Raw genomic sequence first — 57,671 nt, forward strand, 5'->3', positions numbered from 1 at the left:
GGTAGTCTGAATGATACGCAAATTGCAGCGCTGAATCAACCTGTGGATCTAGATGCAGAGCGCTACACGGGTAGCGCCAATTCTCCGGGTTCCGACGAAGGAAAGGGCAAGCAAAATTTTGCGAACTATCTCTTTGTCAGCCTCTTAATTCTTATCTTTTGGATGACGATTCTTACCACAGGGAATATGATCTCATCTGAAGTTACTTCGGAGAAAAGTTCGCGTATTATGGAGATTTTAATCACAAGCGTGTCTCCTCTAACCCAGATGTTTGGGAAGATTATTGGAATGTTTCTCATAGGTCTTCTGCAAATTTCTATATTTATAGCTGTAGGTATTCTAAATGCACTATTACCCTATAACCGAACGGCACTCGCCGACTACGATATCAACCTCAGTCAGTTGGATCTCAGTGTCTTATTCTATGGATTGTTGTTCTATGTAATGGGATATTTATTATATGCTACCTTGTATGCGGCTGTAGGTTCGATGGTCAGTAGAACCGAGGATCTGGGTCAGGCCGTGATGCCGCTTACGATGATCAATATGGCCTCCTTCTATATTGGTTCATTCAGTGCCTCTAACCCTAACACGATGTTAGTCAAAATAGCATCCTATGTGCCATTTACTTCACCGGTATCGATGCTGCTTCGGATAGGGCTTGGTGAAGTAAGTGCATTAGAAATTGCTATGTCTCTGCTCATCTTAGCTGTATCGATTTTCTTCTTCGGCTGGCTCTCTGCCAAGATCTATCGTACTGGTGTTCTTTTGTATGGCAAGCGCCCAAGCTGGAAGGAAATTCGTAAGGCGATGCAGGCTTATAAGATCTAGATAGGTATAGCATACTTCAAACTCCATAAGTTATAAAAACTCACAGATGAAATAGCGTTGTGGCCCTGTTGCTAGAACGCTATTTGTGTTCTCTTATTAGGAATATACTGTATAATACTATAAGTATCTCCAAATTAATTTGTCGTATCGTATCGAGAAAACAAACCCAGTACTTACTAGATATAAAAATAGAGAAATGTATTATACACACATGAGAGAAGGACTTTCTATTGAATAAGGATTCTTTGCTTAAAGGAACGATTATTTTAACAGTTGCAGCTTTTGTTGCTCGATTCTTGGGATTTATTCAGAGGATTCCTTTACAGCGGTTATTAGGTGATCATGGTATGGGGACGTATGCCACAACGTTCAATATCTACTTTATTCTACTTACTATTGCTACGGCTGGACTACCTAGTGCAGTAGGTAAAATTATTGCTGAGAAATATGAAATGAATAAAGAAGAAGAAGCAGATCAAATATTTAAGGCGGCTTTAGTATTTTCGATTATTTCAGGATTTGTTATGTCTATTGTTTTATTTATTGTAGCCCCAGTACAAGCTAGGTTAAGCCATGATATGAACAGCCTAAATCCAATTCGAGTGATAGCTCCAGCTCTTGCATTATTTCCTATAATCGCCGTTTTTCGTGGATACTTTCAAGGAAGACGCAGAATGCTACCGAATGGACTATCTCAAGTAGTAGAACAAATCCTAAGGGTCTCGGCTGCTATCGGCTTGGCCTACTTATTTAGTGCGATCGGATGGAACACATATGTGGTTGCCGGGGCTTCCTTTGGAGGAGTTGTGGGGGCTATCGGTGCACTTTTTATCGTATTAATATATTACTTTAAAGAAAAAAAAGTAATGGGTTTACCCCTCCTTACGGAAGCTAATAAACCTCAACTTAAGTATTCACAGATATATAAAGACTTATTTAAATTATCCATACCCATTGTTATTTTTGCTATTACGGTTCCAGCCATTAATTATATCGATACTACACTAATTAAACCACTGCTCATTGAACATGTAGGTAGTTTTGTAGCACAAAATTATGTAGGGTTAGTTGGGGGAAGGGCTCAAGCCCTCGCTGGCTTGCCAATTATATTTTCTATTGCCATAGGGCAGTCTATAGTTCCCATAATATCAGGGGCCTACGCAACTAATAATATAACTGAAGTTAGGCACCAATCGAATAGAGCACTTCAACTCGCACTTTTGACTGCTATCCCTGTTATTTTACTTATCTGTGTCGGAGTGAACTCTATGAATACGTTAGCTTTCGGAGACACTAAAGGAAGTAGTATCATCGTGTTTGCGACAATGACTACAATTTTTCAGATTATTATGCAAATTACTGGATCCATATTAATTGGATTGCACTACTCGAAAACGTTAGTTGCGTTTGTTGTTATGGGGCTTGGAGTTAAACTCATCATTAGTTTTAGTATGGCTCCTTTTCTGGGGATTTACGGTTTCTTAATGGGTACAGTATTGTGTTTATTACGATATGCATCTTGAATATCTTAACTTTGAACAAACTTATAAGGGATGTCAGAGTGTTTCGTGTAAAGCAGTGGGGGGCACTTTTGTGTACGTTAGTTACTGTTGGAGCTCTGGGAATATTAGAAAATATAGTACTGGGACATTTACTAGGCGGACTTAATGAGTATGTAAAAAGTATAATACAATTCCTGGGGTTATCGATACTCATCTTAATCGTATACCCGGTTCTATTGCAATTAACAAATGTAATAACGCAAAAGGATATTTTAAGTTATCCAGTCAAACTTCAAAAATTACTTGGATTAATAAGAAATCCACTTAAAGCTAGGAATTGATTTTTTAAAAATATTTAGAGTAAGTATTTATTTAAAACTCCTCGGAGTATGCGTCATATACCAAGCCTTCACACTAGTTCTCTTGATAAATAGAGAATAAGAACCATTATCCGTGTAGTGAACGGAAGTGGTTCTTTGCTGTGTGTGATATGGCCTACAACATGAAACTCTTATAGATGCCTTTAACGGTGATAAAGGTATCTATAAACGCATTTGAAACATTTAAAAGTATGTGATAAAATGAACTTAACAAAATAGTTAATAGGTTACTATAAGTAACTTTTTATACCTTTATATACAAATTTTAAATTTTAAATTAAATTATAACGATATTATAAAAAACTCACAGATAAGATGATAAATAAAAAGACCCACTCCATGAAGAGGTGAGTCCAATTGATGAATCGATTAGTTCCAGTTCCCAGCTTCTACGATTTTCTTCTTACCTTTGAAGGCATTGATAATCAATAAGATGTTGAGGGCTAGCATAACTAAAATAGCGTAAGGAATGGAATTGTAGCTACCTGTAAGTTGAGCAACATAACCGTATACAGGAAGAGCAATAATGCCTGCTACAGCAAGTCCGATAATAGCAGATGAATAGATTTGGCTGTATTCCTTGTTACCGAACAATGCAGTTGTCAACAAGGGACCAAGTGTACCGATGGAAGCAGATACGACACCATAGACGCCAAGAGCTAATCTGAACATAGTAGGATTTGTAGGTACAGTAATGAGAATTAAGAATGGGATGAACCCTAGAATCATAGCAAAGATAGCTGTGTTTCTGGCACCGATTTTATCAGACAGAATACCGAACGAGAGTGCTCCAACAAGGATACCAATGGAATAGAAGCCCATCGCTCCGCCTGCGAAAGAAATATCATAACCAATGCTTATTGCAAAAGGTGCTACATATTGACCAAATGCTGCAATGGATGTGATTAGGAAGAAGAAGATAAACAACGAATAAAATGCGCTTGATTTTCTTGCGATTGCTGCGGTTACACCTTTAGGAGCTTCCACTTTGTGTGTTGCTTGATCTTCAGCTTTTACCTCATCATTACCAAGCGGTTGAAGACCTACAGACATAGGAGACCAACGAATGAGTAAAAGGATGGTAGGAATTACAATAACTAGAACGAGGATGGCAAGGAAGAAGTACGTATATCTCCAACCGTTGCTAGCAATCAGGTTACCTGCCATAGGTTGAAGAATGGCGCCGAAGATACCTACGGAAGCGACCATAATACCCATTGCAAGTCCATTGTGCTTTTTGAACCAGTTGTTGATAAGTACCGGAGCTGCCATTTGACATACAAAGATCGCACCGATAGACATAGGGATACACAAGATATACCAACCCCATACGGAGTTCATTAAGCCGAACAATCCAAAAGATCCTGCTTGAAGGATTATACCGATGATTAAAACAACTTTAATGTTATATTTCGCCATGATCTTGCCGGCAATTGGAAGAAATATCATAGTTACAATGGAGGAAATACTGAAATATAGAGATAGACTTCCTACGCCGATGCCTAAATCTTTAGTAACCGGAGCGAGGAAAAGTCCGCCAATACCGTTAATACCGCCTTTAGCTAATCCTGCCATAAGGGCTACGCCTAATAGCAACCACCAGGCAAAGTGAATTTTCTTTTTATTCTGACTCATGATGTCTCTCCTTAAGACTATAATCAACTTATAGTCGAGCTGTTTTTTTGCATTACAATAGGAATGCCCTTATGTTGTAAGGAGCATCCCAAATTACAGTTACTACTTTCTAGAATTAACGTAATTTAGTTGAGCCACCATCAACCATAATGGTTTGGCCCGTGATATAATCGGAATCTGTACTTGCAAGGAACACAGCAACACGTCCGATATCCTCTTCCAGTTCGCCGAGTCTTCTGAGCGGAATCTTGGAGAGCATGGAATTATAATAATCGGGGTTCTCTTCTGCCCACTGAATCATACCTGGAGAGTTAGCAATAGGAGCTATAAGATTCACGTTGATACCGAATGGTCCAAATTCATTAGCAGCAACACGAGTGGCTGCGCGAATGGCTTCTTTGGCAACGGCATAGGATACTTGGTTCACATCCCCATGAAGTCCTGCACTAGAGGCAAAATTAATAATTTTACCTTTAGACTCTTTTAAATAAGGTAAAGCTGCTTGCATGAGATAAAATGTGGGATAAAATCCCGTGTTGAAGGACAAATCGAATTCTTTTTGCGTGGTTTCCTCAATAGATGACATTTTGGAAGCGTGTGCATTATTTACCAGAACGTCAATTCTCCCATACTTGTCTGCTACTTGATTCACAAGTGCAGCGAGTTTATCATGCTCTGTTAGATTGGCTTGAATGAAGATGGATTCGGGTGCGAACTCTTGCAATTGCTTAAGCGTTTGAAGTCCTAGTTGTTCATTGATATCAATAATGACGACTGTAGCGCCTTCTTTGACGAATGCCATAGCCATACCTTTGCCAATTCCACCAGCTCCGCCTGTAATCATTGCAATATTCCCATCGAGTCTCTTCATGTTGTCTTCTCCCTTTCTTAATATTTTCTATAAATGATACTTCGCTTATAAGGCTAATATCATGAAGTAACCTAGGTTACTTTTAATAAACAGGTTACTTTATATAACCATTCTAAACCTTTCAATAATATGTGTCAATTTGAAGACAACTACTATTTAAATGAGATATACTAGATACATCTGAGAGGCATAGCGTGATGATATGAGATGCAGAGACATAGTTACTATGGCTCGAATTGGTGACCTATTAGTGAATAAGCACCAAATAAGGGGTGTATGGAATGATTCAATATAACGAGAACACATTCAAACAAGGGGAGAAAGGGTATCTGATTTTAGGGAAGAAATGGACGGGATTAATTATTTTTGCTTTAATTGATGGACCCAGACGATTCAACGAAGTTCATACCCTTATCCCTGTTCTAAGTAAGCGAGTGTTGAATGAACGGATGAAAGAGCTTGAAGCTACAGGTATTGTGATTCGAAATGTGATTACTGAGCGCCCAACTCGGATAGAATATTCTCTAACGACTATGGGGAGAGAGCTCACAGTGGCTCTCAAGCCCGTTGAGCAATGGTCGCAGAAATGGTTGTGAGACATGCAGCGAACCTGAGATTCAGGCGCTGCATTTTGTTTGGATAATGTTATTTATCATCAGGAGGAACACCCGTTGAACAAACCCAATGAATCGCTACAAAAAAAATTAAAACCCAGGCACATAAGCTTCATGGCGATGGGAGGAGTCATCGGAACAGGCATATTTAAGGGCAGTGCAGAGACGATTAATCTTGCGGGGCCGGGAGTCATTTTAACATATATTTTTGCAGGACTTCTTCTATTAGTGGTCATGGGGGCCATCGCAGAGATGGCTACTGTATATACCAACATGAACATGAAAGACTTTGTGCGTAAAGCATTCGGAGAGCATGTCTCGTTCATTATGGGCTGGATGTATTGTTTCATGTGGTTAGCTGTATGTGTGATTGAGATTATTGCCGCAGGTAGCTTTCTTCAGTACTGGTTCCCCGGTGTACCATTATGGGTGCTTAGTCTTGCAAGTGCAGGTCTCATTATTATGATGAATATGATGAGTGTAGGTAGCTTTGGGGAAGTGGAATTTTGGTTAGCTGGTATAAAAATCACCATGATTCTTGTCTTTATTCTTTTGGGAGCGGGGCTATTGTTTGGTGTGATTGCCAGTGATAATCCGCCCTACTTTCATAACTACACCTCACATGGAGGCTTCTTTCCCCATGGTTGGACGGCGATTTTTTCCGCACTGCTTGTTGTTACATTCTCATATGGAGGCTCCGAGCTTATTGGACTAACCTTAACAGAGACGGAGAATGCGGACAAGATTTTGCCAAAGGTAGTGCAAAGCTTTATTTTACGTATTATTCTGTTCTTCACTCTTCCTATACTTATTATCTGCGGCTTGATTCCTTGGGACCAGTTAAATGGAAGTAACAGTCCATTTGTCCAAGTGTTGTCTCAGACCGGTCTACAGGGAGCGGCGCATATCATGAATTTTATTCTTGTAACGGCCGTACTATCTGCGGCTAATTCTGGAATTTATGGAGCCACACGTATGCTTCATACGATGGCGGTTGCTGGAGAAGCGCCTAAATCTTGGGCTAAAGTATCTCGTAAAGGCACGCCGACAACCACACTGAAAATAAGTGCAGTTATATTGCTTGCAGGAGCGATGTTGGGTATTTTTGCACAAGATCAATTGTTCCGCGTTCTTATGGCTGTTCCAGGATTTGCTGTATTGTTAGTATGGATGTGCATTTGCTTGGCCCAATTGAAACTACGCCGTACCTACCCAGTAAAGCCGAGCTTCAAATTATGGGGTTATCCCTATATCACGAGGTTCACTGTACTGTGTCTGTCCGTCATTGCAATCATGTTCATGTTTGATGAACAAAATAGAATTAGTATATCGGTATGCATTAGTTTTCTGTTGATTTTAATCGTATGGTCATGGATAAGATTTCGTTCAGTTCGGCCAGTGAATAGAGAATAGATATACCCAAGCAGGGTCGCATATAAGCGGCCTTTTTTTTGTATGAACATAAGAGTGCATATGGAGAAATTATGATATTAATCACCAATTAAATTTCTACTGCATAAGCCCTATGTATAGTACAATAGGCCGTTATTTATTTCCAAATTGTTACACTTAATCTGAGTTAATTGAGGTATAATTTGGTGAATAACTAAGACTAAAGGCGGCGGGAATTTGCAGCATACGGTATTGCTTGTAGAGGACGATATATCCATTAGTGAGATGGTTCAAGAGTATCTAGTAAGAGAAGGGTACAAGGTCATTCCAGCTTATGATGGGGAAGCGGCGGCATCCCTATTTCAATCTCAGGCTTTTGACTTGGTGCTGCTAGATCTGATGCTACCTAAAATAAATGGTATGGATGTACTCCAGATCATGCGTGGCAAGAGTCTGGTTCCGGTATTGATTATGTCTGCCAAAGATAGTGATGTGGATAAAGCGCTAGGTCTCGGGTTTGGAGCGGATGATTACATTACGAAACCCTTTTCTATGATTGAATTAGCCGCTAGAGTGAAGGCCGCTATACGGAGAGCGAACTACGTTCTTGCCAATGCCACGGACCCTGTGAAGCCAGACAGCTTATGTTTGACAATAGGGGATTTGCGATTAGATGTAGACAATTTCTCGGTTCAGAAACGGGGTATAGACATCCGGTTAACTGCCAAAGAATTTCAGATTCTGAAGCTTTTTGTCAGCCATCCTGGACGAGTATTCACGAAAGCCCAAGTCTACGGCTTCATTTGGAATGATGAGTATTATGGGGATGAGAATGTAATTAATGTACATATGCGTAGATTGCGCGAGAAAATTGAGGATGATCCTTCCCATCCTAAATACATCGTAACTTTATGGGGGATCGGTTATAAGCTGGGGGACTGCTCATGATCGTCCTTCTCCTAGGGATTGTAGTTATCGGACTAGGGGTGTTATTCCTAGTGCAGCATTTGCGATATAAGCACCGGTCTAAGCAGCTCTTAGCCATTCATGAGAAAGTAAATGCTATTCGAGAGGCAGGAACGATGGAAAAGGTCCTGTTGTTCACAGCAGATGCAGAACTTCGGCTCATTCTCGTTGATTTGAATCGTCTAATTGAAGATTCGCATAAGACTCACGCCAAGCAAATGAATCTGGAGTCCTCCATGCGGCGGATGTTATCCAATATTTCACACGATTTAAAGACGCCACTGACGGTCATCCTCGGTTCTTTGGAGACGATGATTAACGATCCAAGGCTAATGGAGGAAGAGAGAGAATTATTGCTACGGCGTGTCTACGGTAAATCTAACGAGGTACTAGAACTTATTCTGAAATTTTTTGATCTTGCACGTCTTGAATCGGGTGACACGGATCTTCCAATGTCGCCTGTAGATCTAGGGGAAGTATGCCGGATGCGGGTACTGGCTTATTATGATGTATTGACTGCGCAAGGATTCAAAGTCCAACTGGATATCCCTGAAGAACCGATGATGGTTCTCTCCAATGTAGAAGCCTTAGATCGAATTCTGAATAATCTAATCTCCAATGCGATTCGGTATGGAATTGATGGAGGGGTCATGGGGCTGCATCTTAGCACTGTAGATGACTTCTTCCATCTAGCAATATGGGATAAAGGAAAAGGGATTGCCGAGGTTCACCAAAATAAGGTATTCGAACGAATGTACACGTTAGAGGACTCAAGGAACCGCTTTTATCAAGGGAGTGGGCTGGGGCTGACGATTACGAAGCGCTTAACGGAGCAGCTGAACGGACGGATTACCCTATCTAGTGCACCGGGAATCAAGACCGTATTCACTTTAATATTTCCTAAGCTTCGTAGCTAGCCCCAGCTTAAAAGATTATATATAGACCGGAATGAACTTAAGTTTTTCGTAAGATTTGATTAATAAATATGATAAGACTGTTCCTTATGATTAAGGTAGATCAACACAAAGGAGACAGGTATCTATGGGAACCATCGTAAGAACAAGAAATTTAGTGAAGAATTTTAAAGGGGTAGAGGTAGTACAGAACGTCAATATGAATATCCAGCAAGGTGAAATTTATGGATTCCTTGGACCCAATGGAGCAGGGAAGACAACGGTGATGAAGATGCTCACGAATTTGGTGCGGCCGACATCGGGTGAGATTGAGATCTTTGGTCAGCCACTTCAAGGGGAGTCATTCGAGGTGCTTCGGCGTATGGGAAGTATTATTGAATATCCTGTATTTTATGAAAAGTTAACGGCTGTTGAGAATTTGGATCTGCACTGTGAGTACATGGGCTACTACAACAAGCAAGCGATTCGAGATTCGCTCGATATGGTCAATCTGACGAATGTACATAGTAAGTCTGTCAAAGACTACTCACTTGGTATGAAGCAGCGATTAGGTATTGCAAGGGCGATACTCACCAAACCCGAATTTCTCATTCTGGATGAGCCAATCAATGGACTAGATCCGTTAGGGATTAAGGAAATGCGGGATATATTCAAAATACTAAGTAAGGAACATGGCATCACGATTCTCATTTCAAGCCACATCTTAGCTGAGATTGAGCAGATTGCGGATACCATTGGTGTGATCCGAGGTGGGAGGTTACTTGAAGAAATATCGATGGATGTGATTCGCAAACAAAGCACCAGTTACATGGAGCTTACGATATCAGACTCGAGGCAAGCCGCTCGTGTGCTGGAGCATTCCCTCCGCATAAGCAATTATAAAGTGATGGATGAGAAGCACATTCGAATTTATGAAATCGTAGATGCCAAGGATTTAACTAAGCGCCTCGTACAAGAAGATGTGAGTATTGAGGGTCTGAGCCACTATCAGAACTCGCTAGAGGATCACTTCCTTCAATTGATTCAAGGAGGTGAAAGCCATGTTTAAATTAATTCAATTGGAAGTTCGCAAACATAAACTCTTTAGTTATTTAAAATCAATTATAATCGCTAATCTTATTATTATCGCAACCTTAGCCCTCATGTATGTGACAAGTGAGACTGTGGATGACCTGATGTTCACTTCTTTGGATGAAGCCTTTAAGATCATCCATATCCTGGTCAAAGCCGTGTTCATGATCTTTACAGCCATGATTATTGTTAGGGTGCTCATTGAGGAGTTTAAGATGAAGACCATTCAGGTCATGTTCATGTATCCCTTAAGCCGAAGACAGATTATATTGGCTAAAGTTATGGTTATTTTCTCCTTTGCCTTGATTACGATTTCCGTATCTGAAGTGGTTTTAGAGGGTTTACTGCTAGGAGTGAACTCCATCTTTCCTATCCTGACAGGTGAAGTGACGGCTCCTTTTATATGGAGAGAGCTTATGAATATTGTGATGTCTTCACTTGCCGCAGCTGGAATTAGTCTGATTCCTATATACTTCGGGATGAGAAAATATTCCGTATCCTTAACATTTATATCTGGCATTATTTTATCAAGCTTATTTAACTCCAACTCCAATGGATATACACTCAGCTCTAATCTATGGATATCTATCATATTTGTCCTCATCGGTCTTGGGGTAAGTTGGATTACTATTATGAAAGTACAACACAAAGATATCGTCTAGAAAGGAAAGACATCCTATGTTTACGACGCGAAGTACCTATACCGGAATGATCCTACTGTGTATGGTACACCTCTTACTGAATTATATGTTGCTCCATCCCTTGGGATTAAGTGGGGAGGCGATGCAGAGTCACCCTTACATGTTCGGTATTGTAAGTCTGATTAGCGGAATTCTAGCACTGGGGGTGTCTCTCCTCTATATTCGTAAAGTAGACCGTAAGCCTTGGGTTTCCCTAGGACTTCGTTTTAACCGCAGAGATATTATGTATTCCATTGCAGCCATCGGTATGACGCTTGTTCTCTATTATGTGTATCTTAAGAGTCTGGATGAAGCGGGCTTAATCAAAATTCAGTTCAATGCTAAATTTCTGCACAATCCACAGTGGCTACTGATGTTACTTGTGACGGGGATCGCTTGGTTCGTGACCGCCTTTTCAGAAGAATTGCTAATTCGGGGATATGTGGTAGCGAAGCTTAGAGATGTAGGGTTGGTCAAAATTTTCGCAGTGATCGGCATCATATCGGTAGCGCTTAGAGTCTTTGAGGGGTTGGATGTAACTTATATCTTTATGATTCTCGTTAGCAGTTTCACCTTTTTGTATGTATATCTTAAAAGTGGTTCCTTATTGCCTGTCGCTGCGGCTCATTTTATCTACAACTTTACAGGGATACAGCTCTTAGGCCAAGGAGACCTTACGCTTCTGATCATAGAGGGGCAACCTAGCCAATTATACACCCTGGGCACCTTCCTATTGTATAATTTGATTTTGCTAGTCTTAGCCAAAATGATCTATGGCGATGCTCCAATTGCGCAGCGATTGCTTCACTTGTATCCTAAGACAGCGTCACCCCAGCGTAGTTAGTTGAGAACTATATTCATAATAAGGCTGTCGCTCCTCGGAGCGCAGTCTTTTTGTAATGGCTTATCAAGCAAACTCCCTGATTCAATCGAGATCACGTGGGAAACGTGGTTTCCTTTCTCTAGCCGTTTGTCCTATCTCTTAGGGTGCTTAGGTTACTGCTTATGCAAGGCCGAAGGCAAGCGCATACCATAGCATGAAATGCATAGGGACTTAGGATGAGCAGATGTGAGAGACCATTAGAATTCTGAAATATATTTTGAAGAATTCAAATTGAGGATAGGAGCGAATACGATGACAACTGGACGCAAAGCAAGTATTTTTTTATCCAGTAAGTGGGTGAAGACTCAAGTACTTTTGCAGGACCCGAAAGGAAAACGCTATGTACCCGATACACGACGATTCGGCAGTGCAAGTCTCAAGAGTATGTTAGAAAGGTATCACATGGTCTATATCAAGCCAGAGCGGGGAACCCACGGAATTGGGGTAATTCGGGCGGAACAGGTACGTGAAGGGAAGCAACGTTATAAATATCAGTACAATAAAATCACGCGAACTTATGAGACGTTTGATGCTTTTGTCACGGGATTACGCGGAGCCATTGGTGGGAAGAGTTATTTAATACAGAAAGGAATTCACCTACTTAAATATCAAGGCCGTAGGTTTGATATTCGCATCATGGTTCAGAAGAGTTCTACAGGGAAGTGGGAGACTACAGGAATTATCGGAAGAGCTGCGGCACCCGGGAAAATAGTAACCAATTACCATAGTGGGGGACGTCCGATGTCGATTGATTTGCTCTTAGCCGCCCATGTTCATGGGGAGAAAAAGAAGGCACTCATACAAGAATTATATCGATTTGGAGTCACCATAGCGAAGGTGTATCAGAAGAAGTATCCGAACTTCAGACAGATTGGTGTAGATGTAGGGTTAGATGCTTCATTAACTCCTTGGATTATTGAGGTGAATACCTCGCCCGATCCGTATATTTTCAATCAGTTAAAAGATAAATCTATGTACCGCAAAGTCATGAGCTTCCGGCGGGCGCAAAGAAAGGTAACTTAAATGCTTTTACAATTAGGGCTGCTTTATAGCAGTCTTTTTTACATTATTACGAGCATGTGCCTACAAACGAGGCTCTTAGCTATACATGCTAAGTTTTACATACGAAGGAAATAAGTTATAAGGTAACAAATGTATTAAAAAATTGAAACCTAGATCCGTGATTTTTCGTCTATGATGTGAAATAACGACAATATTCTCTCTCCATGGATGTCCATGAGTTGGGAGACTAGGAGGACAACTGAAGTGGGAACATCCGCATTGCCAGAACGTTCACAAGTTCGTCAGCAAAAGAAGAAGACACGTAAAAAGAAAAGCTTTTTAAAGACTTGCTTCCGCTTATTCCTTGCGGTTTCCACGCTCTTAATCGCAGCCGCGAGCTGGCTTTATTTCGCACCTTCGGCCCAAAATTTTCGATTCCTTATTGCAGACACACTTATTACTACACAACATAGAAGCTGGGCGCAATATATTATTGGCGAAGCGGAGCTTAAAAAGCGAGTGCAGGATTACAGCGCTAAGTTCGAACACTATGGAGATGAGAAAGACACACACTCCATTAATACAGCTACAGAAGATAAAAGCCAGCCCTTGGTACAGGTAGAAGAGGTTACGGGCAGTGGGTATTCCGGCTTCGTGATGACTGTGAGTGATCCAACCAAAGTTCGGTTAGGGATTCCAAGTAAAGTAGGCTCTGGGGAGACCGTAAGTAGTATGGTCAAGCGAACTGGTGCGATTGCGGGAGTCAACGGAGGAGGTTTTGCCGATCCGAACTGGAAAGGGAATGGGTTCAAGCCGATTGGTGTCGTCATTTGTAATGGTAAGCTGTACTACAATGGGCTTGATGGCAAAAAATCCACTCAAATTGTAGGGATTGATGAAGAGGGGAAAATGATTGCAGGGAATTATTCTTTAAAAGAATTAAGCAACATGAAAGTACGTGAAGCCGTGACATTCCAGCCTAGATTAATTGTGAACGGCAGAGGGTTAATTAAAAATGCTGGGGATGGATGGGGTATAGCACCACGCACGGCGATGGGACAGAGGGCCGATGGTGCCATTATTTTTGTAGTGATAGATGGTCGCCAACCGGGCTACAGTATTGGAGCTAATCTATATGATGTACAACAAATTTTACTGAAACGTGGCGCTGTCATTGCAGCTAACCTCGACGGGGGCTCATCCACAGTGTTGGTAAAAGACAATGAGATTGTGAACAAGCCATCGTCTCAGTATGGAGAGAGATATTTACCTACTGCGTTTTTGGTCTTTGAACACCCGGATGATGCGATAACGCCTAATATCTGGAAAGGCCTAAGTCCCGATGATATCGACGCAAGTAAAAGGCGTACACGTTAATAAAAGTGAACAGAACGAAACAGAGGGTTACCTTCACCGTTGTCATTTTGCCAAGCTATTTTTTTGCCTATGGATGCTAAATGTATTTTTATCTTCTGCATAAATGAAGAGATTACTTAATGAAGATGCCTCCAAAAGGAATTACTTCACGCAGAACACGCTTCACTAAGCCGTCATCTTTAAGATCTTGTTCTAATTTGTGACTTTGCCGCCCCGCTTGAAGTAACACACTTCCGTGGCCCGTCATTTGCCATTGATAGCTCATATGCTGACTTGCTAAATGATTGCCATAGACAGCGAGTTGTAGTGTGGCATTCTCGGGGTAGGCGATGACACTCCCTGCATCTACGTATAGAGGTTCATCGGGACTTAGACGGATCTCGCAGACCTGGCCTTCCGTGAGAATTCCAATTTGGCCTTTTCCCGAGAACTTTACCTTTATAGCATCCCTTGTAATGAACATGTTCTTCAGCTTCAGAATACGGGTCTGCATCCGAATGCCTTCGGTATAGAAGAATAAGTGGCGAAAATCATAGAGCAAATCACTATCATCACTTAGCATAATCGATCTCATGCTATACCCTACGGGGAGCGCAGTTACAACTTCGCAGGGACCACGAAGATCTGCTTGAATGAGTTTTTTCTTCCGATACATTCCTTTAATATTCATGAACCGGTCACTCCGGTTCGACGAGGCGCCCCGGTAAGCTATAATTTGCTGAGGATGAAGCATGTGAATCTGCTCTTCTTCGGCTAGCACAAACCGGAGGGCTTGTCCGCTTGTGTGTCCACCTTCGGTTTCTTTTATCATCTGCATGTTCAGTACATGCTCCTTCCCCGGCCTTTATTTTCTCCGCAGCACTAAGCGCAATACTCTAAGCAGAACGAAATAGCCTACTAATAAAATAATTCCTGTAACAATAAGCGAACGTATCCGCTTCGAGCTAGTCTGTCTGCTCTGCTCTGCATCCATAAGCGTCTGAACCGTCTCGGTTAATTTTTGATTCTGAGCGATCAGTTGCTCATTTTGGACCTTGTAGGCATCGAGTGTACTTGTAGCTTCATCCAGCTTGTCCATTGTATGTTGATAATCTTTCTTAAGAGCATTTACTTCATTAGGAAGTTCAGTAATGTCTTTGACACCCTTAAATAAATCGTCAAAATACCCTGCTTCGGCCCGGGGACCGGGAAAGAGAACCAGCGCCGTAATACTTAGTATAATCAGTCCTATCCACGTCCGTGCCCCTATGTTCCTCATGGTATGTTCCCTCCCCGGTATCCAATTCTTCCCTTGTATACGATATATTCTGACAAAGGTTCCGCACGCCCAAATGGGCTTATATCTTTCTTTACCCGTTTCTAATTGAGTCTAGCCATGTGCATACGGGTTCAGCTAATATTGTTAGTCTAAATAAAAGTTATGTAAAGCGTTGTCGATATTTTCTAGGCGATATTCCCTCATATTTTACGAAAGATGCGGTGAAATAAGCCGGATGGTTGAAACCTACCTCTTCCGAAATTCGTGTAATGGGCAGATTCGTCTGCAGTAGCATGCGTTTGGAATTCTCAATTCGGAATCGTAGGCGATAGACCGCTGGCGAACATCCGAATACTTTTTGCATACAACGTGCGATATAGACGGGATGAAAATTGAGCACTTCTCCAAGCTGCTGGGAGCTGATCTCTTCTTTGTAATGCTGCCGCAAAAAAGCTGCAGCTCGCTCAGCGCAGACCGTATGGGGACTTGGAGGCTGAGTCTGAATAGCATCGGTAAGTTCCTGTAGTAACTGCTGGAATAGAACTTGCTGATGCATACGTACTCGATCTAACGGAACATTGTGGCTAAGCTGCGTAAGTTCTTGTATGGTCTGATACACCTTCTCTGGGTGAAGTAAGGAGATAAATTGCGGTATTTTCAGCTCGAAGGGCGTGATTTCGTTATAAGGCAGAAAGGAAGGTTTGTCAGGCGAGGTAGGTAAGGGAGCTCGTGCTGATTCTTCCGTATAATGCCAGTCTCCATTGGTCATGAAATGTAGCCAGTAGTACTTGGTATGATGAAGCCCCCCTTGGGTGGGATAATGATAGGCATCGGGTCTGAGAATAAAACTCTGGCCGGCCTGGATTTCATAACTTCTATCCTCTTCCGTAATATAGATACAACCTTCAATCACCACTAACAGATCGAACACACCAAAGTTACGACGTGCAGGGTGCTTCGCACCAGGAGGGACATCCTGTATACCACTTAGAATAAAGAAGGGCAGAGGAGGAATAGAGAAATGGATTGTGGTCAGAGAGATCAACTCCAGTCATTTCATGATGTGAATAATATAGATGTATGGTACAACCTGAGGTTGGAATAGTTAAAGTATTGGTTCGAATTATGATATTTCCCCGCTAGTATACCATCTATAATTTGATTCATACACAATGTGAACGTATAGAAAGGATTAGACAGATGATATGACAAAAGATAAATTCTCACTTTGGGTGCTGGCTTGGCCCATCTTCATTGAACTTTTTCTCCAGTTCTTGCTGGGTGCCGTAGATACATTAATGGTGAGTACCATTTCAGATGATGCGGTCGCAGTCGTTGGATTCTCGAACCAACTCTTTAATGCCATGACCACGTTATTTGCAACAGTGGCCGGGGGAGCAGGTATCGTTATTGCGCAAAAAATAGGCTCTCGTCAACAAGAAGAGGCAAGAACGGTAGCAGTCATATCCTTGAAAGCTACTATGATTATTGGGGCTTGCCTCAGTGTGCTGTTCATTGCAATTCCTACACCGATTGCCCGATTACTTCAAATGCCTGAACAGTTAATTCCGCTGGCTACAGTCTATATATCTACCGTAGGGGGAGGGATGATTCTAACCGCCGTGATGTCTACGCTGAGCACCATGATTCGAAATACAGGGAATACAAAAGGTCCCATGTACATAGCGGTAGGAATGAATGTCATTCATATTCTCATGAATTATGGCTTCATATTTGGTGCAGTGGGTTTCCCAAAGTGGGGACTTGCCGGCGTCGCGGCATCAACGGTAATTAGCCGATTGCTAGCTTCACTTGTTTTATTGTTTATTTTTGTAGGCGCCTTCGAGCGAAAAATCGTCGTACAGGATATTTTCCTTAGAGATCGTAAGCTATTTAAGGAAGTGATGCAGATTGGATGGCCCCTGGGAGTAAATATGGCTTGCTGGGTATTTTCTCAACTCGCTATTTTTGCTTTTCTTGCTATGCTGGGCACCAAAGAGTTGGCGGCAAGAACGTATATGAATACTTTAGAATCTTTCTGCTTCCTCTTAGGTTACTCTATTGCGCTAGGAGCTCAGATCCAGATTGCTCATCTTTTTGGGGCAGGACGAACGCGTGATGCTTATAAGGCAGCGTATAAAGCTCTCAAAGTGGGCTTGCCTCTAGTGATTCTCAATGCCACCTTGTTATTAATTTTTGGTAAGTATGTATTAAGTCTGTTTACACAGGATTCAGAAATTCTTGCGATTGGTTCTTCTCTGCTCTGGATGAATCTACTGTTGCAGCCTGGCAAAATGCTGAATATGACGTTAGGAGATGCCCTGAATGCTGTAGGAGATACCCGCTTCACGATGACAATATCGCTTGTCTCCATGTGGCTTGTTGCTACTGGATGTTCTTATTGGCTTGGGGTGTCTGTCGGGTGGGGCGTTATAGCCATCTATGGATGTATGATTGCGGATGAATACTTAAGAGGGGCTTTGTCCTTTGTGCGCTGGAGAGCGCAGAAACATCTTCGTAGTCGAGATTCCCAATTAAAGCGTGAGCAAAGTCCAATACTAACCGTAAACAACGCATCGGTATCTTAACCGGTGCGTTGTTTTAAGAAGTAGTGCTTTTAATTACAAAGCAGCCTTATATTTCTCTAAATATTGCCTATGATCAATCACTTCAATAACATTAGACCAAAGAAGAATGTTGCTAACGAATCTATCAATATCAATTCCAGGCATTTGATAGGAATCATCTGTATTTGTAGTTCCGATGGCTTCTTGTAAAAAAGTAACGGAATAGCCTCGATCATATGCCGAAATTGCTGTAAACATACAACAAAATTCAGTCTCAAAACCTATCAGAAATAGATGGTCGATGTCTAACCGTTGTAAGTGAATGGACAGATCCGTATTAAAGAATGCGCTTGGGGTTTGTTTCTCGATAACAAGATCCGCGCAGTTCTTAATCGCTTCATGCAACTCAGAACCTTCTGAATCGTTATGCAGCAGACTACCTTCTGAATTATCTATATGCTTCAAGCAAATGATAGGAAGCTGACTAGCTTTGAAATCTTGAATGATTTGTTTCATGACAGAAAGTTCTAGGTTGAAATCCCGCGTATCAACGATACCCTTCTGAACATCAATAACTAAGAGAGCCTTCATAAGTATCCACACCGTCCTTCTAACTTAGATGGTTGCATTATTCGCTTTTCATGTCCTTAACTCCTTTATATTCCTCAAAGTAATTAGCAATAGATTTAATCTCATATAAAAAAGCAATCGACTCTAGTCGATTGCTTTTTTGCATATCTTTCAATTCAGAATATGAAAAGGCAGGGTAAAAGCTATAATAATTTCTTGATTTAAACCGCGTTGTACACGAAGAGCTCCGCCCATAATTTGAATTAACTTGTGACTGATTGCCCAGTTAAGAGATACGTCCTCTTTCGTTTCGAGCACTTCCGAAGTAGGCAAGCTATTGGATCGCAGGCGTAGATTCAGCTGATCTGCCGTCAATCTTAGGCCCGTACAAGTCACGGAGAATTCAACCATGAATTTGGAATACTCTGAATGAGGCAGAGGAGCTGAAGATAAGACCACTGCGCCTTCTTTTGATAATTTCAGTACATCCGTAGTCAAGTTAACTAAGGTCTGTCTTAGCTTAAGTGCATCCCCGAGTAGAACAGAAGGAATGTTCGGATTGCTTACATGTACTAAGGCCGTTCTTTTATCCGTAGCCATGGGTTCTAATTGAGTAATTACGCTGCTGAGAGTGCTGTTGAAATCAAACGGTTCTTGTTCCGCAGTAATTCCACTCGCATTCAACTTACCATAATCCTGAATATCCTCTAACAGAGTAAGCAATGAATGATTACTCTCATCCAGAATACGAATATACTCTTGCTGCTCTGGAGTCAATCTTGAATCCATCATAAGCTGCGTCATTCCGACAACTCCATTCATGGGGTTGCGAATTTCCTGAACGATCATTTCAATCAGATTTCCTTTAAGTATGGAAGAGTTCTCTACTTCTGCCTTGGCATCTAGAAGAATCTGAGTCTGAACATCGAGTTCATTCACCCGGTGTTCAAGCTCAATCACATAGGCCAGAAATAAGGCCATGGAGTTCAGTGTATTCACATCGGAATCAGCATAGGGATAATCTACTTGATCCATGGCGCAAATCGTTCCGTAGGAGCTTCCATCTTTCAAGAGTATAGGAAGTCCAATGAAAGAACGTCCACCTAATGCTTCCGTCACTTTAAGATGACTAGTTAGTGGACTTACAGACGTATCAGGAATATAGAGCGGAGCACGTTCTTCTCCAAGCACGAGACTGCAGTAACTTGCCTCAAACGGCATACAGTCTCCTTCTTGGACGAGTTGCTCTTTTCGATTAAATGCTTTGATAATCGTATTCGTCATTCCATCATTTGAAGCGATAAATATAGTATTCGTATTGAGCATACCGCTGGTGAAATTGATAATATGTTCAGCAGCCGTATTTAGATCATGAAAAAATCCAGATTCAGTATTTCGGATGTATTCCATCACTCACCTAGTTTCTACTGTTAATAGTGGAACCACACGGTTGTATTTAAAGAGAGAGGAATTCATTAAGTTGTCTCTATCTAGTTAGGTAGGGGCAAGGCCTGTACCAGAACTTGAACAAACTTCTCTAAGTATTCACGGTCAGTGTCATCAAATCGTCCATGAAGCGGGCTATCAATATCCAGCACACCTAAGAGATGACCATCTTTAAACATTGGGATTACGATTTCGCTATTCGTTGCCGCATCACAAGCAATATGCCCAGGGAACGCATGCACATCCTCGACAACCATGGTCTTTCTTTCTTGAGCCGCAGCTCCGCATACGCCTTTGTTCAATGGAATGCGAATACAAGCAGGTAGGCCTTGAAAAGGACCTAGAACTAGTTCTTGACCATCATACAAATAGAAACCAGCCCAATTAATCTCTTGTAAAAAGGATCCTAATAGCGCAGCAGCATTAGCTAGATTAGCAATTGCATTGGATTCGCCTTCAATTAGGCTATGAAGTTGACTAATTACTGTATCATATTGTTCAGGCCGAGAGCCTGTATAAGTTTGTTGATGAAACAAGGGAAAGCCTCCGTTTCCGGCTAGAAATAAGATGCACATCTCATTATACCAGTAATCTATTCTTTGTGCTAAATAGGTCAATGAATAGTTATAGCTTAAGGTTGAGCCTTAGAAATTAATCATGATGACCCTCTATCTTAAGTCAGATCTTGTTTCCATGAAGGTCGGAAAGGGTACATTACAATCAGAATCTAGTTCATTACCGGAAGGAGAACATACTATGCGTGCTGATATTCAGAATCTATTTATCCGAATTCATATGCTTCACAATGCTAGTGAGGACGATATTAACATGGGAGATATGCTCATATTGCTAGAAAATCATGGCTATAAGGTGGCTGAGCGGGAGATTAAGCAGGAATTAGAACGTTTGACAGAGGATAATTTCTTAACCCGCCATGAAGAGCAATATTCTATTACAGGCACAGGCATTGAAGAACTTAAAGATATTAAAGTAGTATTAAAAGAATTGTGTGGTGAGGTACTTCCTTCCACTACACATGAGAAGAAAACTTCAGCTAGTTAATTCATGTGCTGTTAAATACGAAAAGTCATCCTTATTTATACATTGGGGGAAGGAAAAATATTCGCTCCCGGTGAATAAATATATGAGGATGGCTTATTTGTATTTAATCATGAAAAAAATCTGAAAGTATTATCATTTAACAATAAATTCAGCAGAGCATAGGAGGTGTTGCAATGGATTCGATGAACTCTATTCGCTCGGAGATTGAAGATCATCTTGCGAGTAATGGGTATACGCTCACTACATTTGGACACCTATCCGGTATGAACCGGGGGACCCTAAGCGCTATACTGCATGCCTCTCCTCCTAAGCCTATAGCCATCCGGCAACTTGATGTAATTACAGAGGCGCTGGGGTATCCAGAAGGTTGGTTCTACCATTTATATTTAAGTGAATGTTTTGCCAACGAGAAGGTGAGTAGACGCCGATTAGAGTCATACCTAATTCGTTCGGCGGAACTAAATAAGCTGGATTGCATCAAAGCAGCCATCTCTCGTCTAGTAGACAATCCTAAACATATTCATATTATATTTGATATAGGTGAGAAGCTGTATGCGCTGGGACATATTACAGAATCAGCCTTATTTCATGAAGCGGCTGCTGAATTAGAGAAATATAATCACTCTGAGCGGTTAGCAATAAGTCAATATCGCCTGTTCATGGCCCACCAAGGACCCCACGTTGAGGAGAACTGGAAAGCAGTCATTCGTTTTGAATCCTTTCGTTTACGTCTGCCAGAGAATTATCAACTTGACGCATTGCTAAGGTTAGCAATCGTCTGCTTTGCGTTATCTAAATGGAAAGAAGTCGAGAAATACGCAGATGAATTGAGAATGCTGGCTCAAGCCATTTATCGTGAACAATTGAAGAGATTAAAGCAAAACAGACCGTTTGAAATATTACATACCGAGCGTCATTTTGTCGTGTATTATGGACAAGGTTATCTTCTAAAAGCGGGGGCGTTAGGCAAGCAGGGGTATTATGAAGATGGAAAAAAATTCGTGCTAGGGTATGCAGACCTTGGATGGTTTCATGAGCTTGACGAAGTTGGAACATCAGAGGTGAAGAAGTTCTCTTTGTGGGCCAAAGCCAATCTCTACACATTTGATATGATGATGGGCAAGTATGACATTCTTATGGATTATACGGACTTTTTAGACGAACATCCACAAGAACTGTTACCCGCTCTCGTTACAATTGTAGAGTGTGCCAATAAATATGATTTCCAAATCGACTGGGTCTTGGAGAAATATGCGGAGCAGATTACACGGTTCGATACGTCCGGAAACATAATCAATTATGGACTGTTTTATTCATACTGTTATCAGATTGCAATTTACCATTTAAATCAACTTGAGTATATAAAAGGGATAAGTTTTACTTTACAAGCACTTAATCTAGCGATTACTATTAGAAGCGACAAGGATTTCATTCAATGTGTAACCTTGTTCGAAGCTTATAGACCTCATTCGACTGAGGTATTAAGAAATGAATATCACTCCCTGATGAATCAGATGCGCAAAAGTGAAGAGAATTTGTGCTACCTTTAATTATAGTAGCAGTATTAATTGGTGGTATGCTGTTCTATCTTCGTAGGCACTCAACTGAGTGCCTTTTAATAAATTCAAAACATACATAATGTGGGTTATAAGGGAATGGCATAAAGTATTGCTAATTTTTTTGTTTTCCTAAATAGTGATTTTTTGACATCATGTATTATGATAGGATCGAATGATAGGAGTGAGGTGGTTGGCTATGGCATTGAATCCAATACAAACACATAGGAAATTAAAAAAAGGAACGAGCAAAGTCAACGAGGATTTGCTTTCTACTATAGAAAATCTACGGCTTGAGTTAATTTTAGCAGCTGCGGATTGGAATTTCACAAGTGATTATGTGCTTGAATTAAGCCAGCGACTTGATCGATATATCATATTAGCACAGCATCAGATGATTGGTGGTTTCCAAGCGCTAGATTCATAATCATAAGGATCATAATCGAGGATAGCCCTCCATTCGCATGTGTGTGAATGGGGGGCTTTTTGTTAATGAACATAACCACACGTATGTATGAGATAGTTATGAGGAGTAGTCAGATGAGGAATCCGAAGTCTCCTCAGAGTTGGAGGAATTAAGCGGAGTTACAGGAGAAGAGACATGCTCTTCCAGCGTTTGAGTCACAAAAGCCTGAACTTCATGACTATATCGTACCGGATCAACACTATAAGCATTTCCATGGATGGCGCCATTCACTAACAAGAGCTTCTTTAGTCCATGAGCTTTGACCTTGTACATATCTTGACTCATTCGCGTTGGAACATACTTGTCTTCCGTACCATGGATGAACATGACAGGCATAGAGGTGTTTTGTACTGATTTGATCGGACTGACTTGATGCAGCCTAAATCCTGCTTTGCGTTCAAGCTGATTATTAATTAAAGGTAAAAAAGGAAAGGTCGGAACTTTGTTCAATACACTTAGCTGATATCGAATCAGCTGTGTAAGGTCTGAGTAAGGACAATCTGCGATTACAAAATGAACACGTGGATCGGCAATGGTGAGATATTCAAGTACCGTACCGCCCCCCAGAGACTGTCCATGCAACCCAATCACTACATCCGTACCCGCGTGTGATATAATCCAGTTTACCCATGATTCAATGTCGTATTTCTCATGAAAACCATAGGTGGTATAGCTTCCTTGACTCCGGCCATGACGACGCTGGTCCACGAGCAAAACGTTAAATCCTATGTCTTCGAATAACCCACCGAACTGAGCCGATACTTCTAAGGAAGCGGTATACCCATGAACAATGATGACCCATTTATTAGAGTTCGGATGAGACGAGATAGCATAGCCGTGTAGTGTTAACCCGTCTCTAGTTGTAACGGATACATCGCTTTTGTCCAAGATATCGAACCGTTCTTTGCTGTATACGCCTGCATCTTCCATGAACTTGAATAGCGAGTCACTGGTTTGGAGTTTCATCTGAGTAATTTGCCGGAAACCGAACCTTGTCATAGCAATAAGTACCAAAAGAATGAGTAGAATAATCGTAACGACGATGGTATATACCATGTTGAATGCATCCTCCAATAGCAACAAAAAGGAAATGTATTACAGCTTTGTCCTGTATGGTTAATAGTATCACCTATTTATGTGCAAGAAAATCGCTTCGCAAGCTAATTTTTGATGTGTTCTTATCCATGAGGCTTAGTTAACATGGATATAAGCTAAATGGAGAGTGAAATAGTTATGTTCAGGTGCCAAGGAGAAATACCTGATTTAGAGAGCGCTAGGCTCATATTACGTAAAATGGGACAAGAGGATGCCCACACGCTTTTTGCTTATTGGAGCGATCCTGAGGTCATCCGATACATGAACATACCGCAGTTCACTTCTATTCGAGAGACATGGGATATGCTGGATTTACTGAACGGATTAGCGGAGACGGAAGATACAATGCGATGGGGAATTGAATTAAAACAAACGAAGACGATTATAGGAACATGTGGATTTAACACTTGGCAATTATTAGGAGCTTACCGAGGCGAGATTGGATATGATCTAGGTCGACCTTATTGGCGCCAAGGATATATGCACGAGGCGCTGTCGTTAATTTTGAATTATGGATTCGATGTCATGAGTTTGAACCGGATTGAAGCCTTGGTGATTCCGGGGAATACATCTTCGTTAAGGTCACTTCGACGACTAGGTTTTCGTGAGGAAGGACTGCTGCGAGAATATCAGCAAAATGAACTGAGTGACGGTTTTATTGATTTAATTATGTTGTCTTTATTGAAGAAGAATTATGTGTAAGGACAATGAGAAGGAAAAAAGGGAATTCATTACAATACAGCAATAAGGGGGGCCTTAGGTAAGCGGTTTTTATGCTACATTAGAGAAATGAAGAATAAAGTTCACGTGTTATGTGATAGACTTTCCAAGCTGTGTTCCCCTATAATTAAAGTTTGTTATGCAGAGTGAAAGGAAGGTCTAGCATTGGAATCAACATTGAAACGCAATTTTATTTTGACAGGCTTGTTATTGTCTACATTTTTGGCAGCAATCGAAGGTACCGTCATTGGACCTGCAGGACCTAGAATCGTCGGAGATTTAGGGGGCGTAGAGTTACTAAGTTGGGTCTTTACGGCTTATTTATTGACTATGGCAGTTACCACACCCATCTTTGGAAAGATCAGTGATTTGTATGGACGAAAATTAGTATTTGTCATCGGTTCCGTCCTTTTTCTAGCAGGATCATTATTATGCGGCTTTGCTTTCAGTATGGAGCAGTTGATTGTATATCGGGCTATTCAGGGAATCGGTGCCGGAGCGCTAATCCCGGTTACATTCACGATTATTGGTGATATTTATGCCATTGAGGAACGAGGTAAAATTCAAGGGTATATCAGTTCTGTATGGGGTATTTCTTCATTAGTAGGTCCATTGCTGGGCGGTTATGTCGTAGATGCATTTAACTGGCGCTGGGTGTTTGGATTTAATATTCCATTTGGAATCATATCACTCATTTTCATTATTAAATATCTGCATGAACATATTGAGAAAAGAAAGGTCAAAATAGACTACGCGGGAGCAGTGACCTTTACAGTGGGTGTAACAGCGCTGCTGTTTGGTCTAGCGGCAGGAGGCCAGCAATTGGCTTGGACTTCACCGGTACTTTTGCTTATTTTTGCTCTGGCAATCCTTGCCTTAGTGCTATTCTTCCTTGTGGAAAAGAAAGCAGAAGAACCGCTCGTCCCTCTACACATGTTCAAATACAGAGACATTGCTTTTTCTAATATCGCGAGCCTTCTGGCCAGCGCTTTGCTCATTGGACTGACTTCTTATTTTCCTCTATGGGTTCAAGGCGTATTAGGTGAAAGTGCTACAAAATCGGGTCTGTTACTTGCTCCGATGTCATTTTCATGGCTGATTGGTTCCGTAGTTGGAGGCAAATGGATTGTTACTTATGGTTCAAGATTCACGTCATTAGTAGGAATGTTTTTCATTGCTGTAGGCGCGATCGGTATGGCCTTTATAACGGATACGACTTCAAGTGGACTACTTATGTTCTGGAATGCGTTATATGGACTCGGTTTCGGTTTTGCGTTTACCGTATTCACGGTTATTGCTCAATCTTCTGTAGGTTTCAGCTTACGTGGTGCGTCTACTGCACTAAATTCGTTCGTCAAAGCATTAGGCCAGACCATTGGAGTTGCGGTGTTCGGCGTGCTCATTAATCAGCAGGTGGCCTCTCAAGCGGAAGAGAGCCGTAATCAAGGGATGTCTATTTCTCAAGATGATATCAACAAATTGTTGTCCCCAGAAAAGCTTGTTGAGCTGCCACGTGATTTATGGAATACGCTGCGACATTTTCTTGAAGGAGGATTACATTTATTATTTGTAATTATGGCTGTCCTCGCAGTACTTGGTGTTATTAGTGTAATTGGACTACGAAATAATACGCCAAGTGTAGAGGCTTCGGATACAGCAGTAGAAGATTCGCTTAGTTAAAGGTATAAAATTAGGGTTAGCTCCACACCTTATCTGTTAAGGGGAGGTGGATAAGAATGAGTGACTCGCTTCAGATAGACCAAGGTACATTGGTGAACGCTTGGCAACAACAATTGCCAGAATACTTAAATGCAGGTGACAGTGCGCGGGTGTTAGCAGACCAAGGTGATCCTCAGGGTCTACGCATTCATATTAATGCGGCAGGACATCAATTTTATTCGTTTGATTTTGCATGTTCTTATTTAGACTCACGTGAGGTGAGGGTTAGCCTGGTTGATGTCGAACGTGGCGGAGATCATATTGATGAGAGTGGAGAGATCGTTCAAGAGATGGCTCGAGATTATTCCCGTCATCTCCATGAATGCGCACAAGCCCTTCACCGAATTACGGATACTTAGATAATCCAAAAAAGCTGGTTCCTAAAAAAGGAATCAGCTTTTTTTATGTTTAATGATTCAAGTATACTTGAATCAAAAGTAATAAATTGCAATGATAAAGTTCTGCCAGAAAGGAATTGAAATTTATGAACTCTATTGATACGAAGGGGTTTCTGCCATTACTCGATGTGCACATTTATGAAGCGGGTTATACACAGAACTGTCCTAAGATTAAAGAAATTTCCTTTCATATTGAACTCGGCAGTCTAACGGGGTTAATTGGTCCCAATGGTGCAGGGAAAAGTACAACTCTTAAGGCTATACTAGGTGTGCTTCCCTATATTGAAGCCAAGATTGAGTTTCACGGAGCACAAAATTATGCCTACATACCAGAACAGCCTGTATTTTATGATACCCTCACTCTCTGGGAGCATCTAGAATTAGCTGCAACTGTCTATGGCATAGATGAACACATCTTCTATGAGGAGGCGAATTCATTATTAGAGCAATTTCGTATGGAGGATGCCAGAGATTTATTTCCTGCAGGTTTCTCTAAGGGAATGCAGCAGAAGATGATGCTGATCATAGGTTTTTTAGCACATCCTGATATATACATTGTGGATGAACCTTTTGTAGGGCTTGATCCAAGAGCGACCAAAGATTTTCTTGGTCTACTAGAATCTGAGCGAGCAAGGGGAGCTGCAGTGCTCATGTCTACACATGTATTAGATACTGCCGAACGTATCTGCAATCACTTCGTACTGATCTCATCTGGCTCCATCAAGGCTCAGGGTACATTGCGAGATATACAGAATCAAAGTGGGCTTTGCGGAGGCTCCTTATTTGACTGTTTTGATAAGCTCACATGATGAAGAAAAAAGAGAAAACTCCGATTGCAGCTCTATTTCGTCAACGAATCAGGAGTCATATTGGAAAGCAATACAGCGTCATTCGATCTGCGGTAGACTTCATTGTTGTAATCTATATCATGATACCGGGTGCTTTCATATTGGGGTGTGTGTATTTTGATAAACTTCATCATGTTCCGAATATACTGTACCAGGTACCTTTTTCAGTTTTCATAAGTGCTATCATGATTTGCTTATATTTTGGAGGTGGATTAATTCTTTATACGGAGAGTGCAGATGTCCTTTTTCTAAGACAAAATCCAAATTGGCGAAAAGGATTGATGCAGCGTGCTATTGTAGCTAATGTAGTGATGCGAAGTATCGAAGTTCTGGGCGTCATGGCTTTATTCATCCCATTCATACGTACAATATTTCATATGCCTGTTGGCCAATGTATATGGATAGGTATCCTAATCTTGCTATACAGATGTGCAGGTGTGACGATACAACACCACTTGCGAGTATACTATTCCGCTTGGAAGAGAATAGGATTAATCCTCATGACTCATACTCTATTAATAGGGATGGTCTTGCTGGCTTGTTCTATGGTGGGGAAATGGTCTAGCGTAACTCTAGCCATAAGTATAATATTCTTAACCGTCACAGTAGTTCTGCTCAGAAAGATCACAACTGTGAATGGACATTTCTATGAAGAAGTTCTAGAGGATGAGCGGCAAAAGAATAGATTGACCTCATGGATGCTATCATCTTCAGTAGACAAGCCCTCTCCTGTTAGAGCGAGGCCATTATGGTTCCGGCAATCTCAACATCTCTTCCGTTCAACCACTTCTTCAGCACGTATGGCTTCAATATTAATCAAATCTTTTTTAAGAAGTGGACCCTTTTTTAAAATGTATATCCAGTTCATAATCTTTGGAGGCGTATCTTGCTTTGTGGCTCCCTTTCCTATAGACATCATGGTGGGTATCGCAATTATCCTGCTCATGGCTTATTGGATCCGTTCGTATGTTAGGCTATTTGAGAATACGGACTTAATGCGAATTCTTCCAACTCATCGTAATTTTAGACGTGCGCACTCTATAGTGTTATTTACATTGTTAGCTCCTACGATGTTTGTGTGGGTGATGTCTATCATTTTATCTATTCTCTTAGGATGAAAATTAGAATGTGAATTCATAAATCTCTATATAAACATTGAATCTTTCTATACATGCGATGCTAAAAATGCTCAAAAGAGAGTATAAAAAAATTCCCTTTACATCCCATTAATTAAGGGTTAAAGGGAATTTCTTTAGTTTATTTATATAAAGATCCTGCATGGGTTCCGGCCGTATGTCCCGTTGTAAATGCAGCGGTGATATTATATCCACCGGTATATCCGTGAATATCTAGCACCTCACCACAGAAGAACAGTCCTGGCATGAGCTTGGATTCCATCGTTTTTGGATCAATTTCTTTTAGATTCACACCGCCGCCTGTTACAAAGGCTTCCTCAAACGGACGAGTTCCTGTAGCACGGACGGGAAAACCTTTTAACACATGAAGGAATGCTGTCCAAGAATCTTTAGGCACATGTTCATGCGTGATTTCTCCAGAGAGCTGGCTGCGTTCAAATAGCAAGGGAAGTAGCCGTTCGGGAATAGTCCCTTTCAAGACATTTCTTAGGATTTTCTTCGGTTCGGCAGCGGTCAATCTACGAAGTTCCTGATCCAGAGCACCTATAGATACATCCGGGAAGAGATCGATCTGAAGTAAAGCATCATTCGTTTTGAACTTCATCTTCACTTGGCGAATGAATTGACTACATCTTAATGCAATGGGTCCAGATAATCCGAAATGCGTAAAAATCATATCTCCCCGATGTGCAATAACCGTTTTCCCTTTAGGATTAATTACCGAAAGTTCAACATCGCGCAGCGAGAGCCCTTGAAGTTCTTTACTTTGAATAAAAGCTTCTTTGGATACGATCGGAACCTCAGTTGGGTATAGATCCGTAATCGTATGTCCTGCTGCTTGTGCCCAAGGGTAGCCGTCACCGGTGGACCCAGTTTGAGGCACAGAGCGGCCTCCCGTGGCGATGATGACTGCGCTGGCAGATATTTTTTTTCCAGAAGCCAAGACGACGCCTTTTAATTTATTCCCTGAGAGAAGAAGTTCTCTTACGGGCTGATGGGTCTGCATCTGTACCCCAAGCATGGCTGCTTTATTGATAAGTGCATCCACGACAGTCTTCGCTTTATCGGATACAGGGAACATTCGGCCGTGATCTTCTTCTTTAAGTCTAATCCCCAAATCTTCAAAAAAATCCATTATATCCCGATTATTAAAGTGTGAGAATGCACTATATAGAAATCTCCCGTTTCCCGGAATGAATCGAATGAGTTCATCAATCTCTTTGGCATTGGTTACATTACACCGACCTCCGCCGGAAATGCCAAGTTTGCGTCCAAGCTTGTCGCCTTTATCTAATAGAAGGACAGATGCTCCTTGAGAAGCTGCAGCAATAGATGCCATAAGTCCTGAAGGCCCTCCGCCAATCACGATGATATTAATAGGTGAATTCATGAATATAATTCCTTTCAGGAAAGCTCTTTGTGTGTATCTATATTTTATACGAGTAGGCTAGGAATAAAAAGCTATGAAATAGTTCCAAAGCTCCATACTATAAGACATACAATTTTTTAATCGGTTATTGTAAAAAAATGGAGCCTGTGTTTTAATCGATTTTAGAAGCACTCCGAAAAGGAGGGATCATGTGATTGCCGTAAAGGAAATCTTACTTCAGACGCTTATCGCCTGTTCACCGGCTTTTTTGTTTCCTCTCTTCTACGAGAAGACAACACGCTTGCCCAAGAGGGAAAGTTCAGACCCCGTGGACTCTGGAGTGCGAAATTCCGTTCTGCTGGTGTCTTGCCTGATAAGTATGATCATTTGTACTATTTTTGCGAGCACTCTATTTGATAGCATTCCTCTTAATTTCTTCTTACCCTCATTAATTATAGGCATGCTCTATGGTCGTCTTCGCGACGGCTTCCTTCTGTGTGTCGCAGAAGTATGTCTATATACACTGATGGGGAAATATCATAATTTAGCAGGTTTTGTCATGGAGACAGGTCTTGTAATTTTTCCACTAGTCCTTTTGTCCTCTACTCATTTTAAGCGAAGTGGCCGTCAGGGTCGAATGATGTTTATCATGTTTTTTCTTCTTATTGGGCAGTACTTTGCTCTCTCCCTTTATTTTCTAACACCTCGGATTACTTTAAAGTCCGATCTAACTATCATTATCTATAGCGTAATTTATGTCGGTGTGTCTATCTTCATTGGTTTGGTGCTTATGATGGTGATTGAGAATACACTAGATCGGGAGAAATTACAGCAGCAAGTGCTGTCTTTATCTCATAAGACTTTTCGTGAAGCGGAGAATCTTCAGCAGACGATGGATGCCGCGCCCTTAGCGATTCTCTTATTAGATCAGGACGGCGCACTGGTTACGATTAATGATAATTTCCTTGAATTTTGTCGACTAGAGAATCCCGCATTAAATAGGGAAGATTTGCTGGGGTTGAAATTACATCAACTGGCAGATGAAATTGGGACTGAATACTTATCCACTCGAGAGCAGGGAACGTTCGTGACTGAGGAGTTGGTTACAGAACTTATCCAAGTGAAAAATAGGATGTATTTAATTAGCATTTCACCTTTAAGAAAAGGTCATACTAGGGAATTCAATGGATCTGTAGTGATTCTTCAGGATATAACAGAAATTGAACATCTCAAAGACGAGCTGAACAAAGCGGATCGGTTAAGTCTTGTAGGTCAGATGGCAGCCGGAATTACACACGAAATTCGTAATCCAATGGCGGTGGTGCGGGGCTTCCTTCAGCTGATGAAGGAAAAAAGCCCGTCTAATCTAGATAATTATTATCGTATTGTTATGGAAGAATTGGACAGAGCTAATGGCATCATTAATGACTTTTTATCGCTAGCTCAGTCCCGGAGTGTGAATAAGGAAGAGAGTCAACTCGATGACATTATTCAGGAATTAAGTCCCCTGTTATGGGCGGACGCTAACCTAAGAGGGCAGAGCATTGAAATGAAGTTTACGGAGCATCTTCCCAGCCTACATTTGAATACAAAGGAAATGAAGCAGCTCATCCTGAATCTATGCCGCAATGGAATGGAGGCTATGGAAGAAAAAGGCCAACTGACCATTGAGACGCGTGAACATCTCGAAGGAATTGAACTTCGAATTACAGATACAGGTCCAGGCATTCCTGCAAGTAAACGCGATAAGTTATTTCAACCTTTCTTCACCACGAAGACACAAGGAACCGGACTCGGACTAGCTCTATGCTTAAGTATTATGGAGCGACATAATGGTAAAATATTAGTCGAATCCGAAGAGGGGCAAGGGACAACATTTATAGTATTATTCCATCGACCTTCAAGTCGTAATATAAGTGTTTCTTGAAGCGGAAGCATTTGCTTTCCAGCCCTTAGAATGTATAATAATAAAGACCCGAAATCGGGTGAATACTGCAAATCCAGTACGTTTGAGGGAGTGAATGTAACGTGTCCATGTCGTTTGATCAATATATGAGAGATATGGTTCAACCTATGCGCGATGAGTTGACCCGTCTTGGTATTCAAGAGCTACGTACGCCAGAAGAAGTAGAAGAAAGTTTTCCAGCGCTTAAGGGTACATCGCTTGTAGTTATTAATTCCGTGTGTGGATGTGCTGCAGGCCAATGTCGTCCAGGCGTAGCAACAGCATTGCAACATGATATTACACCAGATCATTTGTTCACAGTATTTGCGGGGCAAGATAAGGAAGCTACCAGCAAAGCTCGTGAGTATCTTGCACCTTATCCTCCTTCATCGCCTTCCATTGCTTTACTTAAAGACGGTGAGCTAGTTCATTTCATTGAACGTCACCAAATCGAAGATCGCTCAGCAAGTGATATTGCCGCAGATCTGACAAATGCATTTGACCGATTCTGTCGTTAATTGAATAGTTGAAGTGCCCTGCAGACCTAGATTGTGTCGGCAGGGTATTTGATTTTACTCAGAAGATGTAATTACGGGTACATACGGAATGAAGGCAAGGTTCATACTAAAAGCTGAGGTGAGAACATGAGTACACAGCAAGAAATAATTGCCCAATTGGGTGTCAAGCCAACGATTGACGTTGATCAAGAAATTCGGAAACGTGTAGACTTTCTTAAGGATTATGTGAAAAAGTCAGGGACTACCGGTCTATTAATTGCCATTAGTGGAGGGATTGATAGTGCTGTGGCGGCGGGGCTTTGTAAGCAGGCCACCGATGAATTGAGTAAGGAATCCGGAACAGAATATATAACTCTGGGCGTATATCAACCTTATGGGGCGCAAGATGATATTGAACATAGTTACGAAGTAGCCAGAGCATTCCAGCTAACCAAGACGGTAGAGACGAATATTGAGGAGACGGTAGACGAAATTTCCCTTGAAGTGGAGCATGCCCTGAAGAATGTGGGTATTTCTCGTCATATCACGTATCAAGGAAAAGGAAATGTGAAAGCCCGTACTCGTATGGTTGTACAGTACGCGCTTGCTTTCGAACTTAAATTGCTTGTAGTAGGAACCGATCATGCTTCAGAAGCATTAACAGGATTCTATACCAAATGGGGCGATGGTGCGGTGGATATTACACCACTCAGCACACTTAATAAGCGTCAAGTACGACTGGTTGCAGCTAAAATTGGTGTACCTCAGAGTATTATTGACAAGGTTCCAACGGCTGGGCTCTGGGAAGGCCAGACCGATGAAAAAGAGTTAGGTGTAAGTTATGAAGATAACAGTGATTACTTAGAAGGCAAAGAGATTAATCCATCGGCTCAGGAGATTTTGGAGTCATTTTATGCACGTACGGCTCATAAACGAAATACGATTCCTGGAATTTAATCTGCTCCTTCCACAAATCGACTACAATTTCATACGATTAGAGGTCCGACTTTGAAGTCGGGCTTTTTTTTGCGTCCAATCACTTACACTATTTTATATTTCATAGAACAATGTGTCAGAAAATATGACGTTTAATAGCGAAATGATATAATTTCGTAAGATATTACCCCTATTTTGTAAGAAAACACCCCTACGATCATTTGTTAAATAGAATATAATAATTTTTAACAGCTAGTTTACATAGCGTTAACCTATCTTTCCCCCTCGATTCAGCACGTCCACTTCTATTTTTCTCACATCCTAAGTCCTATACACAATATTCTATGGGTTTAAGTTCTACCTCTACAGAGGTGAATTTAATAGCAATGCCGCCGAAGAACTTCCTTGGAGGTGAATAGTTCAGCCGTTATCTACCACTTGGCATTGTATAAAAATTGAGAGATTGGGGTGTTATATGAAAACGCTTTCTAAACACTTGTACAGACAGTGGTTCACGTATTTCGCCGTTGTAGCTTTGATCATCTCGTCATTTTCCTTTACAGGACGGGCTTCAGCAGCAGCTTCGGATATTAAGGGTCACTGGGCTGAAGCTCAGCTTACGGAGTGGCAGACCAAAGGTCTTCTTAAAGGATATTCCGATGGCACATTAAAGCCAGATCATTCGATTACCCGTGCTGAACTCATCATTCTTATCAACAGATACTTTAACTATACGGACACGGCGGCGATTAAGTTCACCGATATTAAGGAATCCCAGTGGCTATATGCAGATATTGCTAAAGCGGTTAAAGCTGGATATATCAAGGGATATACGGACGGATCGATTCGTCCCAATCAACCTGTAAGTCGTGAAGAGACGGCCGTCATGTTGTCCAAAGTACTTCAACTGCCTGCGGCTTCATCAGACGCACTAAAAAACATGAAAGATGCTGCCAAAATTGCGAGCTGGAGTAAAGCAGCGGTAGGTGCGTTAGTATCTAACAAAGTGATTGGTGGATATAACGATGGTACATTCCGTCCATCAGCTAACCTTACCCGTGCTGAAGGGGTTGTCCTTATTGACCGCTCAGCTGCTGTGCAGACGGCAGGAGCACCTACTGTGCTGAATGTAAAAGAAGGTCAAACGTATAAGTCCGGTGTTCTTCCGAACTGGAAGGATGCAAGCGGAACGACAACAACAGCTACTTTGAATGGAGCAAATTATGTAAAGGGAACAGGCATTACAGCTGCTGGCGATTATACGTTGGTGGTTACTGCTATGAAACCATCTACTAAGAAAGCTTCTAGTACAACTGTAAAGTTCAAAATCGATCCGCAAACGAAGCTGGTAGCTTACGTTCCTGGTTGGAAAGATTGGTCGGACGCAAATACGGTAGATGTAGCGAAGTTAACCCATATCGACTACGCTTTTACACATGTCAAAGACAATCAATTGATTCCTTTTGAAGGCGATTTCAATGATGATCAGAACTATGCCTACCTGAACAGTCTGAGAGCAAAAAATCCGAATCTTAAAATTCTGAACTCTGTCGGTGGATGGGGTGCAGATGGCTTCTCAGATGCTGCATTTACTGCAGGTTCACGTGATATTTTCACATCCAGTATTGTGGATTATGTGAAGAAATATAATCTGGATGGAGTAGATCTGGATTGGGAGTACCCAACACAGACCTCAGGTGACATTATCAAAGCAAGACCTGAAGACAAGCAAAACTTCACTTTATTGCTTCAGACTTTACGCGAGAAGCTGAACAAGCTTGGTCTTGAAAATAATAAATACTATGAAATTTCGATTGCAGCAGCTGCTGCAGCTGCATATCCAACATGGGTAGAGCTGGATAAAATTACTCCACTGCTGGACAACTACAACTTGATGACCTATGACTTTGCTGGCGGCTGGGTGCCTAATGCTTCGCACCATACGAACTTATACGGAACAAGAAGTGTAGATTCTACCGTTCAAGCATTTCTAAAGAATAATGTTCCTGCTAGCAAGCTCGTCATTGGGGGAGCATTCTATGCCCACAAATGGACAGATGTAGCTTCCAAAGAGAACAATGGTCTTGGGGCCAAGGCTAAAGGCACAGGAGATACACCTGTATATGGAACAGTAATTGCAACGTATAACAAGGAAAGCGGTTATACCCGTTATTGGGATGAAGCTTCCAAAGCGGCGTACCTTTTTAACGGAAGCACTTTCTTATCCTTTGATGATCCTCAGTCCATGTCCGAGAAGGGCAAATACGCTCGCGATCATAAGCTGGGCGGCGCCATGTTCTGGGAATACAGTCAAGATACAACAGGAGCGCTATTAGAATCGGTATACAACGGTCTGAATGGCGTTCCATACGTAGCAGACACCACTTCTGTTCCGAATGCACCTAAAGTTGTGAACGTGATAGATGGCCAGACTTATAAGACAGGAATTCTACCGAACTGGACAGATGCCGTGGGCACTGCAAGTGCAGCTACATTGAACGGCAAGGAATATGTAAAAGGTACAGGGATTACGGAAGCTGGAGACTATACGTTAATTGTAACAGCTGCGCATGGTAAGAGCTTTAAGACAGCTAGCACTACTGTGAAATTCAAAGTCGTTCCCGAGACTAAAGTGATTGCTTATATTCCAGGTTGGAAAGAATGGTCCACAGCAAATCCTATTACTGGGAACAAATTAACCCACATTTTATATGCGTTCACTCATGTAGAGAATGGCAAGATCATCCCTCTAAAAGATCAAAAATATGATGATGCCAATTATGCCTATCTTCAAAGTTTGAGAGCGCAAAACCCGAATCTGAAGCTTCTGAACTCTGTTGGAGGATGGGGAGCGGATGGATTTTCTGATGCAGTGCTCACTTCAGCATCCCGAAATACATTTGCGAACAGCATTGTAGATTATGTGAAGAAATATAAGCTGGATGGCATTGATCTGGACTGGGAGTATCCAACACAAAGTGCAGATGGCGTCATTAAGGCTAGACCAGAAGACAAGCAGAACTACAGTACTTTCCTTAAGCTGCTGCGTGAGAAATTGAATGCACAAGGTTTAGTAGACAACAAATACTATGAAATTACGATTGCTGTAGGCGCAACCCAGAAATACCTGGATGGCGTAGAAATGCCGGAAATTATCAAGGTTCTCGACAATGTCAATTTGATGACGTACGATTTTGCAGGGGGATGGAGTACGAAGACAGACCATCATACAAACCTATATGGTGGCGCGATTAGCGTGGATTCTTCCGTGAAATTGTTCCAAAAGAATGGTGTGCCTAATAACAAGATCGTCATTGGTGCAGCATTCTACAGCCACATTTGGACGGATGTCAAATCCTCAGCGAATCATGGTCTGGGCCAAGAAGCAAAAGGCTCAGGCGATACACCAACCTATTCTGATATCGTTACAAAATACAATACTGCTGCAGGATATACACGTTACTGGGATGATACAGCGAAGGCTCCTTATCTCTTTGATGGTAAAACATTCGTAAGTTATGATGATCCGCAGTCCGTAGCTGCTAAAGCTCAATACGTATTGGACCAAAAGCTAGGTGGAGCTATGTTCTGGGAGTATAGCCAAGACAACACAGGCACTCTTTTAGATGCTCTAAATAAAGTTATTCCAGTAAAGTAACAAGACTAAGATTAAAATAGAAGATTTAGCGCTAGAACAAAGTATACAGTTATATGAGAATACCCCGCATTCCGTTCTTTGTCAGAACGTGGTGCGGGGTGTTCTATTTTTGTCGAATCACTCTCTTAGAACGATGTGTTAGATCTTAATCTATGCGCTAGATATTGGTGTATAGTTTAGTTATTGGTATATACGTTAGATATTTATATGTGTGTTAGATCTATATAGTATCTAATCTTAATATAGTGAAATGACAATTTATAGCGAAGGGGTACGTTTGCGCAGTACATCTGATATAAAAGATTCGCTGACTTCGATTGCATCTTTAAGCTGTTGGGATGCTCCTTGAAAAGGATGAACACTATTGAACGTATGATTACCGCCTTCGACGTGAATCCAAGGGATATGCGGATGGGCAGAGGTGAGTTGAGCAGAACCGACACGAAGATGATCTTCTGTTCCTTGAATCAGCGCCACTGCAAAGTCGGCATGCGTAATGCGGGAGAAGATATCATACTGCTCGGCATGGAGCTCGAGATCTTGAAGTAGTACCGCGTCTAAAGGCATAGCTTGGCCCGTACGGCCATTTACAACATAGCTAATGCCGTGTATACGCATTTCTTGCTTTTGCTGATCAGAGAAGAGGTCTAGGCGAGTAATGCCGTTCCAAGACAATACAGCCGCTAATGTGCGAGGATGATCCAGACCATAGATTAACGAAGTTCCTGCACCCCGGGAATGGCCAATTAGGATTAAAGGGAGCAATTTTAGTTCATCGACCTGTTGTGTATATGAGATAAGGGCGCTTAGATCTTGTAGTTCAAGTTGATACGTATTGATAGCGAAATCATCAAGTTCTGTAAAATCTACAGGGCTTGACCCGATACCATTATGAGAGAAATTGAACGTGATGACTTCATGATGCTGACTGAACTGTTCCGCGACATAAGGGAACATGCCCCAGTCTTTGAATCCTTTGAAGCCGTGCACAATAATAATGAGGCTATCGGCTATATCTTGTTTGCAAGGATAATGAGTGCAGTGAAGTTGTCGTCCTGTCGGTAATTGTACGTCAAAATCTGTAGTCATAATCTATTCACCTCCAGCTTCCATTATATCACATCGCTTGGGTTGGACTCGCATGAGTAGGGCGGAGTTGGTACAATGGAGGCATAGCTTATTAGCGCAAAGGGTGAAACCATTGATCTACGGAATTGGTCATGACATTGTAGATATAAAAAGGATGAACGAATTAGTACAAGGCCCTTTGGGTTCGCGTTTTTTAAAGCGTATCCTTTCGGATAAGGAACAAGTCGAAGCAAGCCTTCGAACTGCTAAAGCAGGCGAATATGTAGCTGGAAGATTTGCAGCTAAGGAAGCAGTAAGTAAAGCTTTTGGATGCGGAATCGGCCATACGATAGGTTTTCAAGATATTGAGATTATACCGGATGCATTAGGTAAGCCCATTTTGCATCTAGCACCAGAAGCGTGGGCTCGCCTTGGGATGTCAGCAGCTTTATATACGATTCATTTGAGCATTACACATGAGCGATTGATGGCTTCTGCATTTGTTATCGTGGAGAAACTGTAGACCGCCTATATAGTTAGTTCACTTAAAGGAGACCAGCATGGAGCAGGAGAACAAGGAGCAGCAGAACAACGAAATGGTGAAGAGGTTTTTCAGTACGGAGTTACTGGAGTGGTATGAAAGGTCCAAAAGAGATTTGCCTTGGCGTAGGCATCGTGATCCGTATTACATATGGGTCTCCGAGATTATGCTTCAACAGACTCGGGTGGATACAGTGATTCCTTATTTCCATCGGTTTATTGAACGATTTCCAACCTTGCAGGAGCTAGCGGAAGCGCCGGAGGCAGATGTGCTTAAACTGTGGGAGGGACTAGGATATTATTCCCGTGCTCGGAATTTGCAGCGAGGAGCACAGCAGGTGATGGAACTTCATGGCGGACAGGTTCCCAATGATAAATTAGCGGTAGCTGCGCTAAAAGGTGTCGGTCCATATACAACGGGAGCGATTATGAGTATTGCCTTTAACCAGCCTGTTCCGGCGGTCGATGGCAATGTGATGCGGGTCTTATCTCGTTATTTTTTGATCGAAGACGACATCATGAAGAATGCTACGCGAGCTGGAATGGAAGTGCTCATTGAGCAGTTAATTCCTGAAGGCAGAGCATCGGATTTCAATCAAGCGCTCATGGAACTGGGGGCTTTGGTCTGTACGCCAAAATCTCCGCATTGCTTGACCTGTCCGGTCATGATGCACTGCGAAGGCCGACTTGCCGGGATGGAGCTTCAGCTCCCCGTCAAGTCTAAGGCCAAGCCGCCTCGTCCGGAGTTCCGGACGGTGGCGCTTGTGGAAGGCACCGGCCGCGAAGCAGGCCGCGTGCTCGTGCGGCAGCGTCCTGCTGCCGGGCTGCTCGCCAGCATGTGGGAACTTCCCCACATGCTGCTGCAGGAAGCGCCCGGCGTCGCTGCCGAGGCGACGGATGAGCAGGCGATGGACCTGCTCATCCAGGAGCTGGCCTTTAGCGGCCTGTATACACGGCCGCTCGGGCCTTATATGGAAGCTGAACATACGTTCAGCCACATTCACTGGAACCTGCGGGTATATCGGATGGAGCAACTAGCGGCTTCGGTGGCAGCCGAAGCCGGTGTGCGCTATGAAGCCGCTGCAGCCCTAGAGGAGAACATGGCTCGCTCCTTATGGATTACCCGGGAGGATATGGCACTACATGCTTTTCCTAAGGTGTTTTTAACGATTTTGAATCGTTATTTTGATGAACGTGAGCAAACCTACAAGTGACCGAATCACTAACTACGAATAAATAACTAATAAAAGCCTTGGAAATGCAGACGCCTGCAATCCAAGGCTTTTATTAGTTATTCCTTATAGCGGTAACTATATAATTAAGCTTTACCAATTAATTACGTCGATTCTAATCATCACAAGGTTACATAGATACGAAAACTACTCTAATTGACGATTTTCCACAGATTTCATCTTATTTTGCTGGTCGGGTATTCGGCTCTGATCCATAATATCCTGTCCTAATTCATGGGAGCTATCTCCAATAACGTGGCGAGCAAATTGAGTGAATTGTGCCTTATGCTTATCTGCTTCATGTTTGGATTTGAGCAAATCTTTTGGATCGGGGGTAGTCATAAGATTAGCCTCCTTTTCTAGAGAGTAGCCTTACTATACCCGTCAGCATGGGATTCCATCCTTTCATCCGCAAGATATCTACTCTACTGATACTAAAAAAAGACCGCCTCGAAGGCGGTCTTCTCTTTATACTAGAGGAACATTATTTCGCAGAAGCGTAACGTTTGTTCACTTCGTCCCAGTTGATTACATTGAAGAAAGCATTGATGTAGTCTGGGCGTTTGTTTTGATATTTAAGGTAATAGGCATGCTCCCATACATCAAGCCCCAATACTGGAGTCAAACCTTCTTGCAAAGGGTTGTCTTGGTTAGGAGTGCTAGTAATTGAGAGTTTGCCGTCTTTGCCAACTACGAGCCAAGCCCAGCCGCTACCAAAACGAGTAGTTGCAGCTTTAGCGAAATCTTCTTTGAACTTCTCATAACCACCAAGTTCACTTTCAATTGCTTCGCCGATGGCACCTGTAGGGTTGCCGCCGCCATTGGGTCCAATGATAGTCCAGAACAAGCTATGGTTAGCATGTCCACCGCCATTGTTGCGAACAGCAGTACGGATATTTTCAGGAACTGCATCCAAATTGGATACTAATTCTTCAATGCTTTTGTCTTGAAGCTCAGGAGCGCTTTCGAGTGCAGCATTCAAGTTCGTCACATACGTATTATGGTGACGATCGTGGTGAATGTTCATGGTTTGTTCGTCGATATGCGGTTCAAGTGCATTCGCTGCGTAAGGCAGTTCTGGTAATTGATGTGCCATGGGTAAAAACCTCCTGAAATATAGTTTTTGTAAAGTGAGCAAAAAGAAAAGAGCATCTGCCTAAATTCCGATGCTTACACCCTTTATTAAACCGTATAATTGAGAGTAAATCAATAGGGATGATGGTAAGCACTGGGATTAGTCATGTGTACTAATACAGATTAATATACGTACATTTAACATAAATAAAGGTAATCGTTCAAATTAAGCGCTTTCAGAAGAAAACAGGTGATTTAGCGAGATAAATGTGGTTTAATGTTCATTGAAGCATAAAAATATCGTTATTTGTCAACTTTATACTCGATTAATGTAAAACGGAAAACCTCTCTTTTTACGTTAATCTATCTTGTTTAGGAAAAGGGAGATCAAATATGCGTGTACGTTCCTTTCAACTGAGTGATGCGAATCACGTAATGGAGCTTTTGCAATTGGCATTATCGGAAGATTGTTATGAAGAGACAAAGAGAGCCTTTGCTCGTCAGTTGTCTTGGGATTCCGAGCTTATCATGATTGCGGAAGCAGACGACGAGCTTGTCGGAGCACTAATTGGTACTATTGATCAGAATTTAGGTTGTATCTACCGTGTCGCTGTCCATCCGGATTATCGTAGACAGGGTGTAGGTAAAACCTTAGTTACTTCCATGGAGCAACGCTTCCAACAGCGCAATATTAGTCGAATTATGGTAGCAGGTGATGAGCATAACCAAGCTGCTATGCCATTATACGAGGCCATGGGCTATGCTGGTCGTATTATGGAAGCTTTTCAAAAGCTAAGTATTGCGTCAATGCCTTCCTTATCAAGATAGAATGAGCATTTAATATAGAGAACGCCTAATACGTCTACTTCACTTTATAGCATATCTTTCCGTCCATTGCTTTTGGCGGTTAGATATGCTTTTCTATTTATAGGAAGTCACTATAGAAATTTATTATATAAGTCACTATAAAATCATGTAAGCCGATTTCGATCGGCTTTGGCCCGTATAGAACTGAGGGATAGATATGAATCAATCTACGCAGCTACCTGTATCTTCTTGGGAGAGTCTGAAGCAAGAAATTCAGCAAGCTGCATTTTCATTAGGAATAGATGACATTGGTTTCGCGACAGCGGACCCTTTTTTGGCTTTAAAGGATATATTGATTGACCGCCGGGCCAAAGGGTACGAGTCTGGGTTTGAGGAACCGGATATCGATAAGCGGGTTTTCCCCGGACTTACTTTAGAGAACCCCGCGTCTATTATCTCGATCGCCGTGGCTCATCCTTCCAAAATGGATAATCCACCCAAATCGGAACCCGGGTCCAATCGAGGTATTATGGCTCGATCAGCTTGGGGAAAGGACTATCATTCCGTATTACGTGATGCGCTAGATCAATTGATGAATTTCATCAAAGTGCGTGTCCCCGAAGCTAGAATGGAAAGTATGGTAGACACCGGTGTTCTGAATGATCGCGCCGTCGCTCAGCGAGCTGGAATTGGATTTGCAGGCAAGAACTGTATGATCATTTCGCCTACCTATGGATCGTGGATTTACTTAGGCGAGATTATTACGAATATCCCTTTTTCCCCAGATACCCCGGTCACAGAAGACTGCGGGGAATGTACGAAATGTTTGGATGCTTGCCCTACGGGAGCATTGGTGGGTCCCGGCGAACTGAATGCACAGATATGTGTCTCTTTTTTGACGCAGACCAAAGGCTTTCTGCAAGAGGATCATATGCAAAAAATCGGCAATCGCCTTTACGGTTGCGATACGTGTCAGACCGTCTGTCCTAAGAATCGAGGCAAACATTGGAGTCACCGTCCGGAATTACTTCCTGATCCAGATATCGCCAAGCCTTTACTTCTCCCCTTGCTTGACATAGGCAATCGCGAGTTCAAAGATCGGTTTGGATCCAGCTCCGCAGCTTGGCGTGGCAAAAAACCGATTCAACGAAATGCACTGATTGCGCTAGGGAACTTCAAAGATCGCCTCGCTGTGCCGAAAATAATAGAAGTGCTGCTTACAGATCCTCGGCCCGAGCTTAGGGGGACAGCGGCTTGGGCTCTTAGTCGTATTGGTAGCCAAGAAGCCATGGACGGACTGCTACAAGCTCTAGAGAGCGAAGAGGACGAGCGGGTCATAGATAGGCTACTGAGGGCGCGTCGCAAGCTTGAAGAGACTTCCATGCAAGGAGATTCAAGGCACGCAGCAACCTGACTACCTCAGGAAGTAGGAAAGATTCTTCCGCTAAGAGCCGAATGTAAGAGAACTGCAGGCTGCCGTATGAGATAACCGCGGAGGGATTCAGTAATGAGGTATGTTAGCATTGACGATATAGAGCCGGGCCAACTACTAGGAAAAACCGTATATTCAGCTAATGGTACAGTGCTCTTGTCCGCGGGCGTGCAGTTAACCGTATATATGATTAATACGCTGAATCGTATTGGAGTTACGATGCTCTATATCAAGGATGACAATTATGCAGATGTTGAGATTCCAGAGACACTCAGTGCACAGACGCGTAAGGCTATATTTAGAGACATGACGGACACATTCAGTGCCATTCGCTCCGGCAAGGATTGGAGTACTAAAAAAATCAGTATGTCCGTAGATCAGCTTCTTAAGGACGTGCTGGATCATAAAGGAATATTGATTCATCTGAATGATATTCGTACGGCGGATAATGCCCAGTATATTCATGCTACTAATGTATGTCTGCTGTCTTCTACAATAGGATTAAATATGGGGCTTAATTTTAACCAATTGAAAGAATTGGCTATCGGTGGACTCCTTCATGATATTGGCAAGACGGTTCCTCTGCCACCAGGGGGGAGTGAGGGGAATCTGAAATATCATCACACTTGGCGCGGATTCGAGGTGCTGAAGCAGAAACGAGAGCTGAGTCTGCTCATTGCGCATACGGCGCTTCAACATCACGAGAAGCCAGATGGAACCGGAATTCCCCGAGGATTGCATAACGATGATATTCACCAGTATCCCAAGATCGTAGCGGTAGCGAATCGATATGATAATTTAGTAGGCAATGGACTTGCGGGCTTAGGTAAAATCATGCTTCCTCATGAAGCTTGCGAGAAAATGATGGCTGCATCTGAACATGATTTAGATCGTGATATTCTGATTGAATTCAATCGTATTATCTCGGTCTATCCAAATGGAACAGCGGTTAGACTTTCGTCCAAGGAAACGGGCGTAGTGGTTCGTCAGCACCGAGGACTCCCAGGTCGTCCTGTGGTGCGAATTGTGCGTGGAACGGGTGAAGATATCGTTGTGAAAGAGGTGGATTTGGGTCAGCATACCACCTTGTTTATTGAGGCTGTTCTAGCCTGATTTCCCGTTTGCCACTATGGGTTAACAATGCTATTATAATTGAGTGCGTTCGCTTGTCCGGACCACCGTCAGAATTATAATTTAGAGGTGATTGGCTATGATTTATGTCGTAGGAATAATTGCGCTTATCCTAGGTTTGGTTGGAGGATTCTTCATTGGTGTTGTGTACTTACGTAAACAGCTCACGAAGATGCAGAATGACCCTCAAGCGCTTCAGAAGATGGCTCAACAAATGGGTTACAATCTTAACGGTAAGCAAATGCAACGTGCGCAACAAATGATGAAGAATCAGAATCAACCGGGTAGACCTCAAGTCAATCGCAAGAAAAAATAGACAGGAACAGGAAGTATACTTTGTAGAAGTATAGCTTATCCTGACACTTCCCTTGAAGGAGGACACAGGTATGGCTGGCGTTAAAGATTATACGAATACTCAGGTCGGCGATCATCGGGAACAAGTAGAGCATCATATTCGCGAGATTCTGAAGCTGATTGGTGAGGATGTGGAGCGAGAAGGTCTGCTTGACACTCCAGCTCGCGTAACCCGCATGTATGAAGAAATTTTCGCTGGATATGAAGTGGATCCTAGAGAAGTACTGGGTGTTACATTCGAAGAGAATCATGAGGAACTTGTGATTGTCAAAGATATCGTGTACTACAGTCAATGCGAACACCATATGGCGCCTTTCTTCGGCAAGGTGCATATCGGATATATTCCTAGTGGTCGCATTGCTGGGCTTAGTAAGTTAGCTCGATTAGTGGAGGCGGTAACCCGCCGATTGCAAGTTCAAGAACGGATTACATCACAGATTGCAGACATCATGGAAGAAGTACTAGCTCCTCAGGGTGTCATGGTCGTCGTAGAAGGCGAGCATTTGTGCATGTGTTCTCGCGGCGTGAAGAAACCAGGGAGCAAGACCGTCACTTCCGGTGTACGGGGAACCTTCCGTTCCGATGCTGCTTCAAGAGCTGAATTCCTTTCCTTGATCAAAGATTAATGGCGCATCTGCGCAAAGGAGAAGAGCTGCTTCAAGGGTTAACCCTTGATAGGCAGCTCTTTTTTTGATTCATTAGCCCTAGAGTTTGTAGGTTAGAAAGGTTGCCATTTAATTCGTCTTGCAGATACATAGCGCTTCGCTACTTCAGGCCAGTACACGACGTTCCACCAGTCTTCAATGTATTTCTTCCGTTCATTCTGGTGCTTGAGATAATAAGCATGTTCCCAGACATCCAGGGTCAGCAGCGGAATCACATCCCACTGAGATAGATTCTGGTGTTTCTCGGCGGTGAGGATCTCCAGCCTGTGGCTGCGTGGACTCCAGACGAGAATGGCCCAGCCACTGCCTTCCACTTGTTCGGCGGCTTTGGAGAATTGGGTCTTGAATGCGTCAAAACTTCCAAAGTCCTGCCGGATTTGTTCTGCAAGAGATCCATCAGGTTTACCTCCTCCAGAAGGGCCCATGATCTTCCAGAAAATAGTGTGCAAATAATGGCCTGCCCCATTAAAAGCAAGTTCTCGTTCCCAGTGTTTGACCAGATCAAAATCTCCTGTCTTGCGAGACGATTCCAGCTTTTTTTCCGCTTTATTGAGTCCATCTACATAGCTTTGGTGATGCTTGTCATGATGAATACGCATGGTCTTCTCATCGATATAAGGTTCGAGTGCATTATAAGCGTAAGGCAAAGGAGGGAGCTTGTGTCCACCTATGGGGACAGCAGGCCCTGTCCATACTTCAATATCAGGATCCGGTTCACGAGAGATGGGCTGTTCCTCCTCACTTCTTATAGCTTGGGTCTGATCCCTAGAGTCTGTCTCCTGTTCAGTAGAGATATGGGCCAGCATATGTTGTTCTTCTATAATTTCTTCCGCGACGTCGTCGGTCCGATTCAATGTTTCTAGTACACCTACGAAATATTCCGATTCCCGGATGAAGTGGAGAATCACAACATGGGCAAGCGGTAATGCCGCAATGGCCTTGCTCTGATCGAGTATAATATAGAGCTGACGAATCCATTCCTTCGATTGCCTTAGAGAGGAATCTAGGAGACGATGCGTTTGCCTCAGTAACTCAGGAGTGGGGGTAGGAGTCGGGTTAGCTATCGTATGTTGGAGCAGATCATTTGCAGCATCCTCCGTCTCTCTAAATACAATTTCCCAGTCCTTTAGTAATTGAATATAGGCAGGTTCAAGATTCGGTACGATGGCTAAAATGACCGTCGTATGTTCTTTCTCAATTTGTTTCCAGAATCTAATCTCTTCTAAAATCCGCACAGGCAAATAAGGCCCGTAGACATAGAGCATAGCCTTGGTTCCTCCTCCTGCAAAATGACCTCTTGTAAGGGTTATGCAACAGTAGGGTTGGACTATGCTCATCTTCGGACCTCAAGGTTCTATATGCTGATGGAACCTTCACTCAGCGGAATTCATCTGCATGATTCAGGGAGAGGAACGTGGAGACTCTGCGCAAATATTCCCTAGGATGTTCACGGAAAATGAGTTCATGATGTGAATTTTCTACAATCCAGACACCTGAATTTTTGTTCGTCTGATGGGAAGCGAGCATCTCTGCGATGGGATAGGGAGCTTTCTCGTCTTCCGTCCCGTGTATGAACAGAATGGGAAAAGGATAATCTTTTTTCTTTACCTCTTGATAAGGAATCTGGCGTAAGCTGGTTCCATTTAGGATAGGGAAAAGGAATTCGAGAATCTCAATAGATGGGTGCTGAGGCAGATCCATCTTTTGTCTGATGTTATGGTAAAGGGTATCCGGTTCTAGCAAGAACGTGCTATCTAGAATCATGGCATCGATATCTTTACTAATTAAGCCAGCCTGAAGAGCTGTGCCCGCGCCCATAGAAAAGCCCCATACTACAATTTCTTTGGCGCCCCTATATTTGGCAACCTGAATGGCGCCTAGCAACTGCTGCGTCTCTTTTTTGCCTCCTGTAGCGACTTCCTTGCTGTGTTGAGCAGCAAAACCATAATCGAACATGATCACATTAAAGTCCAGTCGATGGGCAAAGTTGGCTAGATCATACATAGGAATCCAGCTTTCTTCCCGATTGGCGCCATAGCCATGGCTAAAGATAATCGTCTTCTTGGAATTACCGGCTGGGATATACCAACCCTGCATAGTTCGGCTCCCATCAATGGCTGGAAAAGAGATATCTTCATATTTCATTCCCTTAGCTAACAAGGGGTTAGAATAGACTGGAGCTACAGTGGGATTAGACAATACCCAAGCGATATAACCGTGCAGAGCCACAAAACAGAAAATAAGGAAGAAGACGATCGACAAAATCGTGGCAATGAGTACATGCTTTAATCTAGTGAATTTAGGTACAGGTGTGAGTATAAGTTCTGTATTGTCCTCTTCCCTAGGGGAAGTATGCATCAGATTACGCGGATCCGTCGGGGACATATCTCCCCTCCTTTTTTTATCATATTTATATTATTTAAGGTGTTTACCCTGTGGGCAAAGGATTAATCGGTTTTGTCGAAATTGTGGAGAAATAGACGATTCTTGAGCAATAAGATCTAAAATTATCGTAATTTGTGTCCCCGCTAAAGTCAATGATAGGAAATATATTGAATACACGTTGATAAAGCTTCTCAAGTGGGTAGACTTCTGAGGAAGAGTTCGTTATAATTTGCGTTACTAGGTTTCATAGGGTGAAACGTATGGAGAGGGGCTTCGAACGATGGAAGACCGGAAATTAACTGTTCGTGCCGTTGAACGGGCACTGGATATATTGTTATGTTTTACGAAAGAGAATGAATTAAGTCTTACCGAAATCTCCCTGCGCATTGAACTTCATAAGAGTACTGTTCATCGGTTGCTTACTACACTTGAAGACAAGGGGTTTGTTATTCGTGATTCATCCACCGATAAATATCGCTTAGGCATGAGAATTTGGGAACTCTCAGCTCATTTATCCCATGATGATGACCCAGCCGTGCTTCTTCTTCCGCCACTTGAACGACTGCGAGATCGACTGGGTGAGACGGTCAGTCTATATTTATTAGACGGAACAGACCGGATTCGCATTCAAGCAGTCCAAAGTAATCAGGCGATACGTAGAGTTGCTCCGGTTGGGGCGAGATTGCCGCTGTATGTGGGCGCCTCAAGCAAAGTACTGGTGGCTTTTTCAGATGCCAAAACGTTACAAGCTGTGCTGAACACGCCGGAATGGCCTGATTCGATAGATCGTGAGGATTATATTCGTCAAATGGAAGGGATTCGTACAAGAGGGTATGCTACGAGTTATGAGGAACGTGAACCGGGAGCTGCTGCCGTCTCTGCGCCGATATTTAATCTTGCAGGAAAGGCAGTCGCGGCCCTTTCTGTATCGGGCCCAGTAAGCCGGTTATCGGAAGATAAACTCATTGAATTTGGACCAATCTTGGTAGAAGCTGCACGTGAAATGGGTCTTATGATGCATTGAACTTGTAGTCAAGGGGAATACTTGAAAGACCGTTTCCGTATTCCAGCGGAAAGGGTCTTTTTCTATAGTATAAGGAGGGGGATGCCTACATGTTCCTGAGTCTTGGCCTATGGCTATTCATGTTCCTTACCGGGTACTCGATTCTGAGCCGTAAGTTGCTTCCGCTGTTTCCTTTGTTCAGGAAAGGATCCCTACCTGATGATTTGATGTTGGCTATTACAAAGTATTTGGGGTGCTACTGCCTTGTTATTGCTGGAAGTGGTCTACTATGGGAGCTTGCACACTTAATAAGCCCAAGCCATAGCATTAGAGTCTATGCTAATGTAATTATGATGCTGATCGTATTAACGGCCTCCTTAATGATGTTCAACAAGCTTCGAGGAGTCAGAGTGAATTCCACGTAGAAAAATAAAAGGTCATCCAGCCGTTAGGCTAAGGATGACCTTTTTATGGGCGATGATTATCTATCTTTTTTGGCCCATGCCACGATATCGTTAATAATACTCTCCGATACATGACTAGGTTGTGTATATTCCGCAGACGTGGATACCCCATCATATTCAGCTAATAAGTGATTTACTTTAGGATAAGATTTATATTCTATATCGCTTCGGTTAGCTAGCTCTTTTTTCCAAGTAGCGAATTGGTCGAGTGGAACCTGCCAGTCATTCTCCCCAGCAAGAATAAGGAGAGGGACTCTTTGTGTTTTGGCTAGATCTGTTGGTTTGTAATTATTCAGAGCGTACCACCAGTAAGCGGAAGGCAATGGGAAATTGGTAGGTAGGTTGTCTACTGAATAACGGGGATCTTGCAAGAGCTGTGCTACCGTATTAATGAGCGTAGCATTTTTCTCATACGGTGTTGTATCTCCGCCTTGGCTTTTTACCCGTGTAATTAGCTCCTGATTCTGCTCTTTCATAACATCGATAAAGGTACCACTTGGCCCCGATAAAATAATAGAACCACGGATGTTACCTTCGTTAGCATCGGCATTAATGATCAGCGGCACAGCAAATCCGCCTTGGCTATGGCCGGCTACATAAATCTTGGTCTTATCTACATTCGGCTGATTCCGAACATAACGAACAGCTTGAAGTGCATCATTCACGGTCTCTTGAAGAATGGTCGCAATCGGATTTGCAGCGAATTTGAACGTATGTTCATAAGTGATCTTGTCATATCGAAGCACACCGATTCCTTGGCTAGCTAAGCCAGCAGCTAGGTCTTTGAAAATTTTGGCACCGCCAATCGATTCATCCCGATCACTTGGACCAGAGCCATGCACAAGAACAATTACTGGATAAGCTCCACTAGTTCCTATCGGTTTCGTAAATGTACCCGGAAGGGCGAATATTCCTTCTCCAATCTGAACCTCCTCCTCCGTGTAAGAAGTGGAGCGATCGTAAGATGGACTTTGGTGTACAGCAGCATTCGTAGGTTGAACATATAAATCATCGACCTTACCTTCTTTATTCAAGCGCACAATGATATCGATAGAGGTCTGACTAGTCTTGAACGTATAGGTCACATTGGTGTGAATGGCATTAACTTTAGTGGACTTGGAGAGCTGACTAGAGATGTCACCGTACAGGCCGCTGTACCCTTTCCATAAGTTCTGTAGTGCAGCTGTAGGTATGGATAATTTCAGTGCTGGGGTCATATACTTTTCTGCCTTAGTAGCGTCCCCTGTGCTAATACCCTGGATGAAAAGATCAGCTACTTCGCCTGTAGTTACAGGAGTGGATGGAGGCGTTGGAGGTACGGGTGTGGATGGCGTTCCTGTGGACTGAGGCTTGAACCAGACTTTCAGCTGGTCGACTGCGACCATAGCTTGGTTCTTAATCACTTTCAAAGGCTCTTTAATCGTAACTGTCTTCCCATTAAGAGTGGCCTTTGTTTTGTTGACGGTGAGCACTAACTTAGTCGTTCCCTTCGTAAGGGTAACGGTCTGAGACTTGGCATTCCATACTACACCCGCACCTATTGTGGCAGCGGCTTGTCGAACAGGTACCAGTGTGCTTTTGGCTAAGGCCAGGCCTTGTGCAGCTGGTAAAGTAAGCATAGCGGTTAATGCTGCTGCGGTGACGGAACGAACGATATATTTTTTCATTGTATTTGTCCTCCTGGAATGGTTGAGAGTGAAATACCATGATGTAGATCTAAGGTGAGATTAGAAGTGACGTTCGGCAAAGTCATAACGAAAATGACCTGAAAAAAATTAAATTTGCACATTGCTTAACTTAGCATGAAAAGTGGCATGAGATGAAAAGGGCTTAGTTGTCGGATTACCATGCAGCAATAATTGAAATGATCACTGAAATTATAATAGGACCTAGTAAAATTACAAATCCCATCGGTCTTCCAAAATTCAAAGTCCAGCCAATTCCCATCCTCTTTTCTACAAATAGAGAAGGGTCATTCGGATTCACATAAATTCCTCCAAGCTTCCAGTAAGTATCATCATGAGCAGGATGAGCACTCGGGTTAACCATTGTCCCTTTTCTCAAACGAATTCCTCCTTGACCTGTATGAAGGGATAAGAAAAAGATACTGATTAAGATACATAGAGGCATCCCTAAAGATATAATGGCTAAGGTAGTGGGCTCAATACGTCTGAACATGCTGAGCTGCATGAGACTGAACAATAAAATCATTACGAAGCCCATAAGGATTGTGAACATCGACCATTTACGGCGGAACAGGACCTGATGTTGAATGGATTCCTCCGTATTTCCCCCAGCCTGTGTCTGCTGTTTGCTTTTCTGGATAATGACATTAGTGGACCAGAAAATAAGCAGCATGACGATCTGTATCACATTGGGAAGAAAGATGCGCATATAGGTCTTATTCCCTACGCGATCCGCATTTCCCTGCCAATTGTAGTGCATAATTAGTCGATTTGGTGCTAAATCATAGTAGTTCAGGGCGAGTAAGAAGCAAGTGAGGATGACTCCTAGGTGAATAAGGAACCACAGATTAGAATGAACTAGCTTGCGGCGATGGAAAGAAGTATCAATGACTATTGTGTACTTCGCTAGTGTTGTAGCTGGCTGCGTGGCTTTGAATTTTTTTGTTTTGCTATAGAAGATAAATTGGATCAGAACAAATAACACAACTGTCATTAAGGTGTAGATGGTTACGGATAATTGTTGAACAGCTTCCTTCCCCGTGAACAAAAGGAGGGCTAAAGTCAGCCATAAAATTCCCTGCAAAAGAACATTAATCTGAACAAATTGACGCCGCATGGTTGTAAGTGTCTTACCTAAGAACATTTCTTCTGTGACGGATACGCCAAAGCTCATGGTTCTTCGAGTTAGATAAGGTGTCGAAATTAGTAATGCGTCTATACATGCGAACGTAATAAGCAGAATGCTTGAAAATAGCCAAGACATGCTCTCTCACTCCTTTCTCAGTTAGGTCGGATCTCGTCATAAAGACGGTTGATCATGTTAAGCATTTGTTCCCTCTCCATGCCGCGTAATATGGCCTCAGCAAGTATGGGACGCAGTTCACTTGTCTGACGATCTAGGAATTCTGCAGTAACGAGCGGCATTCCGTCGGGATGAACAACAACTCCTTTTTGACGGTGGATTTGAATATATCCCTCTTGCTTCAACAGGGTATACGCTTTGTTCACAGTGTGCAGATTAATCCCGATATCTGAGGCCATGCTCCTTACTGAAGGAAGTGCTTCGCCAAATTCTAACTCGCCACGAGCGATGCCTTCAATAATCTGATTGTATAATTGAGTGTAGATGGGGAGTTCGGACTGCATATCTAGTTGAATGAGCAAGGGGTACCTCCTTTGCATCTGTTATACATATAATATAACAGATGTATTCTAAGAGTGAAAGTTAATTTTAAATTTTTTTTGCTACAATTTGGATTTGAATGGACTTACCATATAGTTAAAAGGATGACCTAGTTATAGCTGAGCCTGATATAACGAACTCTTCAATGAAGAGCAAAGGAAACAGGGACTATAGCATGACCAGAATTGCCAAAAATGTTATAGAACTTATTGGAAATACCCCTTGTTAGAACTATCTAAGCATGGTGAAGGATTACACCCCAAGAGTATCCTGCTTACGAAGCTGGAATATTTTAACCCTTCTTGTATTCTATAGCCCTTAAGTAAATGGATAGTTCTAATAACAAAAAAAGGAGCCGGCTCATAGCCGACTCCTTTTTTTGAATATCTAGATTAGGATTTGATCTCAGAAGCTTCGATCATTTGACGAAGAACCGTCTGTAGAATACCACCATTGTGGTAGTAATCTACGTCTACCATGCTATCTAGACGAGCAACCGCAGGGAATTCAAACTGCGTACCATCTACGCGTGTAGCAATGACCGTAAGCGTCTGACCTGGCTTCACATCATTGTCGATGCCCAGAATATCGAACGTTTCCGTTCCATCCAGTCCGAGAGTCTTCCAGCCGTGTCCTTCTTGGAATTGAAGCGGCAGAACGCCCATTCCTACAAGGTTACTACGGTGAATCCGCTCGAAGCTCTCTGCGATGACAGCTTTGACGCCAAGCAAGAATGTACCTTTGGCTGCCCAGTCACGTGAACTTCCTGTACCGTATTCTTTACCTGCTAGTACGACAAGGTTCGTTCCAGCATTCTGGTAGTTCATCGATGCATCATAGATAGACATGATCTCATCCGTAGGTAGATATTTGGTTACGCCACCTTCTGTGCCCGGAGCTACTTGGTTACGGATTCGGATGTTGGCGAAAGTTCCGCGCATCATGACTTCGTGATTACCCCGACGTGAGCCGTAAGAGTTGAAATCTTTACGTGCAACACCATGCTCATTCAAATAGATACCCGCTGGGCTTGTAGGCGTAATATTACCTGCTGGAGAGATATGGTCCGTAGTTACGGAATCTCCTAGCAAGGCAAGGACACGAGCTCCGCGAATCTCTTCGATATCCTGAACGCCATCTCCAATTTTTGTGAAGAATGGAGGGTTAGCAATGTAAGTGGATTTGTCATCCCATTCATACAATTCTCCCTCAGGTACAGGAATGGAGTTCCAACGTTCATTTTGTGTAAATACATTCTCGTACTTGCTACGGAACATAGCTGGACTAACGGATAGTCCGATCGCATCTTTAATTTCTTGTGAAGACGGCCAGATGTCTTTAAGGTAGACCGGGTTGCCTTCTGGATCATGACCGAGTGGATCATTTTGTAGATCAATATTTACGGTACCTGCAATAGCGTAAGCTACTACGAGTGGTGGCGAGCCAAGGTAATTGGCTTTGACTTGGGCATGAACGCGGCCCTCAAAGTTCCGGTTACCTGAGATGACAGCTGCCACCGTCATATCATTTTCACTAATGGCTGCACTTACTTCGTCTGGCAGTGGACCGGAGTTCCCGATACATGTTGCACAGCCATAACCAGCTACATAGAAGCCAAGCTGTTCTAGGGAACGAATTAGACCTGCTTTTTCCAAGTATTCCGTTACCACCAGAGAACCTGGAGTTAAGCTTGTTTTTACATAGGCAGGCTTCGTAAGACCGCGTTCGATCGCTTTCTTAGCCAGCAATCCTGCTCCAAGCATAACACTTGGGTTCGATGTATTCGTACAGCTTGTAATCGCGGCGATTACGACTGCACCTGTCCCCATTTGGCTTACTTCTCCATTAGGATGCTTCACTTCAACAACTTGAGCGATTTTATCATCACTAAGGCCATAGCCGCCTTTTTCTACAGGGGTACGGATAATGCCGTTAAAGTTGGATTGCATTTCAGTTAGTTCTACACGGTCTTGGGGACGCTTAGGTCCAGCCAAACTCGGTACAACCGAAGCCAAATCCATCTCGATCAAGTCGCTGAACTGTGGATCTACCGTATCGCTTGTACGGAACATACCTTGTGCTTTGTAATAAGCTTCAACTAGAGCAATTTGCTCATCTGGACGACCCGTGCTGCGTAGGTAGTTCAACGTCTCATCATCTACAGGGAAATAACCTACTGTGGCACCATATTCAGGAGCCATGTTAGCTACTGTAGCGCGGTCAGCTAGACTGATGTTGGATAGACCCGGTCCGTAGAACTCTACGAATTTGCCTACAACACCTTTTTTACGAAGCATTTGAGTTACAGTTAGCGCCAAGTCTGTAGCTGTAGCGCCTTCAGTTAGGCTACCTACAAGCTTAAATCCGATTACTTCCGGAGCTACGAAGTACAAGGGTTGACCAAGCATACCTGCTTCGGCTTCAATTCCGCCCACGCCCCAGCCCACTACGCCAAGTCCGTTGATCATCGTAGTATGGGAGTCCGTACCTACCAAGGAGTCTGGGAATACAACAGTCTCGCCATCAATGGTCTTCGTAGCAGCTACGGAAGCCAAGTATTCTAAGTTAACCTGATGCACGATACCTGTTGCCGGTGGAACAGCGCGGAAATTATTGAAAGCCGTCTGTGCCCAGCGAAGAAAGCGGTAACGTTCTTCATTCCGTTCAAATTCAACATTCATATTATATTCGAGTGCATCTTCTGTACCGTAAGCATCGACCATAACAGAGTGGTCAATAACAAGGTCAACCGGAACGAGCGGGTTGATCTGCTTCGGGTCGCCGCCAGCTTTCTTCACGGTGTCGCGCATAGCAGCGAGATCGACAACAACGGGAACACCTGTGAAGTCTTGCAATACGATACGAGCGGGGATAAAAGGAATCTCCTTATTGCTGTCTTGACCTTCGGTCCAGTCCGCAATTTGTTTTACATGTTCAGGGGTAATGGCTCTACCATCAAATTGTCTAACAGCCGCTTCAAGCAATACTTTAATAGAAAAAGGCAATTTGGATACATGGCTGAAGCCTTGTTGTTCAAGCGCTTGTAGATCGAAATAACGGTAGCTTCTACCGCCTACTTCTAAGTTCTTGGATACGGAAAATTGGTCGTGAATGGGCATCTGTGAACCTCCTAGTTTTTTTGCGAAAGAAGCATAGACATTGCAATCATCTTCTATAGACGTAAAAGCAATGGCAAAGCCGTGCTTTTCGACTTTCTTTTTCATAACATCATTCATTAATGAGAGCTAAGTTGTTCCATTAGATGAAACGTAATTTCAAAATATTTCTTACTTAAGTATACCGCCTCTTCCTTAGTGAGTAAAGTATTTTTTGCGCCTAAATTGCGGAAATATACTGGAAATTTTGCGATAGTTCAGGGTATGTTAGAGGCTTATCCGCAACATACTGTCCGCTCTTGAATCATATAATTTTAAGCAAGGCTTGTGGCCTAACAATTCGTTCAATTATTGATGAAGATAAGAACAAAAATTGACCTTACTTATGGAAAGGTGGCACTCATAATGGCTGAAGAATGGAAAGGGGCCTTATCTGCCTATATCCAACAGCAGAATAAGGATGAAGTGGATTATCGCCCGCATACCGTGCCTACAGTAGTTACGGATTTGGATTATTTGGTGCAACGTGGCGAACGGAAGCAAATGCTTGAAGCATGGTATAAGAAAAGAAAAGCGACACCGCTGCGCAGTGAGACGAGAGCAAAATTACTGCGAGAGGTTGAGCAGCGTGAAGGGGAAGTAGAGATTGATCTAGAGTTCCACCGAACGATCTATTATGAGAAGGGCGGCGTCTCTCATAAGGAAGAACGAATCGATTATGAACGTCTAACACTACAGCGAGAGAATAGAGATTGGTCTATAATTCGCGTAGTCGTGCAGGTCCCAGAGCGCCATCCGGTAACAAAGCTTCCCCATAATGAACAGTATACAGATCAAGATATTCCAATAGCTCAGGGTCGTCCCTATTTAAATAATAAAGTACTTGGCGACGGGGGAAGAAGCAGGTCTAGTATATATAAAAGGGCAGAAGCTGCCGATTATGCAGATCGATGGTGGGATAAAACAAACCCGGAATTTGCCGATTTTGCAGTAGATTGCACGAATTATATCTCGCAAAGTCTCTTTGCAGGGGGCGCTCCAATCAACTATACTGGAAAAAGAGAATCGGGCTGGTGGTATAAAGGTTATGTCGGAAGCAAAGAGGCTTGGAGCTATAGCTGGGCTGTGGCTAACAGCTTGGAGCGCTACTTAAGTAGAGGCGGACTGGGTGCGACAATTGTCGAACGTCCAGAGCAACTAGACCTAGGAGATGTCATTATCTATGACTGGGATGGCAAGGGTACGTACGGACACAGCACGATAGTAACTGCTTTTGATGCTTCCGGCATGCCGCTTGTAAATGCTCATACCACAAGTAGTAAGCACAGGTATTGGGATTATCAAGATTCCTATGCCTGGACGAAGAATACCGTGCACCGCTTATTTCATATAGCGGATCGGTTCTGAACATAAAGTGAAAAGAGGTTAACCATGGGACAGGATAAGTTAACCGTTGGTCTAGTATACGGCGGGAAGTCTGGAGAACATGAAGTGTCGCTTCAAACGGCCTTCGCAGTGATGAATGCATTTAATTTTAACAAATATGATGTGCTTCCTTTCTATATTACGAAGCAAGGCGAATGGAGAGTAGGCTCTAAGCTTCATGCTCCTTTCGCTGATTTAACTCATTTGCGTCTTGAAAAGGAGGCAGGGGACACTTCTATAGC

53 protein-coding genes and 1 pseudogene (2 of these 54 only partly in view) are annotated in these 57,671 nt (G+C 42.7%); 35 read left to right on the top strand and 19 right to left on the bottom strand.

The features are described from left to right. Positions 1-831, top strand: the 3' portion of a protein-coding gene (locus J2Z69_RS13225; protein ID WP_209863350.1) for an ABC transporter permease. 456 nt of this gene lie to the left of the window's left edge; the window shows 831 of its 1,287 coding nt (coding positions 457-1,287); the start codon falls outside the window, past its left edge; it ends in the stop codon at positions 829-831. Between the two features lie 230 nt (positions 832-1,061). Next, positions 1,062-2,354 (top strand): putative polysaccharide biosynthesis protein, encoded by a 1,293-nt coding sequence (locus J2Z69_RS13230; protein ID WP_209863353.1) that lies wholly within the window; start codon positions 1,062-1,064, stop codon positions 2,352-2,354. Positions 2,355-3,082: 728 nt separating this feature from the next. Here J2Z69_RS13230 and J2Z69_RS13235 read toward each other — a convergent pair. Continuing rightward, positions 3,083-4,348, bottom strand: a complete 1,266-nt coding sequence (locus tag J2Z69_RS13235) for an MFS transporter (RefSeq protein ID WP_209863356.1) — start codon at positions 4,346-4,348, stop codon at positions 3,083-3,085. A 115-nt stretch (positions 4,349-4,463) separates the two neighbouring features. Beyond that, the gene (locus J2Z69_RS13240; protein WP_209863359.1) at positions 4,464-5,219 is read right to left on the bottom strand and encodes an SDR family NAD(P)-dependent oxidoreductase; all 756 of its coding nucleotides are present in this window, start codon (positions 5,217-5,219) and stop codon (positions 4,464-4,466) included. A 281-nt stretch (positions 5,220-5,500) separates the two neighbouring features. Between J2Z69_RS13240 and J2Z69_RS13245 the strand changes: the two genes are divergently transcribed. The 9 genes from J2Z69_RS13245 to J2Z69_RS13285 all read left to right on the top strand — a co-directional run bounded on the left by J2Z69_RS13245 (position 5,501) and on the right by J2Z69_RS13285 (position 14,118). Beyond that, positions 5,501-5,815, top strand: a complete 315-nt coding sequence (locus J2Z69_RS13245) for a winged helix-turn-helix transcriptional regulator (protein WP_209863362.1) — start codon at positions 5,501-5,503, stop codon at positions 5,813-5,815. Between the two features lie 75 nt (positions 5,816-5,890). After that, positions 5,891-7,246 (top strand): amino acid permease, encoded by a 1,356-nt coding sequence (locus J2Z69_RS13250; RefSeq protein WP_281069408.1) that lies wholly within the window; start codon positions 5,891-5,893, stop codon positions 7,244-7,246. Positions 7,247-7,462: 216 nt separating this feature from the next. Then, positions 7,463-8,173 carry a response regulator transcription factor gene (locus J2Z69_RS13255; protein ID WP_281069409.1) on the top strand — a complete coding sequence of 237 codons (711 nt, stop codon included), beginning with the start codon at positions 7,463-7,465 and terminating at the stop codon, positions 8,171-8,173. Next, complete coding sequence (locus tag J2Z69_RS13260; protein ID WP_209863365.1) at positions 8,170-9,108, top strand: sensor histidine kinase; 939 nt, start codon at positions 8,170-8,172, stop codon at positions 9,106-9,108. Before J2Z69_RS13255 ends, J2Z69_RS13260 begins: the two co-directional genes overlap by 4 nt. A gap of 124 nt (positions 9,109-9,232) precedes the next feature. Next, positions 9,233-10,153: an ABC transporter ATP-binding protein gene (locus tag J2Z69_RS13265; protein WP_209863368.1), complete on the top strand. Its 921-nt coding sequence runs from the start codon at positions 9,233-9,235 to the stop codon at positions 10,151-10,153. Then, a complete protein-coding gene (locus J2Z69_RS13270; protein ID WP_209863371.1) occupies positions 10,146-10,838 on the top strand; it encodes an ABC transporter permease in 693 nt (230 codons plus the stop codon). The genes J2Z69_RS13265 and J2Z69_RS13270 overlap by 8 nt, the downstream gene beginning before the upstream one ends. Before the next feature lie 16 nt (positions 10,839-10,854). Then, complete coding sequence (locus J2Z69_RS13275; protein WP_209863373.1) at positions 10,855-11,700, top strand: CPBP family intramembrane glutamic endopeptidase; 846 nt, start codon at positions 10,855-10,857, stop codon at positions 11,698-11,700. Between the two features lie 291 nt (positions 11,701-11,991). Then, complete coding sequence (locus J2Z69_RS13280) at positions 11,992-12,762, top strand: YheC/YheD family protein (protein ID WP_209863376.1); 771 nt, start codon at positions 11,992-11,994, stop codon at positions 12,760-12,762. Positions 12,763-13,005: 243 nt separating this feature from the next. After that, entirely contained in the window at positions 13,006-14,118 is a 1,113-nt protein-coding gene (locus tag J2Z69_RS13285) for a phosphodiester glycosidase family protein (RefSeq protein WP_425355009.1), read from the top strand. Between the two features lie 112 nt (positions 14,119-14,230). Here the strand turns inward: J2Z69_RS13285 and J2Z69_RS13290 are convergent, their stop codons facing one another. The 3 genes from J2Z69_RS13290 to J2Z69_RS13300 all read right to left on the bottom strand — a co-directional run bounded on the left by J2Z69_RS13290 (position 14,231) and on the right by J2Z69_RS13300 (position 16,421). Next, positions 14,231-14,935: an AIM24 family protein gene (locus J2Z69_RS13290; RefSeq protein WP_209863382.1), complete on the bottom strand. Its 705-nt coding sequence runs from the start codon at positions 14,933-14,935 to the stop codon at positions 14,231-14,233. A 27-nt stretch (positions 14,936-14,962) separates the two neighbouring features. Continuing rightward, the gene (locus tag J2Z69_RS13295) at positions 14,963-15,376 is read right to left on the bottom strand and encodes a hypothetical protein (RefSeq protein ID WP_209863385.1); all 414 of its coding nucleotides are present in this window, start codon (positions 15,374-15,376) and stop codon (positions 14,963-14,965) included. A gap of 160 nt (positions 15,377-15,536) precedes the next feature. Next, positions 15,537-16,421 (bottom strand): AraC family transcriptional regulator, encoded by an 885-nt coding sequence (locus tag J2Z69_RS13300; RefSeq protein ID WP_342591590.1) that lies wholly within the window; start codon positions 16,419-16,421, stop codon positions 15,537-15,539. 160 nt (positions 16,422-16,581) lie between these two features. Here J2Z69_RS13300 and J2Z69_RS13305 point away from each other — a divergent pair, with 160 nt between their 5' ends. Continuing rightward, on the top strand, positions 16,582-17,964 hold the full coding sequence (locus tag J2Z69_RS13305; RefSeq protein WP_209863388.1) for an MATE family efflux transporter: 1,383 nt from the start codon (positions 16,582-16,584) through the stop codon (positions 17,962-17,964). A 33-nt stretch (positions 17,965-17,997) separates the two neighbouring features. Here J2Z69_RS13305 and J2Z69_RS13310 read toward each other — a convergent pair whose 3' ends face one another. The 3 genes from J2Z69_RS13310 to J2Z69_RS13320 form a co-directional block, all read right to left on the bottom strand. Continuing rightward, positions 17,998-18,534 carry an isochorismatase family protein gene (locus J2Z69_RS13310; protein ID WP_209863390.1) on the bottom strand — a complete coding sequence of 179 codons (537 nt, stop codon included), beginning with the start codon at positions 18,532-18,534 and terminating at the stop codon, positions 17,998-18,000. A gap of 150 nt (positions 18,535-18,684) precedes the next feature. After that, positions 18,685-19,923, bottom strand: coding sequence for a GAF domain-containing sensor histidine kinase (locus J2Z69_RS13315; RefSeq protein WP_245339299.1), 1,239 nt, complete (start codon positions 19,921-19,923; stop codon positions 18,685-18,687). 80 nt (positions 19,924-20,003) lie between these two features. Beyond that, a complete protein-coding gene (locus J2Z69_RS13320; protein ID WP_245339285.1) occupies positions 20,004-20,495 on the bottom strand; it encodes a GAF domain-containing protein in 492 nt (163 codons plus the stop codon). Positions 20,496-20,715: 220 nt separating this feature from the next. Between J2Z69_RS13320 and J2Z69_RS13325 the strand changes: the two genes are divergently transcribed. The 3 genes from J2Z69_RS13325 to J2Z69_RS13335 all read left to right on the top strand — a co-directional run bounded on the left by J2Z69_RS13325 (position 20,716) and on the right by J2Z69_RS13335 (position 23,004). Next, the gene (locus J2Z69_RS13325) at positions 20,716-21,021 is read left to right on the top strand and encodes a hypothetical protein (RefSeq protein WP_209863396.1); all 306 of its coding nucleotides are present in this window, start codon (positions 20,716-20,718) and stop codon (positions 21,019-21,021) included. Between the two features lie 173 nt (positions 21,022-21,194). Next, positions 21,195-22,571: a DNA-binding protein gene (locus J2Z69_RS13330; RefSeq protein ID WP_209863399.1), complete on the top strand. Its 1,377-nt coding sequence runs from the start codon at positions 21,195-21,197 to the stop codon at positions 22,569-22,571. 205 nt (positions 22,572-22,776) lie between these two features. Then, a complete protein-coding gene (locus J2Z69_RS13335; RefSeq protein ID WP_209863402.1) occupies positions 22,777-23,004 on the top strand; it encodes an aspartyl-phosphate phosphatase Spo0E family protein in 228 nt (75 codons plus the stop codon). Positions 23,005-23,100: 96 nt separating this feature from the next. Here J2Z69_RS13335 and J2Z69_RS13340 read toward each other — a convergent pair whose 3' ends face one another. Beyond that, positions 23,101-24,099, bottom strand: coding sequence for an alpha/beta hydrolase (locus J2Z69_RS13340; protein ID WP_209863405.1), 999 nt, complete (start codon positions 24,097-24,099; stop codon positions 23,101-23,103). A gap of 177 nt (positions 24,100-24,276) precedes the next feature. Here J2Z69_RS13340 and J2Z69_RS13345 point away from each other — a divergent pair, with 177 nt between their 5' ends. The 5 genes from J2Z69_RS13345 to J2Z69_RS13365 all read left to right on the top strand — a co-directional run bounded on the left by J2Z69_RS13345 (position 24,277) and on the right by J2Z69_RS13365 (position 28,941). Next, positions 24,277-24,840: a GNAT family N-acetyltransferase gene (locus tag J2Z69_RS13345; RefSeq protein WP_209863407.1), complete on the top strand. Its 564-nt coding sequence runs from the start codon at positions 24,277-24,279 to the stop codon at positions 24,838-24,840. A gap of 195 nt (positions 24,841-25,035) precedes the next feature. Further along, complete coding sequence (locus J2Z69_RS13350; protein WP_209863618.1) at positions 25,036-26,538, top strand: MDR family MFS transporter; 1,503 nt, start codon at positions 25,036-25,038, stop codon at positions 26,536-26,538. A gap of 56 nt (positions 26,539-26,594) precedes the next feature. Beyond that, positions 26,595-26,936: a hypothetical protein gene (locus J2Z69_RS13355; protein ID WP_209863410.1), complete on the top strand. Its 342-nt coding sequence runs from the start codon at positions 26,595-26,597 to the stop codon at positions 26,934-26,936. A gap of 125 nt (positions 26,937-27,061) precedes the next feature. Next, entirely contained in the window at positions 27,062-27,784 is a 723-nt protein-coding gene (locus J2Z69_RS13360; protein WP_209863413.1) for an ABC transporter ATP-binding protein, read from the top strand. After that, a complete protein-coding gene (locus J2Z69_RS13365) occupies positions 27,781-28,941 on the top strand; it encodes an ABC transporter permease (protein ID WP_209863416.1) in 1,161 nt (386 codons plus the stop codon). Before J2Z69_RS13360 ends, J2Z69_RS13365 begins: the two co-directional genes overlap by 4 nt. Before the next feature lie 139 nt (positions 28,942-29,080). On the opposite strand, the gene J2Z69_RS13370 is transcribed toward J2Z69_RS13365, so the two are convergent. After that, positions 29,081-30,349: a BaiN/RdsA family NAD(P)/FAD-dependent oxidoreductase gene (locus J2Z69_RS13370; protein WP_209863419.1), complete on the bottom strand. Its 1,269-nt coding sequence runs from the start codon at positions 30,347-30,349 to the stop codon at positions 29,081-29,083. Between the two features lie 190 nt (positions 30,350-30,539). Between J2Z69_RS13370 and J2Z69_RS13375 the strand changes: the two genes are divergently transcribed. From J2Z69_RS13375 to J2Z69_RS13390, 4 genes are all read left to right on the top strand, one after another. Beyond that, positions 30,540-32,255 carry a two-component system sensor histidine kinase NtrB gene (locus J2Z69_RS13375; protein WP_209863422.1) on the top strand — a complete coding sequence of 572 codons (1,716 nt, stop codon included), beginning with the start codon at positions 30,540-30,542 and terminating at the stop codon, positions 32,253-32,255. Positions 32,256-32,356: 101 nt separating this feature from the next. Further along, positions 32,357-32,791, top strand: coding sequence for a BrxA/BrxB family bacilliredoxin (locus J2Z69_RS13380; protein ID WP_209863424.1), 435 nt, complete (start codon positions 32,357-32,359; stop codon positions 32,789-32,791). Positions 32,792-32,917: 126 nt separating this feature from the next. Further along, positions 32,918-33,727 carry an ammonia-dependent NAD(+) synthetase gene (gene nadE, locus J2Z69_RS13385; protein WP_209863426.1) on the top strand — a complete coding sequence of 270 codons (810 nt, stop codon included), beginning with the start codon at positions 32,918-32,920 and terminating at the stop codon, positions 33,725-33,727. Between the two features lie 475 nt (positions 33,728-34,202). Continuing rightward, positions 34,203-37,364: a glycosyl hydrolase family 18 protein gene (locus J2Z69_RS13390; protein WP_245339286.1), complete on the top strand. Its 3,162-nt coding sequence runs from the start codon at positions 34,203-34,205 to the stop codon at positions 37,362-37,364. Positions 37,365-37,622: 258 nt separating this feature from the next. Here J2Z69_RS13390 and J2Z69_RS13395 read toward each other — a convergent pair whose 3' ends face one another. Next, the gene (locus J2Z69_RS13395) at positions 37,623-38,453 is read right to left on the bottom strand and encodes an alpha/beta fold hydrolase (protein WP_209863430.1); all 831 of its coding nucleotides are present in this window, start codon (positions 38,451-38,453) and stop codon (positions 37,623-37,625) included. Positions 38,454-38,556: 103 nt separating this feature from the next. Here J2Z69_RS13395 and acpS point away from each other — a divergent pair, with 103 nt between their 5' ends. After that, on the top strand, positions 38,557-38,955 hold the full coding sequence (acpS, locus tag J2Z69_RS13400) for a holo-ACP synthase (RefSeq protein ID WP_342591591.1): 399 nt from the start codon (positions 38,557-38,559) through the stop codon (positions 38,953-38,955). A 73-nt stretch (positions 38,956-39,028) separates the two neighbouring features. Beyond that, a complete protein-coding gene (gene mutY, locus J2Z69_RS13405) occupies positions 39,029-40,186 on the top strand; it encodes an A/G-specific adenine glycosylase (protein WP_209863433.1) in 1,158 nt (385 codons plus the stop codon). A 165-nt stretch (positions 40,187-40,351) separates the two neighbouring features. Here mutY and J2Z69_RS13410 read toward each other — a convergent pair whose 3' ends face one another. After that, on the bottom strand, positions 40,352-40,546 hold the full coding sequence (locus J2Z69_RS13410) for a hypothetical protein (RefSeq protein ID WP_209863436.1): 195 nt from the start codon (positions 40,544-40,546) through the stop codon (positions 40,352-40,354). A gap of 142 nt (positions 40,547-40,688) precedes the next feature. Beyond that, positions 40,689-41,300: a superoxide dismutase gene (locus J2Z69_RS13415; protein ID WP_209863439.1), complete on the bottom strand. Its 612-nt coding sequence runs from the start codon at positions 41,298-41,300 to the stop codon at positions 40,689-40,691. Between the two features lie 371 nt (positions 41,301-41,671). Here J2Z69_RS13415 and J2Z69_RS13420 point away from each other — a divergent pair, with 371 nt between their 5' ends. From J2Z69_RS13420 to folE, 5 genes and pseudogenes are all read left to right on the top strand, one after another. Beyond that, positions 41,672-42,106 carry a GNAT family N-acetyltransferase gene (locus J2Z69_RS13420; protein WP_209863442.1) on the top strand — a complete coding sequence of 145 codons (435 nt, stop codon included), beginning with the start codon at positions 41,672-41,674 and terminating at the stop codon, positions 42,104-42,106. A 196-nt stretch (positions 42,107-42,302) separates the two neighbouring features. Beyond that, positions 42,303-43,460 (top strand): annotated as a pseudogene (gene queG / locus J2Z69_RS13425) (tRNA epoxyqueuosine(34) reductase QueG); the annotation flags it as partial. 132 nt (positions 43,461-43,592) lie between these two features. Further along, positions 43,593-44,630 (top strand): HD-GYP domain-containing protein, encoded by a 1,038-nt coding sequence (locus J2Z69_RS13430; protein WP_209863448.1) that lies wholly within the window; start codon positions 43,593-43,595, stop codon positions 44,628-44,630. Positions 44,631-44,727: 97 nt separating this feature from the next. Continuing rightward, entirely contained in the window at positions 44,728-44,964 is a 237-nt protein-coding gene (locus tag J2Z69_RS13435) for a YneF family protein (protein WP_209863451.1), read from the top strand. 70 nt (positions 44,965-45,034) lie between these two features. Next, positions 45,035-45,628, top strand: a complete 594-nt coding sequence (folE, locus tag J2Z69_RS13440; protein WP_209863454.1) for a GTP cyclohydrolase I FolE — start codon at positions 45,035-45,037, stop codon at positions 45,626-45,628. A 92-nt stretch (positions 45,629-45,720) separates the two neighbouring features. Here the strand turns inward: folE and J2Z69_RS13445 are convergent, their stop codons facing one another. Together J2Z69_RS13445 and J2Z69_RS13450 are read right to left on the bottom strand one after the other, a co-directional pair. Then, positions 45,721-46,932, bottom strand: a complete 1,212-nt coding sequence (locus J2Z69_RS13445; RefSeq protein ID WP_209863457.1) for a Fe-Mn family superoxide dismutase — start codon at positions 46,930-46,932, stop codon at positions 45,721-45,723. 112 nt (positions 46,933-47,044) lie between these two features. After that, a complete protein-coding gene (locus J2Z69_RS13450) occupies positions 47,045-48,025 on the bottom strand; it encodes an alpha/beta hydrolase (RefSeq protein ID WP_425355011.1) in 981 nt (326 codons plus the stop codon). 307 nt (positions 48,026-48,332) lie between these two features. Here J2Z69_RS13450 and J2Z69_RS13455 point away from each other — a divergent pair, with 307 nt between their 5' ends. Together J2Z69_RS13455 and J2Z69_RS13460 are read left to right on the top strand one after the other, a co-directional pair. After that, complete coding sequence (locus J2Z69_RS13455) at positions 48,333-49,076, top strand: IclR family transcriptional regulator (protein ID WP_209863463.1); 744 nt, start codon at positions 48,333-48,335, stop codon at positions 49,074-49,076. An 89-nt stretch (positions 49,077-49,165) separates the two neighbouring features. Then, a complete protein-coding gene (locus tag J2Z69_RS13460; protein WP_209863465.1) occupies positions 49,166-49,480 on the top strand; it encodes a hypothetical protein in 315 nt (104 codons plus the stop codon). A gap of 56 nt (positions 49,481-49,536) precedes the next feature. On the opposite strand, the gene J2Z69_RS13465 is transcribed toward J2Z69_RS13460, so the two are convergent. The 4 genes from J2Z69_RS13465 to acnA form a co-directional block, all read right to left on the bottom strand. Next, on the bottom strand, positions 49,537-51,186 hold the full coding sequence (locus tag J2Z69_RS13465) for an alpha/beta fold hydrolase (RefSeq protein ID WP_209863468.1): 1,650 nt from the start codon (positions 51,184-51,186) through the stop codon (positions 49,537-49,539). A gap of 175 nt (positions 51,187-51,361) precedes the next feature. After that, on the bottom strand, positions 51,362-52,468 hold the full coding sequence (locus J2Z69_RS13470) for a DUF1648 domain-containing protein (protein ID WP_209863471.1): 1,107 nt from the start codon (positions 52,466-52,468) through the stop codon (positions 51,362-51,364). Between the two features lie 17 nt (positions 52,469-52,485). After that, positions 52,486-52,869, bottom strand: coding sequence for a GntR family transcriptional regulator (locus tag J2Z69_RS13475; RefSeq protein WP_209863474.1), 384 nt, complete (start codon positions 52,867-52,869; stop codon positions 52,486-52,488). A 411-nt stretch (positions 52,870-53,280) separates the two neighbouring features. Beyond that, entirely contained in the window at positions 53,281-56,007 is a 2,727-nt protein-coding gene (gene acnA / locus J2Z69_RS13480) for an aconitate hydratase AcnA (RefSeq protein ID WP_209863476.1), read from the bottom strand. Between the two features lie 402 nt (positions 56,008-56,409). Between acnA and J2Z69_RS13485 the strand changes: the two genes are divergently transcribed. Both J2Z69_RS13485 and J2Z69_RS13490 read left to right on the top strand, forming a co-directional pair. Then, entirely contained in the window at positions 56,410-57,411 is a 1,002-nt protein-coding gene (locus J2Z69_RS13485; protein ID WP_209863478.1) for an amidase domain-containing protein, read from the top strand. Between the two features lie 24 nt (positions 57,412-57,435). Then, positions 57,436-57,671, top strand: the beginning of a protein-coding gene (locus J2Z69_RS13490; RefSeq protein ID WP_209863480.1) for a D-alanine--D-alanine ligase. Its footprint extends 865 nt past the window's final position; 236 of the gene's 1,101 nt are visible here — the first part of the coding sequence; it begins with the start codon at positions 57,436-57,438; the stop codon falls past the right edge of the window.

The sequence above is a fragment of the Paenibacillus shirakamiensis genome (assembly GCF_017874255.1).
Lineage (GTDB): Bacteria > Bacillota > Bacilli > Paenibacillales > Paenibacillaceae > Fontibacillus > Fontibacillus shirakamiensis.

Coding starts and splice junctions, on each gene's coding strand:
- J2Z69_RS13325 (WP_209863396.1), top strand. CDS start 20,716: ATGCGTGCTGATATTCAGAATCTATTTATCCGAATTCATATGCTTCAC.
- J2Z69_RS13450 (WP_425355011.1), bottom strand. CDS start 48,025: ATGCATACTTCCCCTAGGGAAGAGGACAATACAGAACTTATACTCACA.
- J2Z69_RS13485 (WP_209863478.1), top strand. CDS start 56,410: ATGGCTGAAGAATGGAAAGGGGCCTTATCTGCCTATATCCAACAGCAG.
- J2Z69_RS13260 (WP_209863365.1), top strand. CDS start 8,170: ATGATCGTCCTTCTCCTAGGGATTGTAGTTATCGGACTAGGGGTGTTA.
- J2Z69_RS13330 (WP_209863399.1), top strand. CDS start 21,195: ATGGATTCGATGAACTCTATTCGCTCGGAGATTGAAGATCATCTTGCG.
- mutY (WP_209863433.1), top strand. CDS start 39,029: ATGGTGAAGAGGTTTTTCAGTACGGAGTTACTGGAGTGGTATGAAAGG.
- J2Z69_RS13265 (WP_209863368.1), top strand. CDS start 9,233: ATGGGAACCATCGTAAGAACAAGAAATTTAGTGAAGAATTTTAAAGGG.
- J2Z69_RS13415 (WP_209863439.1), bottom strand. CDS start 41,300: ATGGCACATCAATTACCAGAACTGCCTTACGCAGCGAATGCACTTGAA.
- J2Z69_RS13235 (WP_209863356.1), bottom strand. CDS start 4,348: ATGAGTCAGAATAAAAAGAAAATTCACTTTGCCTGGTGGTTGCTATTA.
- J2Z69_RS13315 (WP_245339299.1), bottom strand. CDS start 19,923: ATGGAATACATCCGAAATACTGAATCTGGATTTTTTCATGATCTAAAT.
- J2Z69_RS13365 (WP_209863416.1), top strand. CDS start 27,781: ATGATGAAGAAAAAAGAGAAAACTCCGATTGCAGCTCTATTTCGTCAA.
- J2Z69_RS13370 (WP_209863419.1), bottom strand. CDS start 30,349: ATGAATTCACCTATTAATATCATCGTGATTGGCGGAGGGCCTTCAGGA.
- nadE (WP_209863426.1), top strand. CDS start 32,918: ATGAGTACACAGCAAGAAATAATTGCCCAATTGGGTGTCAAGCCAACG.
- J2Z69_RS13335 (WP_209863402.1), top strand. CDS start 22,777: ATGGCATTGAATCCAATACAAACACATAGGAAATTAAAAAAAGGAACG.
- acnA (WP_209863476.1), bottom strand. CDS start 56,007: ATGCCCATTCACGACCAATTTTCCGTATCCAAGAACTTAGAAGTAGGC.
- J2Z69_RS13245 (WP_209863362.1), top strand. CDS start 5,501: ATGATTCAATATAACGAGAACACATTCAAACAAGGGGAGAAAGGGTAT.
- J2Z69_RS13420 (WP_209863442.1), top strand. CDS start 41,672: ATGCGTGTACGTTCCTTTCAACTGAGTGATGCGAATCACGTAATGGAG.
- J2Z69_RS13455 (WP_209863463.1), top strand. CDS start 48,333: ATGGAAGACCGGAAATTAACTGTTCGTGCCGTTGAACGGGCACTGGAT.
- J2Z69_RS13460 (WP_209863465.1), top strand. CDS start 49,166: ATGTTCCTGAGTCTTGGCCTATGGCTATTCATGTTCCTTACCGGGTAC.
- J2Z69_RS13270 (WP_209863371.1), top strand. CDS start 10,146: ATGTTTAAATTAATTCAATTGGAAGTTCGCAAACATAAACTCTTTAGT.
- J2Z69_RS13410 (WP_209863436.1), bottom strand. CDS start 40,546: ATGACTACCCCCGATCCAAAAGATTTGCTCAAATCCAAACATGAAGCA.
- folE (WP_209863454.1), top strand. CDS start 45,035: ATGGCTGGCGTTAAAGATTATACGAATACTCAGGTCGGCGATCATCGG.
- J2Z69_RS13435 (WP_209863451.1), top strand. CDS start 44,728: ATGATTTATGTCGTAGGAATAATTGCGCTTATCCTAGGTTTGGTTGGA.
- J2Z69_RS13275 (WP_209863373.1), top strand. CDS start 10,855: ATGTTTACGACGCGAAGTACCTATACCGGAATGATCCTACTGTGTATG.
- J2Z69_RS13470 (WP_209863471.1), bottom strand. CDS start 52,468: ATGTCTTGGCTATTTTCAAGCATTCTGCTTATTACGTTCGCATGTATA.
- J2Z69_RS13305 (WP_209863388.1), top strand. CDS start 16,582: ATGACAAAAGATAAATTCTCACTTTGGGTGCTGGCTTGGCCCATCTTC.
- J2Z69_RS13280 (WP_209863376.1), top strand. CDS start 11,992: ATGACAACTGGACGCAAAGCAAGTATTTTTTTATCCAGTAAGTGGGTG.
- J2Z69_RS13240 (WP_209863359.1), bottom strand. CDS start 5,219: ATGAAGAGACTCGATGGGAATATTGCAATGATTACAGGCGGAGCTGGT.
- J2Z69_RS13290 (WP_209863382.1), bottom strand. CDS start 14,935: ATGCAGATGATAAAAGAAACCGAAGGTGGACACACAAGCGGACAAGCC.
- J2Z69_RS13395 (WP_209863430.1), bottom strand. CDS start 38,453: ATGACTACAGATTTTGACGTACAATTACCGACAGGACGACAACTTCAC.
- J2Z69_RS13340 (WP_209863405.1), bottom strand. CDS start 24,099: ATGGTATATACCATCGTCGTTACGATTATTCTACTCATTCTTTTGGTA.
- J2Z69_RS13355 (WP_209863410.1), top strand. CDS start 26,595: ATGAGTGACTCGCTTCAGATAGACCAAGGTACATTGGTGAACGCTTGG.
- J2Z69_RS13310 (WP_209863390.1), bottom strand. CDS start 18,534: ATGAAGGCTCTCTTAGTTATTGATGTTCAGAAGGGTATCGTTGATACG.
- J2Z69_RS13465 (WP_209863468.1), bottom strand. CDS start 51,186: ATGAAAAAATATATCGTTCGTTCCGTCACCGCAGCAGCATTAACCGCT.
- J2Z69_RS13360 (WP_209863413.1), top strand. CDS start 27,062: ATGAACTCTATTGATACGAAGGGGTTTCTGCCATTACTCGATGTGCAC.
- J2Z69_RS13295 (WP_209863385.1), bottom strand. CDS start 15,376: ATGAGGAACATAGGGGCACGGACGTGGATAGGACTGATTATACTAAGT.
- J2Z69_RS13445 (WP_209863457.1), bottom strand. CDS start 46,932: ATGCTCTATGTCTACGGGCCTTATTTGCCTGTGCGGATTTTAGAAGAG.
- J2Z69_RS13345 (WP_209863407.1), top strand. CDS start 24,277: ATGTTCAGGTGCCAAGGAGAAATACCTGATTTAGAGAGCGCTAGGCTC.
- J2Z69_RS13430 (WP_209863448.1), top strand. CDS start 43,593: ATGAGGTATGTTAGCATTGACGATATAGAGCCGGGCCAACTACTAGGA.